We start from the raw sequence: 56582 nt of genomic DNA, 5'->3' as shown, positions 1-56582 counted from the left end.
AGAAGACTCGGGAAAGGGTCGCATAGCATGACTGAATCAAACAGTTGGCCTCTCTGGGAGGTCTTCGTCCGTTCCTCGCGCGGCCTGTCCCACGTTCACGCGGGCTCGTTGCACGCTCCGGATGCCGAGATGGCGGTGCGCAACGCGCGGGACCTCTACACACGCCGCAACGAGGGAGTCTCCCTCTGGGTCGTGGCCTCGGAGAACATCGTCGCCTCCGACCCCGACGCGAAGGGCCAGTACTTCGAATCGCCCCAAGGCAAGGACTACCGGCACGCGACGTACTACAAGAAGAGCGAAGGCGTGAAGCACCTGTGAGCGCATCGGAAGCCACCGACCACAGCCTCGACAGCTACGGCGACTCGTCCGCATCGGCCACCCGCGTCACCCCGGGCAACGCCCTGCGCCCCGAGGATATCCAGCTCCAGCGCGACAAGCCGTCCGACGCCGTGGCGCGGTACGCCGTCCGGCTCGGCGACGACGCGCTCATCCTGGCGCAGCGACTTTCCCACTGGATCTCGCGCGGACCGGAGATCGAGGAGGACATCGCCCTGGGGAACATCGCGTTGGACCAGCTCGGCCACGCGCGCTCGTTCCTGAGCTATGCCGCCCTGGCATGGGACCAGACCGAGGACGACCTCGCCTATTGGCGCGAGGAGGAGGAGTTCCGCTCCCTCCACATCGTTGAACAGCCCAATGGCGATTTCGCCGCCACGATCGTGCGCGGTCTGATCGTGTCCATCTACCAGCACCTGCTCTACACGCGACTGCTGGATTCATCCGACGCCACGATCGCCGCCGTCAGCGCGAAGGCCGTCAAGGAGGTCGACTACCACCGCGACCACGCGATCCAGTGGACCCTCCGCCTGGGCCAGGGGACCGAGGAGTCGGCCCGGCGCATGCGCGACGCGCTGGCCACGCTGTGGCCGTACGTCGACGAGATGTTCGCCGACGAGCCGCTGCACGACGAGCTCGGCGACGCGGGCGTCCGCCCGTCCTCGCTCCGCGGAGACTGGGAGCGCGAATTCGCCGACGCCTTGGACGCCGCCGGCCTCGAGGTCCCGAAACTGCCGTTCGCCATGTGCGGCGGCCGCAAGGGCGAACACTCGGAACACCTGGGCTTCATGCTCGCCGAGATGCAGGTCCTCGCGCGCAAGCATCCCGGCGCGAGCTGGTAGGAACCACCATGTCCACCACGGCACCCGAACTCCTGCGCATCGCCGCGTCGGTCACCGACCCGGAGATTCCGGTACTCACCATCGCGGACCTCGGCATCCTGCGCGGGGTCGAGGCGGATGGCGAGGACGGCGTCGTCGTCACCATTACGCCCACCTATTCCGGATGCCCGGCGATGGACGCCATCCGCCAGGATCTCGAGGCGGCCTTCGGCGCGGCCGGCTACGGCCGGGTCCGCGTGGACCTGGTCCTCTCGCCGGCCTGGTCCACGGACTGGATGAGCGATTCGGGCAAGGCCAAGCTGGAGGAGTACGGGATAGCCCCGCCGACCGGCAAGGGCCACCGCGGTACCGTGACGCTCGGGCTGACGGTCAAGTGCCCCCGGTGCCACTCCCTGGACACGCGCGAACTCTCCCGTTTCGGTTCCACGTCCTGCAAGGCCCTCTACCAGTGCAGGGACTGCCTGGAACCCTTCGACTACTTCAAGGTGCTCTCATGACGGAAACGACCACAACCGCGGGCGCGCGACGCCGGGCCGCCTTCCACACGCTGGAGGTCTCCGGGGTCCGCCGCCTCACCGCCGACGCCATCGAAGTCACCTTCGCGGTGCCGTCCGGCCTTCAGGACGAATACGACTACCTCCCCGGCCAGTACGTGGCGCTGCGCAAGGATCTCCGGCACGACGACGGGGAGGTCCGCGAGGTCCGGCGCAGCTACTCGATCTGCGCCGAGCCGCGGCCGGGCGAGATCAAGGTGGCCATCAAGCGCGACCTCGGCGGACTGTTCTCCACCTGGGCGAACGAGAGCCTGGCGGCCGGGGACACCATGGACGTGATGAGCCCGTCCGGGGCCTTCATCTCCAAGCACAAGATGACCGGCCTGAACAAGCCGGAATCGATCGACACCGACAAGGACCACGTGTTCGTCGCCGTCGCCGCCGGCTCCGGGATCACTCCGGTCCTGGCGATCGCCCGCACCGTGCTGGCCGCCAACGACAACGTGCGCTTCGACCTGGTCTACGCGAACAAGGCGGCCATGGACGTGATGTTCCTGGAGGAACTGGCGGACCTTAAGGACCGGTACCCGTCCCGCTTCGCGCTGCACCACGTGCTGTCGCGGGAACAGCGGATCTCGCCGTTGCTGTCCGGTCGGATCGATGCGGAGAAGTTGACCACGCTGCTGGGCTCCGTGATCCGAACCGACCAGGTCGACGAGTGGTTCCTCTGCGGCCCGTTCGAGTTGGTGCAGCTGGTCCGCGACAACCTTGCGGCGCAGAACGTGGACCCGGAGAAGGTCCGCTTCGAGCTGTTCACCACCGGCCAGCCGGCGCGCCCGGAGGGGCACACCGGCCGTCCCGTCGTCGACGACAAGGACGGTGGGGGCTACGAGATCGAGTTCCGACTCGACGGGCTGCAGGGCCAGGTCAAGAGCCCGGTTTCGGCGCGCGAAAGCATCCTCAACGCGGCGCTGCGCGTCCGGCCGGATGTCCCTTTCGCCTGCGCCGGAGGCGTCTGCGGCACGTGCCGGGCCAAGATCGTGACCGGGACCGTGGAGATGGACGAAAACTATGCGCTGGAGCCGGACGAGGTCGCCGACGGCTACGTGTTGACCTGCCAGTCCCACCCGACCAGCGACAAGGTCTCCGTCGACTTCGACGCGTAACACCCACGGAACGGCCGCGTAGCCCCAGAGGACAGGAGTCCCCCACATGATCGATCTGGTGATCGCCGACGGCGTTGCCGAGGTGGTGCTGAACGCCCCGCAGAAGATGAACGCGCTGGACGGCGACGCGCTCGCGGAGCTCTCCGCGGCGTACGACGACGCCGCCGCAGCCGCGGGTCGCGGCGAGGTGCGGTCGCTGCTCCTGCGCGGCGAGGGCCGGGGCTTTTGCGCCGGACGCGACATCTCCGGCGTCGTGCCGGCGGACGACGACGTCCAGGGGTACCTCGGCGGCCTGCTGGAACCGCTGCTGCGCAAGATGTCGGCCTTCCCCGCGCCGACCTTCGCCGCGGTCCAGGGCGCGTGCCTCGGCGTCGGCCTTGGGTTGGCGATCGCGACCGACGTCGTCTACGTGGCTGAGAACGCGAAGATCGGCTCGCCGTTCGCGAACCTCGGCGCGACACTCGACTCGGGCGGGCACTGGCTGTTCACGGAGCGACTCGGCGCGCACCGGACGCTGGACCTGATCTACACGGCCGAGCTCGTCTCCGGCGCCGAAGCCGTGCGCTCCGGGCTCTTCAGCCGCGCCATGCCGGCCGGGGAACTGCTCGATTCGACCCGTTCGACCGTCGCCCGCGTGGCACAGGGAGCGACCGGGGCGTTCGTTGCCTCGAAGGGCCTCGTGGCCTCCATCCGCGACCGGCGGCTGGGGCTGTGGGAGTCCATGGCGCAGGAGAATGCCGCGCAGGCGGAACTGTGCGCGACCCCCGACTACGAAGAGGGATTCGCCGCGTTCCGGGAAAAGCGCACCCCCACTTTTAGGGGTGCCGGGAACCCTGCCTCCTAGGTCCCCGCGGCTGCTACAGTCGGCGCCATGCGAACGAGCGCTAACCCCGAAGGCATGGACGCCGTGGAAATGGCGGGACGCTGGCGTCTCCGGGGGAGCGTGGAGCGGCTTGTCGACGCCGACGCGGAGGAGGTCTACGCGCGGATAACGGATGTGGCGTCCGTGGGCGAGCGGAGCAGCGAATGTCGTCACGCGGCGTGGCTTCCCAGCGGCTCTCGATGGCGGCCCGGCATGGACCCAACGCCCGCCACCGCGGAGCAGTCCCCCGTGGTGGGTGCCCGGTTCCGGGGGAGCAACCGGGCGGGATGGGCGCGCTGGTCGCGCGTGTGCGAGGTGGTTGAGGCCGACGCCGGCCGACGCTTCGCCTTCCGCACGGTGCCCGAGCGGTTCGACCCGAGCAGGGCGGACTCCACGACCTGGAGATACGAGCTGGTGCCGCAGGCCACGGGGACGCTGGTCCGCCATTCCTACGAGATCACCCGCCCGCCGGCGCCGCTGTTCCGCGCGGTCTTCGGCCGGTTGTTTCCGCACCACATGGACATGCGGCCGGCGATGGGCCACACCCTCGACCGTCTCGCGGAGACAACGGCTCCCGCAGCGCCGGGAAGCTAGCGGCGCGGCGCCTAACGGGTGTCCACGTCCTCGAAGATCAGGAACGTCTGCGTGTCCAGCACGCCCGGCATCGACTGGAGCTCGTCGAAGACGACGCGACGCAGGTCCACGTTGTCCCTCGCGCGCACCAGCAGGATGACGTCGAAGTTCCCGCCCACCAAGCCGATGTGGTGCACCGCCGGAATCGCGGCGAGGCGCTCCCGCATTTCGCGCCACGAATGCTGCCGCAGCTTCAGGGTCACGTAGGCGGAAGAGCGCAGTCCCGCGCGCACGGGATCGACCACGGCCGTGTAACGCGTGATGACCCCCTCGGTCTGGAGTCGGTTGATCCGCGAATAGGCGTGCGCGCGCGAGACGTGGACCGTATGGGCGATGGCAGTCACGGACTGGCGGCCGTCTCGCGTGAGCTCCGCGAGGATGCGACGGTCGACGTCGTCGAGCGGGACGGGTGTTGCTTCCATGGCTGCGGATCCAATCGTGGCGTCTACGAAAACGGGCGTGGCCCTGCTCACATTGTCAATTCGTCCAATTCAGAAGGGTTTCGATCACCAATTATCCATGATTCTCCCTGGAGGTGGATACGAATGGTGCGCGATCTCCATACTTGAGGCAAGAATTGCAGAACGGCGTGGTTCGGGTCACTCGGATCGCCGAGGCCCGCCGCCACCGAGAACAGGGGAGCACCATGAGCCATCCGGACCAGGTCGGCGAAGCGCCGGCGCAGGCGGTCCAGGCGCGTGCCGCGCACCATGCCGGCCACGCGCACGGATCCGCCCTCGACGAGGCCTGCCGAAACTTCGGCATCTCGGTCGAGGACTACCTCCTTCCGGCCCGCGGACAGATCCAAATCGTGGACGAGGCCGGCCGCCTCCGCGCGACGGAGGATCAGGGAACCGCGCCGGGGCACGAATACCCGGTGCCGTCGGACGAGGAGCTTGTCCGAGCCTACGAACGGCTCGTCGTCGGACGCCGGGTCAACGACCAGAATTCGGCCCTCGTCCGCCAGGGCCGGATGGCCGTCTACCCCTCGAGCCACGGCCAGGAGGCCTGCCAGGTGGCGGCCGCGCTCTGCTTGGCCGAGGGCGACTGGATGTTCCCGACCTACCGCGACTCCGTGGCCGTCATGACCAAGGGCGTGGACCCCGTCGAGACCATGACCCTCTTCCGTGGCGACTGGCACGGTGGATACGACCCCACCAAGTACAAGGTGGGCATTCAGTGCACCCCGCTGACCACACAGTTGCTTCACGCCGTAGGCGTCGCGCACGCAGCGAAGCTCCGTGGCGAGGACACCGTGGTGCTGGCCATGTGCGGCGACGGCGCGACCAGCGAGGGCGATTTCCACGAGGCCCTGAACTTCGCGGCCGTGTTCAACCTCCCGGTGGTGTTCTTCGTCCAGAACAACCAATACGCGATCTCCGTTCCGCTGGCACACCAGTCCGTCGCACCCTCGCTGGCGCATAAGGCCGTCGGTTATGGCATGGCGGGGGAGCGCGTGGACGGCAACGACCTGGTCGCGCTCCTGGCCGTGCTCAGGCGGGCCGTGCGGCTCGCCCGCGCGGGTTCGGGGCCCCTCCTGGTGGAGGCGCACACCTACCGGATGCAGGCACACACCAACGCCGACGACGCCACGCGGTACCGGCAGGACGCGGAGGTCCAGGCCTGGATGGCCAAGGACCCGGTCTCCCGCATGCAGGCCTACCTCGCCGACCGTGGCCTGCTGGACGACGCCGAATCGGAGCGCATCGCGGCGGCCGCCGAGGACGTGGCGACCGCCCTGCGCAACGGGCTGAACGAGGAAGTCGAAGTCGACCCGCTGGACCTGTTCCGCTATGTCTTCAGCAACCCCACCCCGCAGCTGACCGAGCAGTCCGCCCGGCTGGCCGATGAGCTCTCCCGAGAGGGGAACGCCAAGTGAGCGCGAACGTCACCACATCCTCCCTGGCCAACGGCAACGTCAGCGCGGCCACCGCGCGCGCCGCGGCCCGCGGCGCGGAAGCCGCCGAGGGTCCGGCGACCGTCACGTTCGGCAAGGCGCTCAACACGGCGCTCGCCGACGCGCTGGAGGCCGACTCCGGCGTCGTGCTCTTCGGGGAGGACATCGGCACGCTCGGTGGCGTCTTCCGCATCACCGACGGCCTGACCGAGCGGTTCGGCGAGCAGCGCTGCTTCGACACTCCGCTGGCCGAGTCCGGCATTGTCGGCATGGCGATCGGCATGGCCATGAATGGCATGCGTCCGGTTGTCGAAATGCAGTTCGACGCCTTCGCCTACCCTGCGCTCGAGCAGATCTTTTCGCACGTGGCCAAGATGCACAACCGAACGCGCGGCGCCGTCAAGATGCCCATGGTCATTCGCGTCCCGTACGCCGGCGGTATCGGCGGCGTCGAGCACCACTGCGACTCGTCCGAGAGCTACTATGCGCACACGCCCGGGCTCAAGGTGTTCGCGCCGGCCACGGTCGTGGACGCCTACCGCATGCTCCGCGAAGCCATCGACTCCGACGACCCCGTGCTGTTCATGGAGCCGAAAAAGCTGTACTGGTCCAAGGAGCTGTTGGACCTGCCAGCGCTGCGCGAGGAATACAACGCCGGCACCGCACGCACCGAGGGCCGCGCCGCCGTCGCCCGCACCGGGACGGACGCGACGCTGATCGCCTATGGGCCGTCGGTCCCCACGGCGCTCGCTGCCGCGGCGGCCGCAGCCGAGGAAGGGCGCTCGCTCGAGGTCATCGACGTGCGCAGCATCGTGCCGTTCGACGACGAGACCGTCTGCGCGTCCGTGCGCAAGACGGGCCGCGCCGTAGTGATCGCCGAGACGCCGGGATTCGCCTCGGTGGCCAGCGAGATCGTGGCCAGGGTGCAGGAGCGCTGCTTCCACTCGCTCGCGGCGCCGGTCCTGCGGGTCACGGGCTTCGATGTCCCGTTCCCCGCCCCCAAGCTCGAGCACTTTTTCCTTCCGAGCGTCGACCGGATCCTCGACGCCGTCGACGACCTGCAGTGGGAGAACTGACCATGCCCGTCAAAACCTTTCTGCTCCCCGACCTCGGCGAGGGCCTGACCGAGGCCGAGATTGTCTCGTGGCTGGTGGAGGTCGGGCAGACCGTTGCCGTCGACCAGCCGATCGTGGAGGTCGAAACCGCGAAGTCGATGGTCGAGGTTCCGAGCCCTTTCGCGGGGGTCGTGAGCGAGCTCTTCGGGTCCGCGGGGGACACCATGGACGTCGGCAAGCCGCTGGTTTCCATTTCCGATGGGGCGGGGGAGGCGTACCGCGAGGAGGAACGCGCCGGGACCACTGCGCCGGCCGCCGAGCCGGCGGCTCCCGCGGAGGCTTCGCCCAAGGAGGAGTCGGGGTCCGGCAATGTACTTATCGGTTACGGGACCCCCGGCGGGAGCGGTGCCACGGGGCGTACGCGTCGTCCGAAGGTCGCCGCCCCGGCTGCGATCGCGAATACTGAGGCCGCGCAGACGATGACGGCTCCGTTGGTTGTTTCGCCGCTGGTGCGCAAGTTGGCCCGGGAACACGGCATTGATGTGGCCCGCATCGCTGGTTCGGGTCCGCGCGGGCTCGTCCTCCGCCACGATGTGGAGTCAGCCATCGGTACTGCCACGGATACTGCGCCACCCACCGATGCCGCTCCGCCGACGAAGCAGTCGGGGGATCTCGATGCCCGCTCGGGCCTTGGAATGTCGCGTATCCCTGTCAAGGGTGTCCGGAAGTCGATCGCACAGGCCATGACGCGTTCCCGCGCGGAAATTCCCGAGGCCACGGTGTGGGTCGATGTGGATGCCACCGCGCTGGTTGAGATGCGGGGGGCGCTGAAGAAGGCGAACCCAACGGGGGCGCCAGGCCTTCTCGCGTTCATTGCGCGGTTTGTCCTTGCGGGGCTCGCCAAGTACCCGGAGTTGAATACGCGTGTCGAAACCGCTGCCGACGGTAGCCAGGAAATCGTTTCGTTCGATGGCGTGAATCTGGGCTTTGCGGCGCAAACCGACCGCGGCCTGATGGTGCCAAGCATCCGTCAGGCGGATCGGCTGAGCGCTCGCGAGCTCGACGCCGAACTGAAGCGACTGGCCGGCGTCGCGCGTGAGGGCAAGGCGACTCCCGCGGAACTGACCAGCGGAACGTTCACGCTGAATAACTATGGGGTGTTCGGGGTCGACGGGTCGGCCGCCATCATCAACTATCCCGAAGCGGCAATTCTCGGGGTGGGTCGGATCATTGACCGTCCTTGGGTAGTGGATGGGCAGTTGGCAATCCGCAAGGTGACTGAGTTGACCCTGACCTTCGACCACAGGGTGTGCGACGGCGGAACCGCCGGAGGATTCCTTCGCTACGTGGCTGACGCGATCGAGAACCCGGGATCGGTACTCGCGGATCTGTAGGGGTAAATCCGGCAGGCGTCTCATGCGGCTTTGCGTGGTTTGAGGTGTTGGAGGAGTCGTGTTCTGCGGTGTTGGCCGCGGTATTCGACGAGTTCGCCGGAGGGTTGTCCCGGGGCCGGTGTGCCCGGGAGGGCCGGTGCGGTGGAGGTGTAGGTGTGGCCGGTGGGCGTGGCGATTTGGACGGTGTGCCGTGCTCCGGGGACGGGGATCGCTGACCAGCCGGGGGCTTCCTTGGCGTAGTTGCATCTTTCGCAGAGCGCCTGGGAGTTCTCCAGGGTGGTGGGTCCGCCGGCGGCGGCGGGGACGATGTGGTCGTGGTGGCGGAAGGGGGCGTCGCACCAGGGGTTGGAGCAGTCCTGGTCGCGGGCGGCGACCATGCGGCGCATCCCGGCGGGGAAGATCCGCGCCCGGGAGTCCATCGCCTGCAGCTGCCCGGTGGTGGGGTGGGTGTAGAGCCGGCGCAGCCAGACCAGCGACCCCGGCGGCGGCGGGGCGGGTTGGACGTCGTTCCCCGGAGACCAGGTGACCGTCCCCTGCCCGGGATCCGGTGGGCGGGCCGGCCCGGGGTCGGGTGGGCGGTGGAACGCCGTTCCGGGCCGGGCCGCTGCTGCCGGGTCGGGGCCGCGTTCGCGTTCCCATGCCGATCCGCTTCCGGCGACCGCGTCGCCGGCCACCGCCTCGCCGTCCTCCGGGATGGCGCCTCCCGCGGCTTTGGTGGCGCCAACGGCATCGGCGGCATCAGGATCATCCGTGTCCGGGGTGTCCGGGGTGTCCGGGGTGTCCGGGGTGTCCTTGGGGTGGAGGCGGATGAGGTCGCGGGCATGTTGGGCGGGGATGGTTCCGTAGCCGGTCAGGTGCGCCGGTTCGGCGTCGGCCTGGAACAGGGCCCGGTCGGTCATGACGAGCTGGACCTGGACGTCGATGCCGTCGGCGACGGCCTTGCCGGTGGCGCGTTCGTAGAGGGTGTCCGCCATCCGCTGGCCCTGCCCGCGGGCATCCCCGGTGGCGCGGAGCCGGTCCGCCTCCTTCGTGAGGGCGGCCCGGACGGCGACGCCCTGGGCGACCGGCAGCAGCGCGGTGACGTAGACCATCGTCTCCGGCGCGGGGCGGAACGTGACGCGGCGTTCGCCTTCGGCCTTGCGCGAGCGCTTCACGACCGCGGCCGGGTCCACCGCGGCCGCGATGGCCCTGGCCTTGTTCCGCAGGGCCTTGTCCCCGACGCCTTCGAGCAGGTCCGGGTCCGCGCAGAGTTGTTCGTCGGCCGCGGCCCGGTCCTGGACGGACAGGCACGCGGTCTCGCGCACCAGCACCGTGGCCCGCCACTCGCTCAACGCCCCCGTCTCCAACGCGGCCAGGGTGTGGGGCATCTCCGAGACCAGGGCCTTCGCGAGGGCCAGGTGCGCGGCGCCCTGGTGCGGGGACTCCCGCCGGGCCAACCCGATCTGGTGCCCGATCCCGTCCCCGCGCCTGTCCGCCGGGATCCCGGCGTCCGCGCGGGCGGAGCGCGTCGAGGCATCCAACCCCGCGGCCAGGCGGGCCTGCGCCGCGCACACCGCGGACTTCACGACCTCCAACCCCCGGATCAGATCCACCACCGCCGCATCCCCGCGATCCACGGTCCCCCGCCGACGGATCACCGTCCCATCCGAAACATACGACCCCCCGCCCCGTTCGGCTGCCCGCGAAAGGACGGTAGGGCCGCCGGAACCGCCGGGATCGGCGGCGGACTCGGCCACCAGGTCCGCGTACCGCATCCCGGCCAGATACTCCGCCACCGCACCCACCGCACCCACCGCCGCCAGCTCCGCCGCGAAGCCACCCGGCCCACCCACGGTCTCGACGTCGGCCGGGGAACCCGCACCCGCGGATTCAACGCCGGGGAAATCCACGCCGGGCGACGGAGGCGATGGCGATGGCCCCGGTGGCACCGAAACCGAGGGCTCCGGCTGGGGCGGCGGACTTTGCGCCGAACCCGGCACGGCGTCCGACTCAGCCCCTCGCACGGAGCCCCGCTCGGCACCGGACCCGGCGCCCGGTCCGGCGCCCCGCTGGGGGCCCGGCTCCGGCTTCGACTGCGGTTCCTTGAACATGACTCCACGCTACCGACCACCACCGACAAAATGGGAACAAAGATTCGAATGGGAAGAAGAAGTTTTTCCGCCACCTGTGTAGGGACGGTCGTGCCGCCACAAACCGCCCGAAGCCGGGCCAGGACCGGGATGATCCGTGTAGCAAGCGCAACGGTCCAGGCCTTCCTGCATCCCGGCGACCGGGACTCCGGTAGCCGTCACCGCCCCGCACTCCCCACCGCGGCGCCGCGGGCCTATCCTTGCCCCATGGAGATCCTTCCTCAGAGCTACGAAAAGTACCTCGAGACGCTCGGTGCTTCGACGGCGCATGCACTGCGACCCGTATTCATGGAATCCGTGGCCGAAGGCGACCACGGCGTGCACGTCCGCGGCCTGGGCACGCACTACGAGCAGGCGTTCGTCGACGACAAGGTGCCCTTCGGCGAGGTGCGCGTCACCTGAGCCCGCGCGCGGGAACGCGCCGACGCGGCCCCAGAAGGCGGCGCCGGGGTAGGCGTTTGTGCGGACGGCGACCGCACCCGGTATTTTGATGGGTGGGCACGACCGTCCGGACATCTGCGAACAAGGGGCCACATGAGCAACGCAATCCCACCACCCGAGGTCAAGGAGGCGGCCGAGGCCGCCGGCTGGGAATACATCGGCGAAAAGTCGTGGGTGCTCGTCAACGCCGGATTCACCATGAACACCGGACTGATCGTCGGCGACGAGAAGGCGCTCGTCATCGATCCCGGCGCCGGCCCGCGCGAGGCCGCGCCGACGTACGACGCCATTCGCGCCGTCACGGATCTGCCCCTGGTCGTCGTCAATACCCATGCCCACGGCGACCACTACTTCGGCAACGACTACTTCCGCGCCCAGGGTGTCGAGACGATCTGGGCCCACCACCGCACCGCCGAAGAGATCGCGTCCAACGGCGAGTCCCAGCGCATGCTCGTTCGGGCCGCGGAACCCGAAATGGGTGAGGGGAAGGGCGCCTACACGCGCATCGTGGTGCCTGATTCCGTGGTCCGGGACAAGCCGGTGGACCTCGACCTGGGCGGCCACACGGTGACCCTGTTCCACCTCGGTAGGGGCCACACGGACGGCGACTTGTTGGTCTCCGCCGGGTCCGTGCTCTTTGCGGGCGACATCGTCGAGGAGGGAGCGCCGCCGAGCTTCGAGGACTCGTACCCGTTGGAGTGGCAGAAGGTGCTCGGCAAGCTGATCGCCATCGACGAGCTCTACACGGTGATCGTGCCCGGGCACGGGCGTCCGGTGGACCTCGAGTTCGTCCGCATGCAGTTCCACAAGCTGCGTCAGGCCATCCTCACGTGCACGGGAGCAATCGCCGAGCAGGTTAACGACTACACCAAGGCCGTCCCGGTGCTTCCGTACGGACCGATTCAGTCGCGCCACCTGCTGACGCGCATCAAGGAGACGGCCGGGCGCCGCATTCAGGGCGCGTCGCGCTGACCGTGGGCGACGACGGGTTCCGGCTCCGCGACATCGGAGTTCGGGTCTACGCCCCGTCGCTGCTATACGCCGTCGGCCTCGGCGCCGTCGTCCCCGTCATAGCGCTCAGCGCGCGCGGGCACGGCGCCAGCATCGCCACGGCGGCCCTGGTCATCACGCTCGTCGGCGTCGGCTCGCTCCTCACGAACGTTCCGGCGGCGTTGATCACCTCGCGCTTCGGCGAACGCTCCGCAATGATCGGGGCCGCGGCGTGGGCGACTACTGGCATGGCGCTTTCCCTGGTCGCGCCGGGCCTGGCGGTGTTCGGCGCGGGCATCCTGATAATCGGCATGGCCGGCTCGGTGTTCAACCTGGCGCGCCAAAGCTATTTGGCGGAGGCCGTGCCCATCAGCCACCGGGCGCGCGCCATGTCCACGCTCGGCGGCACCATGCGCATCGGGGTGTTCATCGGGCCCTTCGCGGCCGCGGCCGCGATGGTCTGGCTCGGGTTGGCGGGCGCCTACTGGGTGGGGCTGGCCGCCATGGTGGGCGCGGCGATCGTCAGTTTCCGCATCCCGGAGCTGGTGCCCGCCGGCGGTGCCCGAACAGGCGGAGCAATAGCGGCCGACGCCGTAGCGCGCGCCAACGTGAACGCACAGTCCAAGCAACGACGCCGGAGACCGACCATGCGCTCCATCGCCGCCGACCATTGGCGCACGCTCGCGACGCTGGGCATCGGCGTCGTGCTGATTTCCGCCGTTCGGTCCACCCGGCAGGCGGTGATTCCGCTGTGGTCGGAGCAGCTGGGGCTGGACCCGGCCGCCGCGTCCGTGGTCTACGGGATTTCCGGCGCCGTCGACATGCTGGTCTTCTACCCGGCCGGCAAGATCATGGACCGCAGGGGCCGTGCCTGGGTCGCGGTGCCGTGTCTGGCGATCATGGGCGCCGCGCTGGTGGTGCTGCCGTTCACCGGCCAGGCGTGGACGCTGCTGCTGGCCGCCATGCTGCTGGGCTTCGGCAACGGAATCGGCTCGGGCATCGTGATGACGCTCGGGGCCGACCACTCCCCGGCGGTCGGCCGGCCCCGATTCCTCGGGCTGTGGAGGCTTCTGTCCGACGCCGGTGTCATGACCGGGCCGGTGGTGCTGGCGGTGGTCACCGGATTCGCGTCGTTGGCGTCCGGAGTTTGGGCCGTGGCCGCACTCGCGTTCCTCGGATCCGCGGTTTTCGGCTACTTCATTCCGCGGACGCCGCCGCCGCGGTAGGTGAGGCCGCCGAGACACCCGCTGGGTTCGAACCCAGGGACGTCCGAACCGACGGACGCGGCGCGGACCTACGACGGCGAAGAACCGCGCGGCGCGAACATGATGACCGCGACCCCGATGAGGCACACCAACGATCCCGCGAGGTCCCAGCGGTCCGGGCGGAAGCCGTCGAACGCCATGCCCCAGGCCAGCGAACCGGCCACGAAGACGCCCCCGTAGGCGGCCAGGATACGTCCGAAGTTCGCGTCGGGCTGCAGCGTCGCCACGAAGCCGTAGAGGCCCAGCGCCATCACGCCCAATCCGGCCCACCACCACGAACGGTCCTCGCGGACCGCCTGCCAGATGAGCCATGCGCCGCCGATCTCGGCCGTCGCGGCGAGCGCGAACAACAGGACGGACTTGAGGATAGTCATGTCCCCATCTTCGTCCATGCCCGGGGGCAGGAGTGCCGGGGCCGCCGCTACGCGCCGGGCTTGTGGGCCCGTTCGTCGGCGACCCGTTCGACGGCGGCGAGGTGCTCCGGGCGCACGGGAAGCGAGTGCTCCTGGAGCTCCGGGTGCTTCCGCACATACGCTTTGATGTAGGGGCACACGGGAACCACCTGCAGTCCGGCCGCGACGGTGTCGTCGAGGGCGAACCGGGCGAGCTTCGACGCGAGGCCGCGTCCGCCGAACTCCTCGTCTACCACCGTGTGGAAGAAAATCCGCGCCGGCGCCGTCCCGTCGTCGAACGGGATCCAATGCGCCTTGCCGATCACCCGGTCGGCCTCGAGGAGCTCGTAGCGGCCGCGTTCGTCGTTTTGCCGCACGGTGATCTCCGAGTGGTTGTCCATGCGTTCCGCCTCTTTCCGTTCCGTTGGCGTGGTCCGAATATCACTCCCGCGCCCGGCGGCGGACCGGCCGCGTCTGCTGCGAGAAGAATACGCTTGCCAGTCCGAACAGGAACAAGGCGGAACCGAAGATCAGGAGGATCCCGCTGACCAGGAACCAGCCCAGCCCCTCGGTGCCGGTCGCCCCGCGTGCGTGCGCCACGAACCAGTAGGTGGCCCCCGCGCCGGACAGGCCCAGAAGGCCGGGCAGCCACAGGAGCACCACCCACACGCGTCCCGACGCCCAGTGCGCGGCGGATCCGCGCCAGACGTTCCAGGCCGGCTGGCCACGCAGGATGACCAGGCCGCCCAGCAGTCCCCAGAACACGGCCAGCAGGTACGCGGCCAGGATGTCGGCCGGCCGGTGCCAGCCCAGGACGAACGTCGCGCCGCCGGCGAGAGCCGCGTACAGGCCGCCGCACGCCGCCACGAACGGGCGCCAGCGCGGCGTCGTGACCAGGAACACGGCCACCATCGACGCCGCGGCGAACGTGGTGTGCCCGGAGGGGAAGGAATTGACGGTCGCCTCGGAGATGTTCTTGTCGGGGCGGTCCAAAACGAGGTGTTTCAGGACCTGGGAACTGAGCACGGCCGCGCCGAAGGCCAGCGCCGCCACGACCGGGGCGAACACGTTGCGGCGGACCACGGCGGCGGCGGCGAGGACCACCACGCCGATCCCGCCCGAGACGGCGGGCAGCTCGCCGAGGAACGCCAGCGCCGGGCGGCGGGCGGCGTCCGCCTTCAGGTAGCCGATGGCGCCCCGCAACGCGTTGTCGTCCGCCTGTTGTCCCGTCGCGGTGAGTACGAAGGCCCAGTAGGCGGCGCCGAACGCGGCGGCGATGCAGAGCATCCCGAGGATCCACAGCGCGGGACTCCGTGCCGCCCGGTGGGAACCCCTGCCGACGGCGGTGAGCACTCTGGTGTCGTTCATTCGCACCAGCGTGCCACAGCCGCATGGGAAAACGCTGGGGCGCGTGACCACCGGTGTATATACAGTTGCCCCATGAGCGCGCACGGTCAACACCGCATCGTTACGCCCGACGTCGGGGAGCTGCTGGCGCGGGCGCACGTCGTCTCGCTGCCGCTGCGCGTCCGCTTCCGGGGCGTGGTCCGGCGCGAGATCCTGCTGCTGGACGGTCCGGAGGGCTGGGCGGAGTTCTCGCCTTTCACGGAGTACGACGACGCCGAAGCCGCCTCCTGGTTGGCGTGCGCCGTCGAGGCGGGTTGGGTGGGCTTCCCGCCGCCCGTGCGCGACCGCGTGCCCGTGAACGCGACCGTGCCCGCCGTCGCGGCGTCCGGCGTCGGAGAGGTGCTCGTGGCCTTCGACGCGGCGCACACGGTCAAGATCAAGGTCGCCGAGCGCGGGCAGTCGCTGGCCGACGACGTCGCACGGGTCGCCGAGGTGCGCCGCCTCCTGCCGCACGCGGCGCTGCGCATCGACGCCAACGCGGGGTGGAACCACACGGACGCGCTGGCCGCGCTGGAGGAGCTCCTGCCCTATGGACTGGAATACGCGGAGCAGCCCGTTGCGGGCATCGACGGCCTGCGCCGGTTGCGGCTCGAGGTGATCCGCCGCGGCTGGGGCATCCCGATCGCCGCCGACGAATCGGTCCGCAAGGAGTCCGATCCGCTCGCCGTGGCCCGAGCCGACGCGGCGGACCTCATCGTGGTGAAGGCGCCGCCACTCGGTGGGATCCGCCGGGCACTGGACATCGTCGCCGAGGCCGGACTGCCCGCCGTCGTCAGTTCCGCGCTGGATTCCTCGATCGGAACGCGGGCCGGCGCAGCGCTGGCCGCGGCCCTGCCTGACCTTCCGTATGCGTGCGGCCTCGGCACCGTGTCGCTTTTCGCCGAGGACGTGTCCACGGAGCGCTACGAGGCGCGCGGCGGTGCGCTGGACCTCCGTCCGGTGGCGGCGGATCCGGAGCTGCTGCGGCGACACGCCGCGCCGCCGGAGCGCCGGGCGTGGTGGCTCGAGAGGCTACGGCGTTGCGGTGAACTTCTGGTGACATCCGCGTAGCGCCCCGTTCACCCGGTGGCAGACCGCGCGTCGACTGGGGGTGAAAGGGTTCCCACGGGAAACGCCCGAACAATTGGAGGACCACCACCATGACCGCCACCCGCAAGTTCCTGCCCATGCTGGGCCATACCCGCGGAAACCGTTCCGCCGCCACCTGCCACTTCAAGTGCGGCAACGCGTGCGCCAAGGACGTGTGCAACACCTCGGGGAACCAGTACTTCCGCGACGTCGCCGATTCGGCGCTGTCCCGCCGCGCCCTGCTGGGCATGTCGGGCGTGGCCGCAGCCGCAGTCGTGCTGGGAACGGACATCGCCTCCGCGCCGCGCGCGCGGGCCGACTTCGGCGGCTACGGCCAGGGCGGCGGCAAGCTGTCCTTCACCGCCATCGCCCCGGTCGAGCGGACCGTCGACACCATGACCGTGCCGCAAGGCTACGACTGGGCGCCGATCATCCGCTGGGGCGATCCGCTCTTCGCCGGCGCGCCGGACTTCGACATCGACAACCAGTCCGCGGCGGCCCAGACGGGCCAGTTCGGCTACAACAACGACTACCTGAACGTCATCGCCGACGGCGGCGGCAAGTCCGGGGTGCTGGTGGCCAACCACGAGTACACCAACGAAGAGATCATGTTCGACCAGGCCTGGTACGACGCGAACATCAACGAGGCCCGCCGGATCGCGCTGGCCGCCCACGGCTTCTCCGTGGTGGAGGTCAAGCGCAAGCGGGCCGGGCAGAAGTGGGAGTACGTCCGCGGCGCCGTGCGCAACCGGCGCATCACCGCGACCACGCCGTTCGCCGTCGACGGACCCGCCGCGGGCTCCGACCTGTTGAAGACGGCCGCGGACCCGACCGGCACGGTGGTCCTGGGAACCCTGAACAACTGCGCCGGCGGCACCACCCCGTGGGGCACCGTCCTGTCCGGCGAGGAGAACTTCAACCAGTACTTCCGGGGGACAGGTTCCGCCACCGACGCGCGCTACGGCGTTTCCGCGGACCCGACCGAGCGCGGCTGGGAGGAGATCGATCCGCGGTTCTCCGGCGCCAACACCGGGTATGAGAACGAGATCAACCGCTTCGGCTGGATCGTGGAGATCGACCCGCAGAACCCAGACTCCACGCCGGTCAAGCACACGGCGCTGGGGCGCTTCAAGCACGAGGGGGCAACCGTCGGCATCGCTGCGGACGGCCGCGTCGTGGCCTACTCCGGCGACGACGAGCGGTTCGACTACGTCTACAAGTTCGTCTCCAGGGACAAGTACCAGGAGGGCAACCGCCGACACAACATGACGCTGCTGTCGGATGGCGACCTGTACGTCGCGCGGTTCTCCGGCGATTCCCCGGCCGCCGAGATCGACGGCACGGGAGCGGTCCCGTCCGACGGCGCCTTCGACGGCTCCGGCGAGTGGCTGCCGCTCGTCGTCGACGGCGAGTCGAAGGTCGACGGCATGACCGTTGAGGAAGTCCTCGTCTACACTCGCCTGGCCGGCGACAAGGTGGGCGCAACGAAGATGGACCGCCCCGAGGACGTCGAGCCGAATCCGGCCACGGGTAAGCTCTACATCGCGCTGACCAACAACACCCGGCGCGGCACGGACGGCAAGGCCGGCGCGGACGAGGCCAACCCGCGGACGCGCAACCGCACCGGGCACGTGATCGAGTTGACCGAGGCCGGTAACGACGCCGCGGCGCTGACCTTCGGCTGGAACATCCTGTTGGTTGCCGGCGACCCCGCGAACGACACGTCCACCTACTTCGCTGGCTACCCGGCGGACAAGGTCTCCCCAATCTCCTGCCCGGACAACCTCGCGTTCGACTCCAAGGGCAACCTCTGGATCTCTACCGACGGCCAGCCGGGAACCATCGGCTACTGCGACGCGCTGCACAAGGTCACGCTGACGGGCGCCGAGCGCGGCCGCGTGGAGCAGTTCCTTGCCGTACCGGCAGGCGCGGAGACCTGCGGGCCAGTGATCCACGACCGCGAGGACTCGGTGTTCGTGGCCGTGCAGCACCCGGGGGACGGCGGAACGTTCGCCGAGCCGACCTCGCTGTTCCCGGACTACGTGTCCGCGAGGGGCCGGGAGAAGAAGGGCGAGGCGTACGCGCCGCGGCCCTCGGTCGTCCAGGTGTTCTCGACCAGCGGCAACCGCGGAAAGGGACGCGGCGGGCGCTAAGCACCCACCGCACGGGGCCGGGGACGGGCGGAGCCTAGGATGGATTCCATGAGCACTGCTAGCTTCCCGGCCCCGGCCGGCGGTCCCGTACTCACCTCGATCGAAACCGCGCGCCGCGTGCTGGACGCCCTGCACGACGCCGGTGCGCGGCACCTGGTGGTCAGTCCCGGTTCGCGCAGCGCACCGCTGGCCTACGCGGCGGCGGAGGCCGAGGCGTCCGGCCGGCTGACGCTGCATGTTCGCATCGACGAGCGCGACGCCGCGTTCACGGCGCTCGGCCTGTCCCTGGCCACGGAACGGCCCGTGGCCGTCCTGACCACGTCCGGCACCGCCGCGGGCGAGCTCCTGCCCGCCGTGATGGAGGCCCACCACGCAGGTGTCCCGCTCGTCGTCGTGACCGCGGACCGTCCGGCCGAGCTGCGCGGAACCGGCGCCAACCAGACCACCATTCAGCCAGGGCTCTTCGCCGGGCATGTGCTTGCCGCCGCCGAGATCGAGGCCGGAGCCGATCCGGCGGACGACGTGCGCCGCGTCCTGCTGGCGGCCGAGGGCATCTCCTCCCACGTGACGGGCGAGGGCGGATTCGCGAGCCCGGACGAACGCGGCTCGGCGGCCTCGGTGAACCTCCCGCTACCCGCGGGCATCGCCATCCACGACACCTCGCGCGGCCCCGTGCACCTCAACGTCGCCTTCCGCGATCCGCTGGTGCCCGGTCCCGCCGACCGGCTGCCGACCGCCGCGAACGACGGTGTGGTCCCACCCGCCGGCGACGCCCCGCCGTCGTCGTTCCGGGGACCCGAGGCGGCGGACCGCATGCCGACGGCACCCGTGGACGGTGCCGTCCTGCGCCGCACCGTGGTGGTCGCCGGGCACGGCGCGGGGCCGGCCGCCGAGGACTTCGCCCGCCGGCACGGACTGCCGCTGCTCGCCGAACCGAGCTCGAACGCGCGGTTCGGCGCCCACGCGATCGGACCCTACCGGCTGTTGCTTCCCGTGCTGGGACCGCTCGTGGAACGCGTCGTCGTCTTCGGGCGGCCCACGCTCAGTCGACCGGTCGCCCGGCTGCTCGCGGACCCGGAGGTCCCGGCCGCGCTGTACGTGCCCGAGCCCGTGTCCTGGTTCGAGCCCGGGCGCCGCGAGGAGCGGATCATCGAGGATCCGGCGGATCTCGAGGTGTTTGCCGGCCGGGGCGCCGACGGCTGGCTGCAGCTGTGGATCGATGCCGCCGCCGCCGCCATGCAGGCCATGGAGGACGTGCTGCGGGACGGCCCCCTGACCGGTCCGGAACTGGCGCGGGAGGTCTGGGCGCACGCCGCTGGCGCACTGGTGCTGGGTTCGTCCAATCCCGTGCGGGACGCCGATCTCCTGGCGGACCCGGCCGCCGTTCCCGGCGCTCGGGTGTTCGCCAACCGGGGGCTCGCGGGCATCGACGGCACGCTCGCCACGGCGTCGGGGGTAGCGCTGGGGACCGGGCTGCGGACCACGGTCCTGCTGGGCGACGTCACGTTCCTGCACGACGCCGGCGGCCTGCTGATCGGCCGCGGCGAACCCGAGCCCGAGCTGGACATCGTGGTGCTCAACGACGCCGGGGGAGCGATCTTCTCGCTGCTCGAGCATGGACACGTCGCGGAGTCGGGGCGCTACGGCGACGCCGTGGAACGGCTGTTCGGGACCCCGCACGACGTGGAACTCGTGAACCTCGCGGCGGCCTACGGCACGGACTACGTCCGGGTGTCGAGCCGCTCCGAGCTGCTGCTGGCGCTGGATCGCGGCGATGGGACGCGGGCGCGGCGGCCGCGCCGGATCATCGACGTGCGGATCGACCGCTCGGACATCCGCGTCCTCCACGAACGGCTGGCCGCGGCGGCGACCGACGCGGCCCGGGCTGCGACGCGGGACGCCGTTTCATAGGAGACCCCGCCGCCGGGCGGAACTACTCCCTGACGTCGATGTGCGTCGGGTCCAGGACGCGCTTGAGGAAGTCCTGGGTGCGCGGCTGTTGCGGGTTGCCGATGACTTCCCGTGCCGTGCCCTCCTCGACGACGACGCCGCCGTCCATGAACACGACGCGGTCCGCGACCTCCCGGGCGAACGCCATTTCGTGGGTGACCACCAGCATCGTCATGCCGGCCTTGGCCATCTGGCGCATGATCGAGAGCACCTCGCCGACCGTCTCCGGGTCCAGGGCCGAGGTGGGCTCGTCGAAGAGCATCAGCTGCGGGTCCATGGACAGCGCGCGGGCGATCGCGACGCGCTGCTGCTGGCCGCCGGAGAGCTGGTCCGGGTAGCGGTCGGAGAAGTCGCCGAGGCCGACGTTTTGGAGGTGCTTCAGGGCGGTCCGCTGCGCATCGGCGACGGGGCGCCGGAGGACCTTGGTCTGGGCCACGGTGCAGTTCTGCAGCACGGTCAGGTGCGGGAACAGGTTGAACTGCTGGAACACCATGCCGACGTTGCGGCGCATCTTGTCCAGCTCGATGTCCGGATCGGTGGCCTCGAATCCGGCCACGTGGATGGTGCCGCCGTTGGGCTGCTCCAGGAGGTTCACGCAGCGCAGGAGGGTGGACTTGCCGGAGCCGGAGGGCCCGATCAGGCACACCACCTCGCCGGGGGCGACCTCGAGGTCGATGCCCTTGAGCACCTCGTTGGAGCCGTAGGACTTGCGCAGGCCCACGACGCTGACGCCGGCGGCCTTGAAATCGGGCATGGACTCGGTGTTGGCCGTTTCGTTCATGTCTACGGTGCCTATCGCTTGGTCCGCGCGGTGCGGGCTTCGAACTTGCGAGCCAGCAGGCTCAGCGGAACGGTGATGACGAGGTACAGGGCTCCGGCCACGATCAGCGGCGTGATGCCGGCACCGAGGCTGGTGATGCCGTCGCGCCCGAACTTGGTGAGTTCGTACTGGCTGGCCGTGGCGCCCAGGATGAACGCCAGGGACGAGTCCTTGGTCAACAGGATGACCTCGTTCGTCAGCGGCGGCAGGACGATCTTGAACGCCTGCGGGATGATGATCGTGACCATCGCGCGCCAGGCGGGCATGCCCAGCGAACGCGCGGCCTCCATCTGTCCCTTCGGCACGGCCTGCAGGCCGGCGCGGAGGGTCTCGGCTATGTAGGCGGAGGCCACCATGCCGAGGGCCGTCATCACCACGACGGGCTGGGGCCAGATGGTTCCGGGGAACGCGCTGGGGATGCCGAAGCCGAACGCGATGAGCACCAGGATCGCGGGGACGCCGCGGAAGAATTCGATGTAGGCGGTGGCGAGCCAGCGGTAGGGGAGGAAGCTGGACATCTTCATCAGGGCCAGCAGCAGGCCCAGGCTCAGACCGAGCGCGAAGGAGATGACGGTGTAGAAGATCGTGTTCTTCAGACCGATCACGATCAGGTCCGGGAACATCGGGCCGAGGGCGCCGAAGTTGAAGAAGGAGCGGCTCATCACCTCCCAATCCAGCTTGAGCACCAACACCACGACGACGACGACGAGGATGGCGAGCTGGACGATTTGGCTGATCCGTGATCGTTGGCGGACGGTCAGGGCCATGGGAAATGCCTTCCATTAGGGTTGCCGGGCAGGGAATCGATCGCCGGCGCCGGGCATAAGACTGGTGCCGAGAGAACGGCCCGGGCATGGGTGCGGCGGCCGGACGGGGTGCGCCGGCCGCCGCGGGCGACTACTCGGTTTCGCCGAACCAGGTGGCGGAGAACTCCTCCATGGTGCCGTCGTCCGTGAGGCGCTTGAGCGTGCCGTTGATGGACTCAAGCAGCGCGGTGTTGCCCTTCTTCACGCCGACGCCCAGCTGCTCGCCGGTGGCGAAGTCCGCGACGCGCTTGTACTCGGCGTCGTCCTTGATGGCGTAGCCCAGGACGGACTGGTTTCCGACGGCCGCGTCGATCTGGCCGGACTTCAGCGCCTGCACCTGCAGGCCGGTGTCCTCGAACTGCACGGCCTCCAGACCCTGCTCCTGCGCGTACTTGGCGCCGGTGGTGGCCTGCTGCACTCCGACGCGCTTGCCCTTGGCGGACTCGACGTCGGTGATTCCGGAGCCGTCCTTGGCGACCAGCGTCAGGTCGTCGTCCATGTAGGGCTCGGAGAAGTCCATGTTCCCCTTGCGCTCCTCGGTGATGGAGATGGAGGAGATGGCGGCGTCGCACTGGGTCGCGAAGAGGCCGGACTCGATGGAGTCGAAGGAGGAGTCGACGACGTTGAGGTCGACCTCCAGGTCCTTGGCGATCTCGGCGGCGATGTCCATGTCGAAGCCGACGTTCTCGCCGTCCCTGACGAACTCGAACGGCTCGTAGGGGATGTCGGAGCACACGGTCAGCTTGCCGGTGTTGACCAGCGCGATGCCGGAGTCCGAACCGGCCGCGGCCGGTTCCTCGTTGCCGCCGCCGCAGGCGGTCAGGGACAGTCCGGCGATGGCGGTGATGGCCAGGGCCTTCAGGATGCGGGGAGAGTTCTGCATGGGGGAGTGCCAGTCTTTCGTGAGAACGGTACGGAGTCGCTGGTTAGCAGGGCAATTGTAGCCGTTGGGCCGCAGTGGCTTGAGATGTTCGTCACAGGCTACAGGAGTAGATCCCAAGTAAACAAGCGCTTCACGGCCCGCCATGAGCGGCTAGAGGTTCAACGCCTCGCGCATGGGCCGCATCTTGGCCCAGGACTCGGCGAGCTCGGCCTCGGGGTCGGACGCGCCGACGATCCCGCAACCCGCGTAGAGGCGAACGCGTGTGGGCGATTCGACGACGCCGCCGCGCAGCGCGATGCCGAACTCGCCGTTTCCGGCCGCGTCCACCCAGCCCACGGGGCCGGCGTACGGACCGCGGTCCATGCCCTCGAGTTCCCGGATCAGCGCCCCGGCGGCCTTCGTGGGCGTGCCGCACACGGCCGCCGTCGGATGCAGCACCTCCGCAAGGTCCAGCGCGCTCGGCGTCGCGCCGCCGTCGACGCGCAGTTGCGCCTCGACGTCGGAGGCCAGATGCCAGACGTTCGGCAGCTCCAGGACGAACGGCTCGTCCGGCGCGTCCATCCCCGTGACCAGCGGCCCCAGCTGCACGGTGAGGGAATCGATGGCGAGGCCGTGCTCGTGCCGCTGCTTCTCGTCGCCGGAGAGCAGGCGGTGGGCGTAGTCGGCGTCTCCGGCCGGCGCCGCCGCGCGGTCCAGCGTCCCGGCCAGGACCCGGGCGCGCGCCCGGGTGCCCTCGACCTGGATCAGCATCTCCGGCGTCGACCCGATCAGGCCGTCCATTGAGTACGTCCAGCAGTCCGCGTAGCGCAGCGCGAGTTCGCGCAGCACCTGCGCCACGGCGATCGGCGCGCCCAGCTCCGCGACCGCGTCGCGTGCGAGCACCAGCTTGGTGAGCCGCCCGTCGTTGATCGCCCGCACGCCGGCGGCCACGCGTTCGCGGTAGTCGTCCTCGGAGACCGCCCCGGCCACGAGCCGGTCGTCGCCCGGATAGAGCTCGTGTTCCTCGGAAACGTCGTCCAGCAGCAGCGCGAGGCGCTCCTCGGCCGCCTGGATGCTCAGTTCCGCGTGCGGATCCGCGGTCGTGTAGGTGAGCCAACTGGCGTCGTCGTGCCGGCCGACGACGATCTCGGGGACGACCATGCGCGAGGACCGCGCGCTGGTGAAGGAGAAGGAGAAGGAGGCGAAGGCGACGGGCCCCGTGCCGGGCAGGCCGACGTCGTTCGTCGTCCGCGCCGCCGCGACCGCCGCGCCCCACCAGGCGCGCGCCTCGGCGAACCGCTCCGGCCCGGTCGATTCGAAGCGGGCGGCCTCCCCGAAGCCGACCATGCCGTTGCCGCGCCGGCCCCACACCACGGAATCGTCGCGCACGACGTAGTCCAACAGTCCGTGTTCGCTCATCGGGGGGCGGGCGAAGGTGAGGGTGCGCAGCGCCGGGGCGGCGGAGGTGCCCGCGGAGGCGTCCGAAGACGGCGCGGGGAAGCCCGGAAAATCGATCGTCATGGTGCCCCCAGCCTACTCCGAACGCGCCGCCGGACGGTTTTTCCCACCGCGGCCGAACTTTGCGACAATGGGCTGGTGAGCCGTGCATCGCTGGAGAAGCGTCCCGAAGAAGTCCAAGCCATGTTCGACGACGTCGCGCCGCGGTACGACGTCGTGAACGACATCCTCTCCGTGGGGCAGACCCGCCGTTGGAGGCGCATCGTCGTCGACGCGGTCGGCGCCGAGCCGGGGCAAGCGGTCCTCGACCTCGCGGCCGGCACCGGGACGTCCTCCGAGCCGTACGCGGACGCCGGCATCAACGTGGTGGCGTGCGATTTCTCGCTGGGCATGCTGCGCGTGGGCAAGCGCCGGCGGCCGGACATCGATTTCGTCGCCGGCGACGCCACCAACCTCCCGTTCGGGGACGACTCCTTCGACGCGACGACCATCAGCTTCGGGCTGCGCAACGTCACGGACCCGAAGAAGGCGCTCTCCGAGATGCTGCGCGTGACCAAGCCCGGCGGGAAGCTGGTGGTCGCCGAGTTCTCGCACCCCACGTTCGCGCCGTGGCGCACGGTCTACACGGAGTACCTGATGCGGGCGCTGCCGACCATCGCGACCAAGGTGGCCTCCAACCCGACGGCGTACGTGTACCTCGCCGAATCGATCCGCGCGTGGCCCAACCAGGACGGGCTGGCCGCCTGGATCGCCGAGGCCGGCTGGGAGGACTGCCACTACCGCAACCTCTCCGGCGGGATCGTGGCCGTCCACCGCGCCGTGAAGCCCGGCGCTGGCGGCGGGGCGGAGGCGGACATCGACCCCGAACGCGCCGACAAGGCCTCCGCGTACCTGCGCCGGCACGCCTCCCGGCGCGTCCTCTAGGTGGCGGGATCCCCCACGTGTCTGTACTGATTGTCGGCGCCGGACCGGCGGGTGCGACGGCGGCGACGCACCTCGCGCGCGCCGGAATCGAGGTGACCGTCCTCGAGAAGACGGCCTTCCCGCGCGAGAAGGTCTGCGGGGACGGACTCACCCCGCGCGCCGTCCGGGAGATGCGGCTGCTCGGGCTCCCGCACGACCCGGCCGACGGCTGGCGGCGGAACAAGGGCCTGCGGCTCGTCTCCGGCGGACGGTCGATCGAACTGCCGTGGCCGGAACTCGGGGACTTCCCGGACTACGGGCTGATCCGCACGCGGCTCGGCTTCGACGAGGCCCTTGCCCGCCACGCCGAGGCCGCCGGCGCACGGCTCCACGAGGGGCATTCCGTGACGACGGCGATCCGCGACGCGACCGGACGCGTCGTCGGCGCCCGCGCCAACGTCCTGGACGGCGACGGCCGCAAAACGGGGCAGACCCGGGACTTCACCGCGGACGTCGTGCTGGCCGCCGACGGTAACTCGACCCGCACGGCGCTCAGCCTGGGCTACGAGAAGCGCGACGACCGCCCGCTCGGCGTCGCCTACCGCACGTACTTCACCTCCCCGCGGCACACCGACGAGTGGATGGAGGGCTGGCTTGAGCTCCCGGACGGCTCCGGGCGACCGCTGCCCGGCTACGGCTGGGTGTTCGGGGTCGGGGACGGGACGTCCAACGTGGGGCTCGGGATCCTCAATTCGTCGAAGCAGTTCGGCAAGCTGGACTACCGGCAGGTGCTGCGGGACTGGACCGCCGGCATGCCCGCGGAGTGGGGATTCACCGAGGCCAACCAGGTCGGCGCGATCCGCGGCGCGGCCCTGCCGATGGGGTTCAACCGGACGCCGCACTACTCGCCGGGGCTGTTGCTGCTCGGCGACGCCGCCGGGATGGTCTCGCCATTCAACGGCGAGGGGATCAGCTACGCCATGGAGTCCGCGCGCTACGCGGCAGAGCTGATCATCGACGCCGAGTCGGGCGCGCGCGGAACCACGCGGGCGGCGCGTGAGGCCGTCTACGCGTCATACGCCGACGTCGTGCGGGGAAAGTGGGGTAGCCACTTCACGCTCGGTGCCATGTTCGCCAAGCTGATCGGAAACCCCGTGGTGATGCGGCTGGCGCTGCGGGCCGGCATGGGCACGCCCGCGTTGATGCGCATGGTGGTGCGCCTGCTGGCCAATCTCACCGAGGAGGGCGGCAAGTCGTTTGAGGATAGAGTGATCCATGTACTGGAGAGGCTGGCTCCCCCCACCAGCAACCAGCGGCCGCCGCGCGCGGCCGACGGTGGCCACCTAGCACCGACGAAAAGTAAGTCTTAGAACCTTGACTGATTCCCAGACCAACTGGACCACCGCCGGACACGGCGTTCCCGACGACGTGGACCTGCATCCGGAAACCTCCGCGTTGGCCGCCGGCATCAGCCTGCCCCCGGGCTTCCGGGCCGTCGCGGAGGACCCGGAGTTCGGCCCGGCCATCTCCCAGGGCATGGCCCGCGTGGAGAAGCTGCTGCGCGGAGCCGTCGCGAACTCCGATCCGCTGATCGACGAGACCAGCCGCCACCTCGTCGAGGCCGGGGGCAAGCGCATCCGTCCGCTGCTCGTGATCCTCGCTTCGCTACTGGGTGAGGGCGTGTCCGCCGACGTCGTCAAGGCCGCCGCCGTCGTCGAACTCACGCACCTCGCGACGCTCTACCACGACGACGTGATGGACTCCGCGCCCTACCGCCGCGGCGCGCCCACCGCCCACGAGGTCTGGGGCAACTCCGTGGCGATCCTGACCGGGGACCTCATCTTCGCGCGCGCGTCCGTCATCGGCGCCGAACTGGGACCGGACGCCGTCAACATCCAAGCCCGCACGTTCGAGCGCCTGTGCCTGGGCCAGCTGCACGAGTCGGTCGGGCCGCGCGAGGGCGAGGACGCCGTCGAGCACCACCTCCAGGTCCTGGCCGACAAGACCGCCTCCCTGCTGGCGACCGCGGGCGTGTTCGGAGTGCTGTTCGGCGGGGCAGAGCAGTGGAGCCCGGTCTTGCGCGACTACGGCGAGAAGGTCGGGGTGGCCTTCCAGCTGGCCGACGACGTGATCGATGTGACCGGCGCTCAGGTGCGTTCCGGCAAGACGCCCGGAACCGACCTCCGTGAAGGCGTGCCGACCCTTCCCGTGTTGCTCCTGCGCCAGGACGCCGCCGCCGGGGACGCCGCGGCCGCCGGCGTGTTGGAGCTCGTGGACGGAAACCTCGAATCGGACGAGGCGCTGGCAGCGGCCGTCTCCGCGTTGGCCGCGCATCCGGCGACGAACCGCGCGTGGGCGGTGGCCCGGCAGTGGGCCGACGAAGCGCGGAACGCGCTGGATCCGCTTCCAGACGGACCGGTCAAGACGTCGCTCGCGGCGTTCGCCGACGCCGTGGTGACGCGCGAGCTTTAGGCCCCCACGACGACTGGCGCCCCGGAACCCCCAACCGCCCCAGCCGCTCCGGTCCGGAAGCTTTAGCCGGGTGCGCCCGTGAGCGTCTTTGGACCTTCCTGAGCGGGTTTGGACCAATCCGTGCCCGCTGACTAGTGCGTTTGCGCGGGCCTCCGCGCAAAACCGCTCACGATGGCCCACAAGGTTATCCACAATGGCCCCGCGCGCATCCCGATGCCGGTCCCGGGGCCCGATTCTGGTGTGCATGGACACTTCGCGCTCCGACGTCGCCGGCTACCTCGTCCGAATGGGCGGCACCGCCCGGACCGGTCAGCTCCTTGCCGCGGGACACAGCCGCCGGGCCGTGGGGCGCGCGCTGGATTCCGGCAGCGTCCTGCGTGCCGCACGAGGAGTCCTCACACTGCCCGACGCCGATGCCGACCACCGCGCCAACGTGGCGGCCGGGTGCCTCACCACGTGCGTGTCGGCCGCCGAGGGGATCGAGCTGTGGACGCTGCAGTCGCCCGCCGAACCCCACCTGTGGTCCGCGCACGGACGTTTCCCGGCGGCCGCCGTCGGACACCGGGGAACACTCCGCGGGAAGCCGTTGGCTGGTTCGACCGTCTCGGTGCTCGACGCCGTGGTGCACACCCTGCGCTGCCGGCCCGGGCTGGAGGCACTCGTCGTCGCCGAGTCCGCCGTGGTACAGCGGCGCGTGAGCGTGGCGGACCTGTTGGCGGCTTTGCCGGGAAACCGCAACGGCGCCGCGCGGACCGTCGTCGGCCGGATCGGTACCGGCGCCGAGTCCATATTGGAGCTCATCGCACGCGAGCTGTTCGTCGCCGTCGGGCTGTCCGTGCGGGCGCAGGTGGAGATCGACGGCGTCGGCCGGGTGGACCTGCTGGTGGAGGAGCGGGTCGTGGTTGAGCTCGATGGGTTCGCGTTCCACGGCGACCGGCGGGCGTTCGTGGCGGATCGGCGGCGAGGGAATGCGGCGACGCTGCGCTCCCTGCCAACCCTGCGGTTCACCTACGAGGACGTGATGGGGGAGCCGGACCGCGTGGTGGCCGACGTCGTCGCGCTGGTCCGCCGGACGGCCCGCGTACCAGCGTGAACGGTTTTGGACGTCCCTGAGCAGGATTGGCGAGGCAGGATGAGACCGACTAGGCCTGATGTGAACCAGCGGCGGCAAAGTTGCTCACGGCGGTACGGGGTTCGGAAGCGGCGGCGGGCGCCGGGGCCTACGGGACGCGGTCCAGGGCCGCCCGGAGTTCGACGGCCTTGCGGGCCCGGTCCCCGACGGACACCCGGTGCCGGAGCTGCCGGTAGAGGTCGTCGCCGTGGTAGCGCGGAAACACGTGTTGGTGGTAGTGCCACACATGTTGGTTTCCCGCGGGTTCGTTGTGCTGGCGCGTGGACGTTCCGTCGGGGGACCAGGCCAGTTTCATCGCGACGGCCACCCGCCGGCTGGCCAGCATGACGGCGGTCGCGATGGAATCGTCCAGTTCGTACAGGGTCTCCAGGTGAGGCACCGGGATGACCATCGCGTGGCCGCCGTGGTGGCCGAATCCGTCGCAGGCCATGATCACCGCCACGCGTTCGTCCCGGTAGACCAGGTCCGTTGGCGCGCACAGGTTGGACTCCGAGTACGGGCCGCCGGAGAGCAGCTCGCAGAACGGGCACGCGTAGTCCGCGGGAGCGTGGCTTGCCCAGGTCCCCGCGGCGGACACCGTGCTAGTTCTCCAGCTCGGGTTCGAGCTCGTCGAAGACCCACGAGTACATGTCCAGCATGTACTCGCTGAACGTGCCCTCTTCGCTTTTCCAGGTGCCTCGGACGTTGTGGCGGCGGTGCACGATCGGATCCGGGATGTCCAGGTGGTCCTCGCGGATGCCCCAGACGTACTCCTCCTCCTCGTCCTCCATGAACAGGAGGTAGCCGTCCTCGACTTCCAGCTCCTCGGGATCCCAGACGAAGTAGTACGCCTCCATCAGGTCCTCGCAGCCGCCCAGGGCCAGGTAGAACTCGCGCAGCGCCTGGGGGATCTCGACGCCGGCGTCGTCCAGGGCGTCGTCGAGCTCGCTTCCGGTCAACCCGTCCTCGGGCACCCAGACGTCGTCGAGGTACTGCGGGACCAGGGAACGGAACTTCTCAACGAACATCTCAGCCATGCCTGAATCCTATCGGTCTCCGGAGCGCGTCGGGCGCGTCCACCCCCGCACGGCAAGTGGCGCGCGCCACCTGTAGCGCAGGGCCAGCTCCCGGAACGTGAACACGACGATCGCGATGCCCGTCCCCACGCCGAGGTTGAACACTCCCAGCGACCACGCGAGCGCGGTCAGCCCGGCGCCCAGCATGGCCGGCAGGGCGTAGATGTCGCGGTGGTTGAACAGCTGCGGCACGTCGTTGGCGGCGATGTCCCGCAGGAGCCCGCCGCCGCAGGCCGTGGCCACGCCGAGCAGCGCGGCGACCACGGGGGAGAGCCCCGCACCGAGCGCCTTTTCCGTCCCCGCGATGCAGAACAGGGCCAGCCCGGCGGCGTCGAAGTGCAGGATCCAGCGGTTCAAGCGGTGCAGGCGCGAGGAGACCAGGTACACCGCGATGGTCGCCAGCACGGGTGGCACCAGGTACACCACGGAGGTGAACGACGTCGGAACGCCCTGCCCGATGATCAGGTCCCGCACGATTCCCCCGCCCAGGCCGGTCACGTGCGCCAGCGCCAGGGAGCCGACGATGTCGAAACCCTTGCGGGCGGCCAGCAGCGCCCCGGACACCGCGAAGGCGAAGATCCCGATCAGGTCCAGCCACAGCGCCAGGGCCAGCGGATCCACGGATGCCAAAAAGCCGCCCATCAGTGGACGTCCTTCGCGGAGAGTGCCAGCCAGAGTTGGACGCGGTCCGCGGTGGTCGAGGGGTCGTAGCCGCTGAGCTCGGTGATCTGCTGCAGGCGGTACCGCACGGTGTTCCGGTGGAGTCCGAGCTCGTCCGCGGTGGCCCCGACGCTCCCGTTGAGGTCCAGGAACGAGCGCAAGGTGGCCAACAACCCCGCCCCGTGGGCGGCGTCGAACCGCTCCAGGGGTTCCAACGCCTCGCCGGCAAGCGCCTCCAGGGGGACGTCGCGGGCTGCCAGCAGCAGCGACGTCAGGGACAGCCGGGACGGGGGGTTGACGCGTCCGCCGTGGCGCAGGGCCCCGATCGCCTCGAAGTAGCTCCAGCGCAGGCCCGATGCCTGGGCGTATGCGCCCCCGTAGGCGACGCGCGCCTCGATCCCCGCGCCCTCGAGGTAGTCGGCCAGCGCGGACGCGGCGGCGGCGCCGTCGTCGGCTTGGAGCACGACGGCGAGGCGGCCGTCCAGGAGCGCGCCGACGGTGTGGCCAAGGGGCGGCGGGAGCGGCAGGGTGCGCAGGCGGCGCCGGACGCCCTCCGCGGCCTCGGCCAGCAGGACGCAGTTCTGGCCGGTCGCCGCGATGCCGACGGCCTGAAGCCGCAGGGCGGCGTCCTGTCCCTCGATGTTCCCGTGGGCGAGGTCGCCAAGGACCTGCCCGGCGACCGTGCGCCGGGATTCGCGCAGGCGTGCCTGTCCGGCCAGCTCGACGCCGATCAAGGCCCGCGCGTAGTCCACCAGCCCGTCGCGGGCGAACGGCTCGGCGACGTACAGGGTGCAGCGGTCCTTGAGCCCGGTCGCGATCGGGGCCTCGTGCCAGTCGGCCGTCCCGGTGGACGGACCGTGGACGCGCGCACCGTAGTGGTCCAGCGCCACCGTGGTTCCGACCAGGCGCTCGAGCTCGCGCAGGAGGTCCTCCAGCCCGCCGCCACCGAGCAACGCGGCGGCCAACTGCTGGTGGCCGCGCAGCAGGCGCTGCATCCGCCCGAGGTGGTCCGCGGAGATGGCCTCGGCAATCATGCGCGTGATGGCCACGAACGGGGTGGCGTAGGGGACCTCGAACACCGGCAGCCCGACCTCGGCCGCTCGGAGCACGACGGCGGCGGGAACCTTGGCGTGCGTCAGCCCGGTACCGAATCCCAGGGCCAGCGCGCCGGCGTCGACCGCCCGGTCCACGAACGCGGACTGGGCGGCGGAGGTCTTCTGCCGCAGCCCGGTGGTGAGCAGGACCTCGCCACCGCCAAGGAAGGGTGAGGGATCCTGAAGCTCGGTCACGGCGGCCCATTTGATGGGCACGTCCGCGAGATCCCCCGGGCCGTTGAGCGGCCGCAGGCCAAGTTCGGGCGAGGCCAGCAGCCCGGCCAGTGTGATCGCCATGGGGCAATCGTAGGCGGCCTTGTGCATCGGACTCATATTCCACGCAACAAGAGGTCGCCATGACGACGGCGGTTCTCATTGTGACGCGTTGATGACGCGTCTACCCTAGTCACCATGAACTCTCCATCAAAAGGTGGCCCGGGTAACGCCCCTGCCACCGCCGCCGCGAGGGAAACCTTCTCCACGCGCCGGCTCTTCATCCTCTCGGCGATCGGGTCCGCCGTCGGCCTGGGAAACATTTGGCGCTTCCCGTACGTCGCCTATGAAAACGGAGGGGGAGCGTTCCTCATTCCGTATCTCGCCGCGCTGCTGACGGCCGGCATTCCGCTGTTGTTCCTCGACTACGCCGTGGGCCACAAGTTCCGCGGCTCGGCGCCGCTGGCCTACCGGCGCCTGCACCGCGGCGCGGAGGTCCTCGGCTGGTGGCAGGTTCTCGTCTGCTTTGTCATCGCCGTCTACTACGCGGTGATCATCGCGTGGGCCGCCATGTACACCTTCTTCTCCGTGACGCAGGCCTGGGGCGACGACGCCGAGGCCTTCCTGTTCGGTGAATTCCTCCAGGTGGCGGAGGTCCCGGCGCTCGGGTTCGACTTCGTGCCCGCGGTCCTGCTGCCGCTGCTTGCGGTGTGGGCCGTCGTCATCTGGATCATGGTCCGCGGCGTCCGCAAGGGCATTTCGAAGGCGAACGGCATCTTCCTGCCGCTGCTGGTGGTCATGTTCCTGACCCTGGTCATCAGCTCGCTCTTCCTCCCCGGCGCCGCGGAGGGACTGAACGCGTTCTTCACCCCGAACTGGGAGGCCCTGGCCAATCCCGCCGTCTGGGCCGCCGCGTACGGACACATCTTCTTCTCGCTGTCCGTCGCGTTCGGCATCATGGTGACGTACTCGTCCTACCTCAAGCGCAAGTCGGACCTCACCGGGTCCGGCTTCGTGGTGGCCTTCGCCAACTCCGGATTCGAGATCCTCGCCGGCATCGGCGTCTTCGCCGCGTTGGGTTTCATGGCCCAGGCCGCCGGCACGGGGGTCGACGAGGTGGCCGGGGCCGGCATCGGTCTGGCCTTCATCGCGTTCCCCACCATCGTCTCGCAGGCCCCGTTCGGCGCGGTGCTGGGCGTGCTGTTCTTCGGGGCACTGGTCTTCGCCGGCCTGACGTCGCTGATCTCGATTCTCGAGGTCATCGTCGCCGCCGTCCAGGACAAGCTCGGCTGGGCCCGCGCCAAGGCGAGCCTCGCCGTCACGGTTCCCATGGCGGCCATTTCGATCGCACTCTTCCCGACGGCGACGGGCCTGTACCTGCTCGACGTCTCCGACGCGTTCGTGAACAGCTTCGGCATCCTGGCGGGCGCGCTGGTCGCGGTCATCGTTGTCGCGTGGGTCTTCCGCAAGCTTCCGGTGCTCTCCGAGCACCTGAACAGGTTCTCGAGCGTGAAGATGCGCAGGGGGTGGATGGCGGTGGTGGCCGTGGTGGCCCCGCTCGCGCTGACGTACATGCTGGTCAGCGAACTCATCGCGAAGATCACGACGCCCTACGAGGGCTACCCGGCATGGTTCCTGAACGTCTTCGGGTGGGGCATGTCCGTGGGGCTGATCGTCGCGGCGGTCCTGCTCACGCTGATTCCGTGGAGCCGGAACTCCAAGCTCCACAACGATCCCGAATACGCGGCCATCTCGGCCGCCGAGAACAAGGAGGCAACCCGATGACCGGAATTGCCATCACGATGATGATCATCGCCATCCTCACCGTGTGGGGCGGGCTGGCGCTGGCGCTGGTCAACCTGTCGCGGAGGCCCGAGGCCGAGGAGGACCTGCCCGTGGAGGTTGCACCGGACCACTAGTCCGGCGGAGCGATCGGGCCCGCGGGCGGCCGTGCCAGTGCGTTATGCATTTGCACAGCCGCCCGCGGCCTTTTCTGTGCCGGGGGCCGTGGCGTCGCGCACGGCGCGCACATAGTCTCGGCGGAAGACATATTCGGCGCGAAAGGAACCCCGTGGACATCCAGTACCGGCTCGAGCAGAGGCGCAGCATCACCGGGCCGTTCCCCGGCCCTAAATCCCGGTCGCTGTCCGAGCGCCGCGCGGCCGTGGTCGCGGCGGGCGTCGCCTCCGCGGTCCCCGTGTACGCGGCCGACGCCGACGGCGGGGTGATCGTCGACGTCGACGGCAACTCGCTGGTGGACCTCGGGTCCGGAATCGCGGTCACTACGGTGGGCGCCGGAAACCAGAAGGTCGCCGCCGCGGTCGCCGAGCAGGCCGCCCGCTTCACCCACACCTGCTTCATGGTCACCCCGTACGAGGGGTACGTGGAATTGGCCGAGCGCCTCGCCGAGCTGACCCCCGGCAGCCACGCGAAGAAGTCCGTGTTCTTCAACTCGGGCGCCGAGGCCGTGGAGAACGCGATTAAAGTCGCGCGCGTCGCCACCGGGCGCACCGCCGTCGTCGCCTTCGACCACGCCTACCACGGCCGCACCAACCTGACGATGGGTCTGACCGCCAAGGCGGCCCCGTACAAGCGTGGATTCGGCCCGCTGGCCCCGGAGATCTACCGGATGCCGATGAGCTATCCGTTCCGCGAGGAGAACCCGAACATCTCGGGCAAGGAGGCGGCCGAGCGCGCCATCCTGGGCATGGAGAAGCAGATTGGCGGCGACCAGATCGCGGCGATCATCATCGAGCCGATCCAGGGTGAGGGCGGCTTCATCGTCCCCGCCGAGGGCTTCCTGCCGCGCCTCGCCGAGTGGGCGAAGGAGCAGGGGATCGTTTTCATCGCCGACGAGGTGCAGTCCGGATTCTGCCGGACGGGCGCATGGTTCGCCGTGGACCACGAGGGCGTCGTTCCCGACATCCTGACCCTCGCCAAGGGCATCGCCGGCGGCATGCCGCTCTCCGGGATCGTCGGACGCGCGGAGCTGCTCGACTCCGTCCACCCGGGCGGACTCGGCGGGACGTACGGCGGAAACCCCGTCGCGGTCGCCACGGCCCTGGCGGCCGTGGACTTCATGGCGGAACAGGACCTCAACGCCCGCGCCCGCGAGATCGAAGAGCGGTTCTACGCGCGCCTGCGGCCGCTGGCGTCCGAACTGCCCGCGATCGGCGACCTGCGCGGCCGCGGCGCGATGCTGGCCATCGAGTTCGTCAAGGCCGGCGGCACGGAGCCGGACGCCGAGCTGACGAAGCGGATCGCGGCCGACTGCCTGGCCCAGGGGGTCGTCATCCTCACCTGCGGCACCTACTCCAACGTGGTCCGCCTGCTGCCGCCGCTGGTCATCGGAGACGAGTTGTTCGACGACGCGCTGGACGTCCTCGAGGCGGCCATCCGCGCCAACGCTTGACCCGGAGGGCTAGCTGCGCACGCGCGGACGACGCGCGAGGTTCAGCGTCAGGAGCACGATCGCCACCCAGACCAGACCGAATCCGATCCACCGCTCCAGCGGCATCTCCTCGTTCAGGACGGTTAGCGCGATGATGAACTGGAGGACTGGCGCCAGGTACTGCAGCGTGCCGATCATGGTCAGCGGGAGCCGGCTGGCGGCCGCACCGAAGAGCAGCAGCGGCACGGCCGTGACGATCCCGGCCGAGACCATCAGCCAGAGGTGCGTCTGGCCGGAGGACAGCAGGGTCGCCTCGCCCCGGGACAGCAGCCAGGCCATGTAGCCCGCGGCCGGCAGTACCAGCACGGCGGTCTCGACGGACAGCGTGGTGACGGCTCCCGCGGTGCGGCCGACCCGGTTCTTCACGAAGCCGTACAGGCCGAAGGAGAACGCGAGCGTCAGCGCGATCACGGGGACGTTGCCGTGGGCGAACGTCAGCACCAGCACGGCGAGTAGCCCGAATCCCATGGCGGTCCACTGGATGCGGTTCAGCTTCTCTGTCAGCAGCAGCACCCCGAGCGCGGTGGAGACCAGCGGATTGATGAAGTAGCCCAGGGACGCCTCCACGGCATGGCCGTTGAGCACGGCGTAGGTGTAGGTCAGCCAGTTCACGGCGATCAGGCACCCGGCGGCGACCAGCCGCAGCATCGAGCCGCGGTCGCGCAGCAGGACCAGCAGCGGGTGCCAGTTGCGCGTGGCGGTAAGCAGCAGGCAGCAGAACACCAGGCTCCACACGATCCGGTTGGCCACGATTTCCGACGGGGCCGCGATGCCCACGGAGATGAAGTAGAGCGGCAGGATGCCCCAGATCCCGTAGGCACCGAGGCCGAACAGCAGCCCGGAACCGCGTCCGGCGGGTTGGTTATCCATGGAGGAACGTCTGCACCGTCTGCAGCGGCCTTCCCGTTTGCACCAGCTGGCCGCGCCCCGGGGGGAGCGCGCGTGCCCGGACGTTGTTGACCAGGCCGCCCTCGGCCCGGTCGCCGCTCATGATCAGGGTGGCGGAGCCGGAGTCCCGCAGCGCGGCGAAGAACGATTCGTACATGCCGCGGCCGGCTCCGCGCACCTTGCGCGTCAGGATGACGTTCAGGTCGAGCTCGGCGGCCATGGGCAGGTACGTGGCCATGCGTCCCATGGGGGAGCCCCCTCCGGCGGTCAGGACGTCGTAGTCGTCGACGACCACCACCAGGCGGGCGGTTCCGGGCTTCTCCCCGTCGGTTCCGCCGGTGGCGCGCAGCTGCAGTTCCTTGACCAGCGCGGCGGACAGCTGCTCCGCGACGGCGGCGCTCCCGGCGTAGCCGCCGAGGTAGTCGTCCGGCACCACGTTGTCCATCCCCTTGCGGGGGTCGTAGATGGCGAAGAGGAGTTCTTCGGGGGTGTGCTGGGCGACCATCGTCTGGATGTAGTTGCGCAGGATGTTGGACTTCCCGCACTCCTCGTCGCCCATCACGATCAGGTGGCGGTCCTTGGACGTGGTGTCCAGCAGGTGCGGCTCCAGGTCCACCTCCCGCAGCCCCAACGGGAAGACGCCCCGCGACCGCGGTGCGGGAACGGAGGAGAGGCCGACGGCGCCGGGCAGCACCCGCACGCGCATCGCCCGGGCGTGGGTGGACTCGGCGACCTGCCGCACGAGGTCGCGGAGGCCGCCGGACATGTCCTCCGCGTCGGCGGACCCGTCGATCCGCGGAAGCGCCACATGCCCGATCAGCTTGCGGTCGGACAGTCCCCGGCCGGGCGCGTCGGAGCTGACGCCGGCCGCGATCTTGCGGTCGATCGCGGAGTCGGCGGGATCGGTCAGGGCCATTTCCACGCGGTTGCCGAAGAATCCCTGCTGGGCCATGCGCAGCTCCGCGTTCCGGTTGAGCGTGGTGACCACGTGGATGCCGTAGCCGCCGCCGCGCATGATGAGGTTGTTGACGCTGTCCTGGATCTCCTCGAAGTCGTCGGCGATCTGTCCGTAGCCGTCGATGACCAGGAAGACGTCGGCGCTGGGGAGTTCGGGCAGCCCGCCCGCGGCGCACAGGCGGCGCATGGTGGCCAGCGAGTCGATCTGGTGCGCCTCGAAGACGCGCTCGCGCACCAGGAGCATGCCCATGACCTCCTCGACGGTGCGTCGGACGACCTCGCGGTTGGTGCGGATGGCGGTCCCTCCGACGTGCGGCAGACCCGCGAGGGGGAGCAGACCCGAGCCCAGCAGGTCGATGCAGTAGACGCCGACCTCGCGGGGGGAGTGCGTCAGCGCGAGGGAGGCCACCAGGGTGCGCAGCGCCGTGCTGCGGCCGGACTGCGGCCCGCCGACGATTGCGAGGTTCCCGCCGCCCGCGGTGAAGTCGATCTCCCAGAGACCCTGCCACTGCCGGGCAGGGTCGTCCAGCAGGCCGATCGGCACGCGCAGGTTCCCGCCGTGTTCGAGCCGCAGCCCGCGTTCGCCCGGGTGGATGGATCCGACCGCGGCGTCGAGCGAGACCGCCGAGGGGAGCGGCGGGAGCCAGATTTCCTGGACGGCGCGGGGGAAGGTGCGCAACGTGTCCATCAGGGTGGACATGACGGTGGGCCCGGTGGTGCGCCGGGCCGCCGTCGTCCGGGTCTTGGTCCCGGTGGCCGTCCCGGACGCAACCTCGCCCGCGTAGCGCGGGACGGGAACGACGGCGGGAGGCTCCGTGGCCGCGGAGAGCAGCTCCTCCGTGGACTCCTCCGCCTCCAGCGGGCCGGAGACGTAGCCGGACTTGAAGCGGGAGTAGACGGTGGTGTCCACCTTCAGGTACCCGTAGCCCGGCACCGGCGGCAGGTGGAAGGCGTCGGGGGTGTCCAGGACGGTTCGACTCTCCGACTCCGACAGGGTCCGCAGGCCGATCCGGTAGGACAGGTAGGTCTCGAGGCCGCGCAGCTTGCCGCCCTCGACCCGCTGGCTGCTGAGCAGGAGATGGACGCCGATCGAGCGCCCGATCCGGCCGATGGAAAGGAAGAGGTCGATGAAGTCCGGACGCGCCGTCAGCAGCTCGCCGAACTCGTCGATGATGATGACCAGGTGCGGCAGGGGGGCCATCGCCTCCCCGCGGGCCAGCCGCTCGGTCCGGTGGATCTGGTAGTCGGTGATGTTGGCGATGTTGCCGGCGGCCTTGAGGACCTCCTGCCTGCGCAGGATCTCCCCGCTGAGGCTCGCGTACACGCGCTCGACGAGGGAGAGGTCGTCGGAGAGGTTGGTGATGATGCCGGTGACCTGCGGCGCGCCCTCGAACGGGGCGAACGTCGCGCCGCCCTTGAAGTCCACGAGGACCATGGCGAGCGTGTCCGGGGAATGGGTGGCGAGTAGGCCGAACACCAGCGACCGGAGCATTTCCGACTTGCCGGAGCCGGTGGCCCCGATGCACAGGCCGTGCGGTCCCATGCCGAACTGGGCCGATTCCTTCAGGTCCAGCACGGTGGGCTTGCCCCGGTCGTCGGGTCCCAGCGGCACGCGCAGGAAGTCCGCCTCGCCGCGCGGTGCCCACGTGCGCTCTATGTCGTCCCGGTCCAGGCGGGGGGAGAGCCCCAGCATCCCGAGGAAGCTCTGGGCGCCCTCCACGGCGCCACCGTGCTCCAACGAGTCCGGGGAGAGGCGCAGCGGCGCCAGCTCGCGGGCGAGCGCGGACGCCGTCGCCTCGTCCAGTTCGTCCAGGGTTCCGGTGGTGGTCTCCGGGTGAACGGGGTCGTCGCGGTAGTTATGCACCTCGAAGCCGTCCGGCGTCTGGCTGATGCGCACGGAGACCTCGCCCGGCTCCTGGCCGCGGTCGTGGACCAGGTGCAGGACCGTCAGGCCCAGGCGGGCGGGCTCGACGAAGCGGTCCGTGAGCGGCAGCTCCGCGGACTGGCCGCCGTGCGCATCTGAGACCACGAGCAGACGGGAGAGGGCCTGCCCCAGCGGGGCGTCCGTCTTGCGCGCCTCGACGGCCAGCTTGGTGCGCCGCGCCAGGTCCGGGGCGAGCAGGGCGGCGAGGGCGCCCATGTCCGGGGCCATGCGCCGCACCAGGCCCGCGGAGTCGCTCTGGTCCTGGTCCGCGAGGTGTGGAAGCCAGGTGGCCCATTCCCAGTCGTCGCGGTGGTGTTCCGGCGTGCCGATGGCGATCCCGAGGTCCTCGGGGGAATGGAACGCGGCCGCCTCGGCCAGGATGTTCCGGGCCAGCGCCACCACGAACTCGCGGGAGCCCACGATGCTGACGTTCCCCGCCGAATCCAGCGGCACCGTGATGGGCATGTCCGGCGCCGCGGAGTAGCGGCGCTTGAGGATCTCCGCCTCGGCAACCATGAACGAATCGAGCTGCTGGGTGGATCCCGCGCCGTCGGTGATCTCGATCGACCGGCAGGGGCGCTCGCCGGTGCCGATGCGGACATCGAGGAAGTCCGTGTTGCCGCGGCGCCGTTCCCAGAGCCGCAGGGGGTTCCGCACGATGTCGAACAGGGCCCGCGGCGGCGGGCTGCCGATCCGCGCCGTGCGGACGGCCTCCTGTTCGTCGGCGCGGAGCCGCACGCGGGTGCGCTCGAGGTAGCGCATGTAGAGGTCGCGCGCCTGGGTGCGTGCCCGCGCCTGCTTGCCGCGTTGGCTGAACATCATGAAGACGGACATCACGACCGTCAGGATCATCATCATGGCACCGACGGCCGCGAACGGCGAATTGCGGAACATCATCATGACCGTCATCGAGACGGCGCCGCCGAGCATCGGGACGATCGCCATCAGATTCAGCCCGGGCGCTTCGCCGTCCACGGGGGGCGGCCCGTCGATGCCGAACGGCCGGAAGCCGCGCAGCGGGACCGAGGTCCTGGCGGGACGGTGGACGATCCTCTGCGACATGGCTAGCGCGCCCCGTTGGCGAGCCGCAGGACCTGGCCGGCGACGGTCGCCACTGCGACGCGGTGGTCGGGTCCGAGCAACCGCAGCACGACGTCGGCGCCGGCGGCCAGGTGCCGGTCGTAGCCGATCGCGTAGGCGTCGAAACCGAGACGCGAGAGCCGGGCGGCCTGGTCGAGCGCGGCGAGCGGGGAGGCCATGTCCTGCTGCAGGACGAGGACCACCAGCGGGATGCCGACCAGCCGGGGGTCCCTGCGCCAGCGGGCGAGCTGGCCCAGGGCGTCGTCCAGTCCGGACAGCGTCGACGGGACCACGTAGACGGCTGCGTGGGCGTCGGCCAGGGCGGCCTGCGTGGCGGGCGCCTCGAAACCGGTGGGGCAGTCCAGCAGCGTGATCGGGAAATAGCGCGAGACGGCCGAACACGTCGCCCGCAAGGCGGCGGCATCCGCCGGTTCGGATGAGCCCGCGGGGAAGGCATCGGCGTCGTAGCGGGGGCCCGTCGCGAAGAGGTTCGGCGCCGCATGCCCCAGGAGTCCGCCCAACGCGGCCGCCGAGGGCAGCTTGCCCCCGGTCGTGTGCCGGACCAGCGCGTCGACGGGAGCGGCGCCGTCCAGGCCAAGCCGCAGCGCCAGGCTTCCGCGGCCGGGATCCAGGTCCAGGACGGCGACCGTGTCCGGGCGGACGGCCGAATAAAGGCGGGAGAGCAGGGCCGCAGCCGTCGTCTTGCCCGCACCTCCACGCGTGGACAGGACGGCTATGCGCCGGCCGGTCGTCACGGGCGCCTGGGCGAGGGTCGCCTGTTGAACCATCTCGGCGGGTGTGCGGGCGGAGGAGAACAGGGAGCGCAGCACCCTGCGCACCGTGCCTCCGGTAGCGCCGGTTTTCGCGAGGCGCCTGCGGTCGCCGTCGAGCGGGGAGCCGATAGCGGACGACGCCGCCCCGGGCGTGTGGGAGGCGTAGGACGCGGGCGGTGTGGCGGGTGCCCAGGGGTCGTTACCGGTGGCCGCCCACGGGTCGACGGCGGTACGCCCGGCGGGCGGGCGGTGCGGCTGCTGGTGGGTGTTCATCCGTGTTTCCTTGGCCTAGAACGTCGCGAGCATCGTGGAGAAGACGCCGAAATAGCCGACGAGCAGCGGGACCGTGGCGAGGATCGCGAGGACCTCCACGCGTTCGGCGACCTGCCGCAGGCGCGCCCCTGTGTGTTCGGGCAGGGTCACGCCGAGTCCCAGAGCGATCAGCAGCGATACGGCGAGGACCCCGGCGCCGACGATCCAGACGGTGCCCGGGCTGAGTGCGGCGAGCGCCAGCGAACCGGCGGCGGCGCCGATGCCGGCCGCGGCGTAGAGCGCATGGCGTTCGATCGCCATGGGGAACGAACGTGCGCGCAGGAGCGTGGCGAGGGCCAACGCGAAGACCAGCGGAAGGGACCACGCCGGGCGCGAGGCGTCCGCGGCGACCATCCACATGGCGAGACCGGCGGAGACGGCGGTGGCCACCGTGGAGAGGGTCAGGCCGCGATGGGCCGCCCGGATGGCCGCCAGCGCGTCCCGGCGCCAGATGGCGGAACCGGTGGCGCGCCTGTCGTCCAGCGTCGCGAGGCCGGAAGCGGACAGCGCGATGCCCGGAAGGAGCCCGAGCGTCAGGACCGAGCAGATCCCCGCGAAGCCGCCGATGCCCGCGGCCTGGCCAGCAGGGTCGCCGGAGGCCGCCCACTCCGTGAGTGGCAGCGCGAGCGTCCAGACCCCGGTGAGCGCGGCCATGACCCCGGCGGCGGTGAGGGCGGACCTGGGCTGGCGCACCACGGTGGCCAGGCATGCGGTCAGCGCCGCCGTCGCGGCCGCGGCCAGCAACACGCGCGCCGGCCCCGCCGCGTCCCAGTGGAACAGCCCCAGCAGGGCCACGCCCCAGCCCGCCGTCATGAGGGTCGCCGCGACGGGCTTGGAGGCCGCCGCGACGGCCGCTCCCAGACCCAGGAGGACGGCGCCAAATCCCAGGTAGGACCACCAGCGCTGGTCCGGGAGGAGCGAGCCGAAGGTGATTTCAAGCGCCAGGAGCAGCCACAGCGCCGAGAAGACGCCGGAGGCGGCCGCGAGCTGTCTGCGCGTCCATTGTCCGCCGATGTCCTCCGCCTGCTCCACCACCGTGTCGGAGATGTCGTAGACCACCGCCGGAGGGGGCGCATCCTCGTGGCTGAAGAGTGTCAGGTGCGCGCCGTCCAGGACGCCGGCGTCGGCGAGCGTCGCGCCGGCGGGGATCGATTCCCCGGTTGAGGTGAGCAGGACCTTGGTCGCCACCCTCTCTCCCGGGGTGTCCCCGACCAGCTCCAGGATCCGCGGCATCAGGGTGCCGACCTCGGCGGTGGAGGGCAGCAGGAGATCGACGTGGCGGCGGGTTCCCTTGAGCGTCACCCGGGTGTGCGGCTGGGCCATGGCGCTAGTCACCGATCCAGCCGGCGCCCGCGGGCGCGTTCCCGGCGGCGGCGCGCGGTGACGGCGCACCACCGTCGTGCCGGATGGACCGAGGGGAACTGGTGGACTGTTCCCGTTCCGCCCGCTGGCGTTGCTGGTCCGCCATCAGGTTGGAGACGAAGGAGACCGCCACGCAGATCGCGGCGATCAGGGCGGCGGCGACGACGCTGAACAGGAATTGTCTGGTGGTCGCCTTCCAGCGGCGTTCGGTGGGGTTGCGGCCGTAGAGCAAGGCGTCCGTCATCCGGTTGCGGCGCACGGCGACTGATTCGATGAGCTGGCTGTCGAATTCCGTTGCCACTGTGGCCTTTCGGGCTGGAGGGTTGCGTTGGGTCCGCAACCATCATGTCATTCCAGTGGAGGAAAACGGCCACCTTCGCGCCGTGAGTGGGGAGTTCTCCCCATGGGCGGCGCTTGACCGGTTCGCGCCCCTGGCGTTCCATTGAGCGGGAGAGCCCCAACACCGACAGGCAGGAAAGCACATGAGCTTCAAAGGAAAGATGAACGTGCCCGCCATGGGAGACGCATCGACCCAGTCGGAGAACTCCGGCGCCGAGCTGGTCAAGCTCGTCGAGGAACTGGTGGACGGGGTGGAAGACCTGGAGACCACGTTCTCCGGCAACGGGGCGGCCGCCTACCGCAACTTCATGGTCGAGTCCCAGCGCGTCCAGAGCGAACTGATCTCCGCCCTCGCGTCGATCTCCGCCGGCCAGGCGGAGACCGCCAAGGCCTACATCACGATGGACGACACCATGCAGGACGAGGGCGCCTCGGCGGCCGGCCAGGCGTCCGGCACGACCGTCGCGGGCTTCAACCGCGGCGCCTAGCCCACCGCACCCCACCGAACCACCCGGCCCCGGGGCCGAACCGAAAGGACACGAGAATGGGCAAGGACAAGGACACGATCTCCTTCGATTCCGGCGCGGCGGCGCGGATCGAGGGCGACATCCTCCGCATCGCCGGTCGGATCGAAACCATCATCGGCGACCGCGAGCAGCAGAAGAACTTCGTCGCGGACAACTGGGAGGACGAGCAGAACCGCCAGGGCTACGACAAGAAGGAAGCGGACTGGATCACCGCGGCCAACGACACGCTGGAACTGGTGCGCCGGGCGCGCAGGCTCCTGGAGACCAACCAGACGACGGCGGCCGGCACCGGGCGCCAGGTCGGCGGCATCATCGACTCCATCTGACGGGCTTCCTCGAGGGGCCCGCGGGGCCCGCGGGGACGGGCGGTGGGGGGAGCCGTTCGTCCCTTTCGTTTTCGGTGCGGCCCGGGGCCAATTAGACTCGGTTGCCGTGCGCAATGTCGCCGCGCGCCCACTTCTCCCCGGAAGGAACACACGTGTCCAACCCAGCCGCCGACCGTCCCCTTCGCGTCGCCATCATTGGCGCGGGCCCCGCGGGCGTCTACGCCGCGGACATCCTCACCAAGGCGGAGCGCGAGTTCGACGTCAGCATCGACCTCTTCGACGCCTACCCGGCGCCCTACGGGCTGATCCGCTACGGGGTGGCCCCGGACCACCCGCGCATCAAGGGCATCGTCAACGCCCTCCACAAGGTCCTGGACCGCGGCGACATCCGGTTCCTGGGCAACGTCAGGTACGGGCGCGACCTCCTGCTCAGCGACATCCGTTCCATGTACGACGCCGTCATCTTCGCCACCGGGGCGATCAGGGACGCGGACCTGAACATCCCCGGCATCGAGCTGGAGGGGTCCCACGGCGCCGCGGACTTCGTGTCCTGGTACGACGGCCACCCCGACGTGCCGCGCGAATGGCCGCTGGAGGCCAGGGAGGTGGCGGTCATCGGCAACGGAAACGTCGCCCTCGACGTGGCCCGGGTGCTGTCCAAGCACGCCGAGGACCTGCTGGTCACCGAGATCCCCGACAACGTGTTCCGGGGCCTGGCCGCCTCGCCGGTCACCGACGTGCACGTCTTCGGCCGCCGCGGACCCGCTCAGGTGAAGTTCACCCCGCTGGAGCTGCGCGAACTCAGCCACAGCCGCGACGTGGACATCGTGCTCTATCCGGAGGACTTCGAGTTCGACGAGGGCTCAGACACCGCCATCAAGACCAACAACCAGGTCAAGACGATGGTCAACACGCTGACCAACTGGCTGGTCGAGGAACAGGATTCGGGCGCGTCCCGCCGCCTGCACCTGCACTTCCTGCACAATCCCATCGAGGTCCTGGGGGAGGACGGCAAGGTCTCCGGCATCCGCTTCGAGCGCCAGGAGCTCGACGGCACGGGCAACGTCCGCGGAACCGGCGAGATCCTGGACTACCCGTTCCAGGCCGTCTACCGCGCCATCGGATACTTCGGCTCCGAACTCGAGGAGGTCGGTTTCGACGCGAAACGCGGCGTGGTCCCGAACGAGGGCGGCCGCGTCGTGGACGAGGCGGGCAACCCCGTCCCCGGGATCTACGCCACGGGATGGATCAAGCGCGGCCCGGTCGGCCTCATCGGGCACACCAAGGGCGACGCGCTGGAGACGATTGGGAACCTGCTCGAGGACCGGCTCGACTTGCCGCCCGCCCAGAACCCGGAGGAGTCCGCGGTGATCGACCTCTTGGAGTCCCGGGGCATCGGGTACACCACGTGGGAGGGTTGGCTGAAGCTCGACGCGCACGAGAAGGCGCTGGGCGAGGCGGCCGGAAGCGTGGACACCGCCGGCGGACCCGTGACGCGGGAGCGCGTCAAGGTGGTGCCCCGCGAGGAGATGGTGAGAATCTCGCAGGATTAGCCCCCTGGCGTGCCCGGCGCCACCCATGCACCGAGAGCGACCTTCGACCCCCATCGAGAGACCATCTTGTGCCGCCATCGCGAAAACAAAAGCACACACCCGCCACCGTCTGGGCGGCCGCCGCCACGGTCGCTCTCGCGGCCGTCGGCTTTTCCGCGGCCGTAGCCATGCCGATGCTGTCGGGAACGCTGCCGGAGTCCGGCGCCGGCGCCGGCGACGGCGTCCCCGGCGGTCCCCGCGACGGGAGGGGCGGACCGACGTCGACAGCGTCGTCCCGAGCCACGGCCACCACGAGTCCGGCAACGCAATCGGCGGGCCGGACGGCGGACGCGGGCGCCGCGACGCCCGCCCCGGGAAAACCCTCTTCCACATCGACCGGTGCGGCGGGGGCCCGGGATGGCGACCCCGCCGTACGGGAAACCGGCGCGTCGTCTGCGGAACGCGGCCCAACGTCGAGCCCCGGCGAGGAACCGTCGGCCGTGCCGTCCGCGGCGCCGTCCGAAGTACCGTCCACCCCGCGTTCCGGTGGGCCGCCGCGGGACCCCACCACAACGCCGGCGTCGGAACCAGGCCCCTCGGATATGCCGCGGAGCCCCGATCCGTCCGTTCCGACGTCGTCGTCCAGCGGCGACCCGTCCGGTGCGGGCCCGTCGGAAACGACCAGCGCGGACCCGGCGGCTCCGACCAGCGGGACAGCCGAGCCGACGTCGTCCGCGCCCGCCCAGTCCCCGCCGGCAGGCAACGCGGCGGGAAGCCTGTCCGTCTCGCCGCAGGGCGACGGCTCCAACCTCGTGTTGCTGTCCGAGCCCGACGGTGGTTTCGCCGGCCCGGTGCGCGTCTCGCTGACCGTCGCCGACGGCACGCTGCTGGACCGGGCCGCCGAGGGGACCGACTGCGACCGGGTCGGAAGCTCCCTGTGGCGGTGCGACGTCGCAGACGCCCAGACGCTGCAGTTCCTGGTCCGGGCATCCGGCGCGTCCGACGGCGGTCCGGTGACCCTCCGCGTCGAGGCAACGGACGGGGCCGAGCGGACGTTCGCCGGGGACGCGACGCTGCCCTCCGGGGGCTGACCGGCGCCGCGGCAAACACCGCCGGCGCGCCGATGGCACAAAAGGGCCCCGCCCCATCGCCCGTCGGGGCGATGGGGCAGGGCCCTTGCTGTGTCCGTCCCGTGGGCGGACACCTGCGGGTGCCGCTAGCGGGCCGACATTTCGGCAGCGCCCTCGGTGACACCCTGGTCGCCGGCGGCGTAGCGCTCGCGCAGCAGGGCTCCGAGGTTCGCGTCGACGTTCGTCCAGTACTGGAAGAAGCGCTCGCGGATGTCCTCGATGGTGATGCCGCCGCACTGGCCCAGCAGGGTCTCGTGGAAACGCTCCTTGGCGGCGGCGTCGTAGACTTCGCGGTACAGCGTGCCGGCCTGGCCGAAGTCGTCGTCGTTCGCCCGCAGTGTCTGCGCGGCGCGCATCAGCTCGCCGTCGGAGGCCCAGCCGCCCTCGGCTGCGCGCAGCGGATCGGCTTCCGGTCCGCCGAAGGAGTTCGGCGTGTAGACGCGGTCCTCCGGGGCGTTGAACTTGTACTGCATGCTGCCCTGGTGCATGTAGTTGTTGACCGGGGCGGCGTGCGGCTGGTTGACCGGCAACTGGTTGTAGTTGGTGCCGATGCGGTGGCGCTGCGCGTCCGGGTACGAGAACACGCGGGCCATCAGCATCTTGTCCGGGCTGATGTCGGTGCCCGGAACCATGTTCGACGGCGAGAACGCGGCCTGCTCGATCTCCGCGAAGAAGTTGCGCGGGTTGCGGTTCAGCGTGAAGTGTCCAACGTGGATCAGCGGGTAGTCCGCGTGCGGCCATACCTTCGTCATGTCGAACGGGTTGAAGCGGTAGGTCTTGCCCTCTTCGTACGGCATGATCTGGACCTTGACGTCCCACTCGGGGAAGTTGCCGGCCGCGATGTTGTCGAACAGGTCGCGGCGGTAGAAGTCCGCGTCGGAGCCGGCGAGCTGCTCGGCCTCGTCGGCGCCGATGTTGTGCACGCCCTGGCGGGAGATGAAGTGGTACTTGACCCAGAAGCGCTCGCCCGCGGCGTTGATCCACTGGTAGGTGTGCGATCCGTAGCCGTTGAGCTCGCGCCAGGAGCGGGAGAGCCCGCGGTCCCCCATGAGGTAGGTGACCTGGTGGGCCGACTCGGGGGACAGGGTCCAGAAGTCCCACTGCATGTCCGCGTCGCGCAGGCCCGAGGCGCCGAGGCGCTTCTGGGAGTGGATGAAGTCCGGGAACTTCATGGCGTCGCGAAGGAAGAAGATCGGCGTGTTGTTGCCGACGACGTCGTAGTTGCCCTCGTTGGTGTAGAAGCGGAGCGCGAAGCCGCGCACGTCGCGCCAGGTGTCCGGGGAGCCCTGCTCGCCGGCGACGGAGGAGAAGCGCAACAGCGTCTCGCTCTTGGCGCCCGGCTGGAAGACCGCGGCGCGGGTGTACTTGGAGACGTCCTCGGTGACGGTGAACTCGCCGAAGGCGCCGCCGCCCTTGGCGTGCGGGTTGCGCTCCGGCACGCGTTCGCGGTTGAAGGAGGCGAGCTTCTCGACCAGGTAGCGGTCGTGCAGCGCGGTGAAGCCGTCGGGGCCGTTGGTCAACGAGTGCGCGTCGGAGGCAACGGGTGCCCCGGACTGGGTGGTGGTGAAGTTCTCAGACAAGAGATTCTCCTTCTTCATCGAATGGGTTCCCTGCGGGGAAGCGGTCCTGTGGCAACACCGGCCGCCTCGTTCCTGCAGTCTTCACAGACGCCCTGGTACAGGACGTCGGCAATCTGAATGGCCATGCCGTGGTCCTCGGACGGCGTCAGGCACGGGGCGTGGCCCACGGCGCAATCGACGTCCTCGACGCGTCCGCACCGGGTGCAGACGGCATGGTGGTGGTTGTCGTCCACACGGGTCTCGTAGAGGGCGGCGGAGTTCGGTGGGCTGAACCGGCGGAGTATGCCGAGCCCGGTCAGGTCGTTGAGCACGTTGTACACGGACTGGATCGACAGGTCCGGGAGCTCCTCGCGCACGGTGGCGACGACGGTGTCCGCGGACGAGTGCGGGTGGTTTTCCAGGACGGACAGCACGGCCAGGCGCTGGCGCGTGACGCGCAGCCCCTGTTCGCGTAGCCGTTCCGGGAAGTCCATACCCCTATTCTTCCCTCTAATTTGATCTTGTCAAAATAAGGTGGGCCTAACCCCGCTGTGGCTGCGCCTCGCTCCCCGCTGCCGCACCGCTAGAATCCAACGGTGCCCCGACTGTTTGCGGACCTGACGCCGCTGCGTATCAGCCCCGCGTTCCGCCGCCTGTGGATCGGCAACGCGCTCTCCGCCGTCGGCAGCCAGCTCACGCTGCTGGCCGTCAGCCTGGAGATCTACGCGCTGACGGGCTCCAGCTTCAATGTGGGGCTGCTCGGCCTGTTCGCCCTCGTTCCCCTGGTGCTGGCCGGGCTCTACGGCGGCGCGATCGCCGACGCGTACGACCGCCGAAAGGTGGCCCTCGGCTCCGCCGTCGTGCTGTGGGGAGCGACGGCCGCCATTGCGGCGCAGGCGTGGCTGGGCGCAGACAACGTCTGGCTGCTCTACGCGCTGGTCGCCGTCCATTCCGGCGCCGGCGGGATCAACCAGCCGACCCGCGGCGCCATCATCCCGGCGATCCTCGGCCTGAAGCTGCTCCCCGCGGCCAATTCCCTGAACATGGTCACCTTCGGCATCGCCCAGATGATCGGACCCCTGCTGGGTGGCGTGCTGGTGGCCCAGGTCGGTTTCGCGTGGACGTACACGATCGACGTCGTTACCTACACGGCGGCCATCTGGTCCGTGTACCGGCTTCCGTCGCTGCCGCCGACGGGCGGGGCGTCGCGGGCCGGACTGCGCTCGGTCGTCGAGGGATTCCGGTTCCTGGCGAACCAGCCGAACATCCGCATGACGTTCGTGATCGACCTTGATTTATGCGGACGTCCGCATAAGTCCAGGTACATGATCGGGTAGATCGCATCCAGCGGCCGGCTCTGCCAGGTGATCACCTCGTCCAGGACCTCGTCGGTGATCTTGGAGATCGTCTCGCGCGAGAGCTCGGTGCCGATCGTGGAGGCCAGGTGGTGTTCGATGTCGCGCACCGTCATGCCCCCGGCATAGAGGCTCACGATCATGTCGGCCAGCTCGCTGGTGCGCCGCGATCCCTTGGGAACCAGGCGGGGCACGAACGTGCCGGCCCGGTCCCTGGGCATGCCCAGTTCGACGTCCCCGGCACTGGTGGACACCGTCTTGGGGTAGGTGCCGTTGCGCGAGTTGGACACCGCGCGTCCGGCGTACTCGTTCTTCTCATACCCCAGATGCCCGGACAGTTCGGCCTTCAGGCCACGCTCCAAGCCGGCCTTGATGATCTGCCGGATGAACCCGTCCTTGCCGTCGAGCTCGATCTCCCCACGGTCGATCTGGCCCATCAACTCGTCAAAGGCCCCCGAAGACTTCAGCGCCTCCATGTCCCCCACCGCAGCCATCCGCTCGGCGGTTTTGGACGCGTCTACTTTCATCACCGAATTCTTGTGGTCAGTCACAGTCACAATCATGCTCCATTCCAAGGGTGACTAGGCTACTTACACACACCATCTGACACCCTCGAAAGCAAACCGTCCAAGCAGGTGTATTCCTTCGAGTTCAAGCTCGCGGTTGTCCGCCAGTTCCTCGACGGCGAGGGTTCCACGATGGACCTCGCACGGATACACCAGCTCAGTTCCCCGAAGCTGTTGGATTCGTGGGTCCGGATCTATCGAATCCATGGCGAGGACGGTTTGCGTCCCAGCGCCAAGGGCCGCCCGCGCGCTGCCGATGGCACCGAGCCGACTGTACCCACCGAGCTCGAGAAGCTGCGCCGCGAGAACCAGCGGCTACAGGCCGAGGTTGCATACCTAAAAAAAGTACGGGCCTTGAGGAACCAACCACCGCGCTGAAAATCAGCGCCGTGATCGCCCTCAAGGCCTCCCACCCCCTGCCCCTGCTCCTGGCCGCGGCAGGGCTGCCCCGCTCCACGTTCTTCCACCGCCAGGCCGCGCTCAAGGCACCGGACCGGCACGCGGAGCTCCGCGCCCGGATCCACGAGATCTTCACCAAGGCCATGGGCCGCTACGGGCACCGCCGCATCCACGCCGAGTTGTTGGGCGGCGGGTGGCAGGTGGCGAAGAAGACCGTACTGAAGCTGATGCGCGCCGAGGGCCTAGTCTGCAAGGTCCGCAGCAAGCGAAGGTACTCCTCCTACAAGGGCCAGATCGGCAAGGTCGCCGAAAACCTGCTGAAGCGCGAGTTCGACACCGAGGCACCGAACCTGAAGTGGGTGACCGACGTGACCGAATTCAAGATCGCCGAGCGCAAGGTCTACCTCTCGCCGGTGCTGGACCTGTTCGACCGCTCGATCGTTTCCTACTCGGTGTCGCAGTCCCCGACCGTGGCCTTCGCCAACCAATCGCTCAGCGAGGCCATCGGCACCCTGGCCGCGGGCGAGGCGCCGATGATGCACTCGGACCAGGGATTCCAGTACCAGCACGCCAGCTGGCAGAAGATGCTCGCCGACGCCGGCATGGCCCAATCCATGTCGCGCAAGGGCAACTGCCTGGACAACGCCGTGATGGAAAACTTCTTCGGGCACCTGAAGGAAGAGATGTTCCACCACCACGAATACACCAGCGTCGAGGCGTTCACCACAGAGCTCGACGACTACATCCAGTGGTACAACTATGACCGAATCTCGTTAACGCTCGAGTGCCTGAGCCCGATGGAATACCGGGCTCAGGCACTGGCTGCGTAGACTTTTACTTACAGGGTCCAACTTTCGGGGCCCAGTTCATGACCGAGGTTGTCACCCACCCCTTGGTCTCGCCTTTCAGCGACAGCTGCCACACCGCATCGCGAAACGGATCCAGATGCGGATCCTGCGGCCAATCCGTCTCGTCCATGCCAAACCACTTGCCAAACCATCCCATCGTTCATTTATAACAGCCCGGCCAATTCGAGCGGAGAAACATCCACGATCGCGCTGGCCGTCGGATAGTGTCCAAAACGACCGTTTGAGAACTGGTCATTGAACCTCACTCGGTGTCATTTTCCGAAGGCGACTGCACTGAGTGTCCGAAGTCCTCTGCACTGAGCTGGTGCGCCCGCAGGGGGAACCTTCACTGGGACGGTCCACTCTAAGCCCAATGCATTCGGTTGTGATACGTCGCAATTTATGACAATGAATGAGACGCCCGCGCATCAGCGGGCGTCTCATCTTAACCAGTATGGATCTGCGTCAGTCTGTGCGGATCAGGCACCAGGCTTTACTGAAGCGTTGCGCGTCAAGGTCGGACTGCCGCATCCAGACTTCAAGATTGCCGACATCACCGAACCAACCTTCCAGGAAAGTCCAGCTTTCAATGTCCAAAATCAATCGGTATTGATCTCCGTCGTCAAGCGGAAGCACATTTTCGAAGACCTCAACGGCGAGGGCACTGTTGCGATCCGGATGTCCATATACATGGCTGTAGGGAATGGGTTCCGAGATATCGGTGACCTGCCGTTGGTGCATCCATGTGCGTTGCAGGTCCGCGCCAGCTCTTTCGACCTGGGTGAAGAGCTTCTTGTCCGAATCCACAAAATTGTGGGCACCCGGAATCGTGTATCCCGGCATGGTCAGGGCCACTTGGCATACCTCGCTCGGTGTATCCAGGTCCTTCGGGGCATCAATCAGGACCGATCTGTCGGGTTCCGGAATCCAACGCACCACCCATCCACCGTTGGCCTTGTCCTCGGCTTCGAAACCGAAGGATTGAAGGTCGTGAAACACTTCGAGCACGCCTGTCTTGGGCAATCCCTCGCGCAGATCCGGCCACGTAGCCTTGTCGTCGGGGTGCGCGGTTCCATCGACCATGGCAAGATCCAGGGCAATCACGTGTGCCAGCGGTTCACCGTTGCTGTTCCGCGGCCACCCCTCCAGGGGTGCTGCGGCAGGTCCGCCAAACCAACACAGTTGGGCGCCTTCCGGCCAGACCTCGCGCAGTTCTTGATCGCCCGGTTCGAACGATTGCTCCGTAATGACAGGTGCGTAAGCGACGTCAACGGATTCGCCATTGACAATGCTTCTCAGCCATTCGTGTGCGCCCGGGTACGGGGCATGCACGGGAACCATGGAAAATTTCGACATATCCACCATCCAATCAAGTTTAGCGGCGGCTTGCGAGCTACCCCGCGGGAGCCCGCAAGCCGGCGACGCGTGTGTTTAGCCCAGCCGTTTCATGAGGTGATGGCAGACCGCTGATTCCGCATTGCGATGTGGAATCAGCGGTTTTGTTGTTTGCGGGCACGCTGACTGGTGGCCGTGTCGCCGGTCCGTGGCCTCGGGTTCCACGTCCCGAGCAGTGTGTTGTGTTCTTTCCTGGTGGTGGCGGATGGGTTGGTGCACCGGATTAGGTGACCATGACGCGGTCCTTGAAACGTTGCCGCAGGTGCTGGATGCTCTCGAATAGCTCAATGATCAGTGTTGCCTCCGGTGCCGTGTTGGGCAGCAACAGCCTGGTTTGCCGAGCGCCACGGACGACTTTCCCTGCCATGGAAAACAACCGGTAACGCCAGCGCTTCATATCCCAACACCCAGCCTCATGACCCGAAGGCAGAGCCGAAAGCTGAAGCCACGCAATAAGGTTCATCGCGAACATGGCGAGATTGGCCCACGCAGTATTGGCAACATACGAGTGGTAAGGAAATTTACCCAGGCCAGAATTTTTCAGCGTTTTGATCCGATTTTCGCACCGGCCACGGGCACGATGCCGGGCATCCAAAAACGCGACGTTGAACCGCGGCGCATTGGTCAGAAACGCGGTCACCCGGTTCCCATCGGCATCAAACAGGCTTGCCTTCGCTCCCGGGTGCAAGGGTTCGGCACGCAAATGCAGGCGTGTGCCCGGCGGGTAATTCTTCAACGAAATCACCTTGCTCGCATCAATGACCCAGGCGTCATGACGCTCCTTGCCCTGCTGATCCGTGGCCGGTTCCCAGTACTTTTTCTCATTGATCCACCCGATCAACCGCTCGTTGGCCACCGGCAGCGCGAAGGACGTGGAGAACTGCAGACCCAGGGAATGCAGGTGGTGAAGGAACTGCCGGGAAGCCCCGGCACTGTCGGTACGCACCAGGATCCTCTCGCCGATCAGTTCCCCGTGCTCGTCATAGAACTCATCGGGCAACTGAGCCAGGGCTTGGGAGAGCACCTCGATATGGTCACGCGCGCTATTGGCTCCCCGGTTACCCGGCCGCATCAAGATCGCCAGGACCTCACCGGTCCCGTTCCCGGCTCCGTAGTCGGCCATGGCAATCAGCGGAGAATACCCGTACCCACCCTTGTAGGTTGGTGCAGCATTCTCCTTCTCCGAGTGCACATGAACGAGGGACGCATCAAGTTATGTTGACCTTGCGATTATGCCGACCATGGCTCCAACATGGCGTTGGTTCCGGGGAATCGGCGAGAGATGGTCGGCATAATCGGGTGACTGTGCTTCCCTGATTTTCCAGGGTGCCCGTCCATTGGGCACCGGTTGATCGGAGGATCGTCATGAGTCTCGATGGGCAGAGTGTTCTCACCGAATTTGGGCAATGGCTGCATTTGGAACGGGGTTTGGCTGATGCCAGCGTCGAAACCGAAGTCTGGCATGCTGAAAAGTTCCTGCAGTGGTTGCCGGACCCGGTGGATTCGGCGTTGGAACGCCTCGATGCGGCCATGGTGCTTCGGTTTGTGGCTGCGAATGCCGAACACGGCTATTCACGCAACTACTTGAAGAACCGGCACCGGGCGTTGCGTTCATTTCTGCGTTTCCTGCATGTTCACGCGGTAACGACTCGGTCGTTGTCAGATGCCGTCCCTGCCGTGGCCGGCTGGAGACTGGCCAGCGTGCCTCGAGGCCTGAGCATTGAACAGGTGGACGCGCTTCTGGCCGGTTTTGACCGGGATACTGCCGTGGGGATCCGCGACCGTGCAATGGTGCTGTTCATGGCACGGCTGGGCATGCGGCGAATAGAAGTGTCCCGTCTGTCCCTCGAGGACATCGGCTGGCATTCCGGGACCTTTTCGGTCACCGGGAAAGGAAACCAGCGGGAGCAACTGCCCTTGTTGAGCGAGTTGGGGGAAGCACTGCGGGACTACTTGCTTCATGCGCGTCCCACATGCGATTGCCCATCATTGTTCATCACCATGCGCCGACCATACCGTCCGGTCACTCCCGGAGTTATCAGTGCTGTGATGAGCAGGGTCAGCGAACGGGCGGCCCTTCCCAAGGTTGGGGCTCACAGGCTGCGGCATACCGTGGCGATCCGAATGCTGGATTCCGGATCTGGCCTGGCCGACATCGGCAAAGTACTGCGCCACCACAGTTCCTTGTCCACCGCGATTTACGCCAAAACGGATCTGAAGCGCCTCTCGGCGCTGGCTCGCCCTTGGCCGGAGGTGAGGTCATGAACACGCCACAGTCCTTTGACCTGGCTGATCTTGCCGAGGACTACCTTCGGATGCGCCGACACCTGGGCTTCAAGTTGGTCTCATTCTCCACGGCCCTGCATAGCTTCGTGCGGTTCATGCAGGAACAGCATGAACCGGTGATCACCACGGCCTTGGCGGTGCAATGGGCGAAGGACGAGGCACCTCGCAGTGAACTCGCCTATACATGGGGGCGAAGATTGATGATTGTGCGGATCTTTGCCCGGCATGCAAACGCCCTTGATCCGAGGCATCAGATCCCGCCCTCTGACATTCTCCCGGCCCCAGCCCGGAGGTCGCTGCCATATATTTACGATGACGTCGAGGTGGATGCGCTGATGAGGGCAGCCTCCGCGCTGCTGCCGCCCTTCAGGGGCAAGACGATGTCAACGTTCATCGGGTTGCTGTCCGTGACCGGCATGCGAACCGGAGAGGTGCACCGCCTGAATCTGGAGGATGTGGACCTTGACCATGGCCTCATCCACGTCGTGGATTCCAAATTCAACAAGTCCCGGGAAGTCCCGCTGCATCCAAGCACCGTCAAGGCGCTGGCGCACTACCGCCAGGAACGCGACAGGTATCTGGGTGGCCAGGGAGAAACCACGGCGTTCTTTGTCAATGTCCGCAAGGTCCGGTTCAAGGAGCAATCCCCGACTCAGTGCTTCCCGGAGCTGCTCGCCATTGCAGGCATCACGGCACCTGGAAGGCCCCTGCCCCGTCTCCATGATTTTCGGCATACCTTTGCCACCCGAACACTCACCGAATGGTACCGAAACGGGGAAGACGTTGAAGCCTTGATGCCGGTGTTGAGCACCTATCTGGGGCATGTGGACCCGAAATCAACCTTCTGGTATCTGACCGGCACCCTTGAGCTGATGGGATTGGCCGCCGAACGGCTTAGCGCATCGTTGGGTTTTCAGGAGGAACACCAATGAACTCGTTTCCCGCACTGCTTCAAGCGTTCTTCACCGACAAGCTCATCGCCGAGCGACAGGCCAGCACCAATACCCTCGCCGCGTATCGTGACACGTTTGTCTTGTTGTTGCGCTACCTGGACGAGGTGGAGGGGCACCGCCCCGAAACGATCACTTTCGAGATCTGCAATGCCCGGGTCATCGCTTCCTTTCTGAACCATCTGGAAACCGAGCGAGGAAATAGCGTCAGCACCCGCAACGCCAGGCTGGCGGCGATCCGCTCCTTCTACCGGTACGCCTCATTTCGGGAACCGGCGCAGGCCTCGCGAATCGCAGAGGTCCTGTCGATCGGCACCAAACGGCGGACCAACTACCTGGTGGAGTATCTGGACCATGACGAAGTCCTGGCGCTCTTGGCGGCGCCGGACCAGACGCGGTGGCACGGGCGGCGCGATCACATCATGCTGTTCACGGCCATCCATACCGGGCTCAGGGTTTCCGAGCTGGCCGGCTTGAACGCCTGCGATGTCCACGTCCGGCCGACAGGATCCTACGTCCAATGCGTCGGGAAAGGACGCAAGACCAGAAGGACCCCGCTTGCCTCGCCAACACAAACGATGCTGGGCCGGTGGATCAGCGAATGCGCCCTGGCTGGTCAACAGCCTGTATTCGGGACGGTGACCGGGCACCGGCTCAGTCGCGACGCCATAGCG

53 protein-coding genes and 3 pseudogenes (2 of these 56 cut by a window edge) are annotated in these 56582 nt (G+C 68.9%); 33 read left to right on the top strand and 23 right to left on the bottom strand.

All coding sequences use genetic code 11. The features are described from left to right. The 7 genes in view from paaA to AC0QSG_RS08170 are tightly spaced (at most 46 nt apart) and all read left to right on the top strand, a layout consistent with a single transcriptional unit that may run on beyond the window. A protein-coding gene (paaA, locus tag AC0QSG_RS08200) for a 1,2-phenylacetyl-CoA epoxidase subunit PaaA (RefSeq protein ID WP_475377247.1) crosses the window boundary here: on the top strand, positions 1–26 show its final stretch. 958 nt of this gene lie to the left of the window's left edge; only the last 26 of its 984 coding nucleotides appear in the window; its start codon lies off the left edge, out of view; the stop codon is at positions 24–26. Position 27: 1 nt separating this feature from the next. Continuing rightward, positions 28–318, top strand: coding sequence for a 1,2-phenylacetyl-CoA epoxidase subunit PaaB (paaB, locus tag AC0QSG_RS08195; protein ID WP_475377246.1), 291 nt, complete (start codon positions 28–30; stop codon positions 316–318). Further along, positions 315–1178 carry a 1,2-phenylacetyl-CoA epoxidase subunit PaaC gene (paaC, locus tag AC0QSG_RS08190; protein ID WP_475377245.1) on the top strand — a complete coding sequence of 288 codons (864 nt, stop codon included), beginning with the start codon at positions 315–317 and terminating at the stop codon, positions 1176–1178. Before paaB ends, paaC begins: the two co-directional genes overlap by 4 nt. Positions 1179–1186: 8 nt before the next feature. After that, complete coding sequence (paaD, locus tag AC0QSG_RS08185) at positions 1187–1675, top strand: 1,2-phenylacetyl-CoA epoxidase subunit PaaD (protein ID WP_435727176.1); 489 nt, start codon at positions 1187–1189, stop codon at positions 1673–1675. Continuing rightward, the gene (paaE, locus tag AC0QSG_RS08180; RefSeq protein WP_475377244.1) at positions 1672–2838 is read left to right on the top strand and encodes a 1,2-phenylacetyl-CoA epoxidase subunit PaaE; all 1167 of its coding nucleotides are present in this window, start codon (positions 1672–1674) and stop codon (positions 2836–2838) included. The genes paaD and paaE overlap by 4 nt, the downstream gene beginning before the upstream one ends. Positions 2839–2884: 46 nt before the next feature. Continuing rightward, positions 2885–3682, top strand: coding sequence for an enoyl-CoA hydratase/isomerase family protein (locus AC0QSG_RS08175; protein WP_475377243.1), 798 nt, complete (start codon positions 2885–2887; stop codon positions 3680–3682). 27 nt (positions 3683–3709) lie between these two features. Further along, entirely contained in the window at positions 3710–4294 is a 585-nt protein-coding gene (locus tag AC0QSG_RS08170; RefSeq protein WP_475377242.1) for an SRPBCC family protein, read from the top strand. An 11-nt stretch (positions 4295–4305) separates the two neighbouring features. On the opposite strand, the gene AC0QSG_RS08165 is transcribed toward AC0QSG_RS08170, so the two are convergent. Then, on the bottom strand, positions 4306–4755 hold the full coding sequence (locus tag AC0QSG_RS08165; RefSeq protein ID WP_435727173.1) for an Lrp/AsnC family transcriptional regulator: 450 nt from the start codon (positions 4753–4755) through the stop codon (positions 4306–4308). A 224-nt stretch (positions 4756–4979) separates the two neighbouring features. Between AC0QSG_RS08165 and pdhA the strand changes: the two genes are divergently transcribed. Genes pdhA through AC0QSG_RS08150 form a run of 3 tightly spaced genes read left to right on the top strand, consistent with a single transcriptional unit; the run spans position 4980 to position 8679 of the window. Then, entirely contained in the window at positions 4980–6212 is a 1233-nt protein-coding gene (gene pdhA / locus AC0QSG_RS08160; protein WP_475377241.1) for a pyruvate dehydrogenase (acetyl-transferring) E1 component subunit alpha, read from the top strand. Next, the gene (locus tag AC0QSG_RS08155; protein ID WP_475377240.1) at positions 6209–7306 is read left to right on the top strand and encodes an alpha-ketoacid dehydrogenase subunit beta; all 1098 of its coding nucleotides are present in this window, start codon (positions 6209–6211) and stop codon (positions 7304–7306) included. The genes pdhA and AC0QSG_RS08155 overlap by 4 nt, the downstream gene beginning before the upstream one ends. 2 nt (positions 7307–7308) lie before the next feature. After that, positions 7309–8679, top strand: a complete 1371-nt coding sequence (locus AC0QSG_RS08150; RefSeq protein ID WP_475377239.1) for a dihydrolipoamide acetyltransferase family protein — start codon at positions 7309–7311, stop codon at positions 8677–8679. A 20-nt stretch (positions 8680–8699) separates the two neighbouring features. Here AC0QSG_RS08150 and AC0QSG_RS08145 read toward each other — a convergent pair whose 3' ends face one another. Beyond that, on the bottom strand, positions 8700–10568 hold the full coding sequence (locus tag AC0QSG_RS08145; protein WP_475377238.1) for an HNH endonuclease: 1869 nt from the start codon (positions 10566–10568) through the stop codon (positions 8700–8702). 447 nt (positions 10569–11015) lie between these two features. Here AC0QSG_RS08145 and AC0QSG_RS08140 point away from each other — a divergent pair, with 447 nt between their 5' ends. The 3 genes from AC0QSG_RS08140 (at position 11016) to AC0QSG_RS08130 (ending at position 13465) form a co-directional block, all read left to right on the top strand. Beyond that, the gene (locus tag AC0QSG_RS08140) at positions 11016–11210 is read left to right on the top strand and encodes a hypothetical protein (protein ID WP_475377237.1); all 195 of its coding nucleotides are present in this window, start codon (positions 11016–11018) and stop codon (positions 11208–11210) included. A gap of 132 nt (positions 11211–11342) precedes the next feature. Then, complete coding sequence (locus AC0QSG_RS08135) at positions 11343–12221, top strand: MBL fold metallo-hydrolase (RefSeq protein ID WP_475377236.1); 879 nt, start codon at positions 11343–11345, stop codon at positions 12219–12221. A 2-nt stretch (positions 12222–12223) separates the two neighbouring features. Next, on the top strand, positions 12224–13465 hold the full coding sequence (locus AC0QSG_RS08130; protein WP_475377235.1) for an MFS transporter: 1242 nt from the start codon (positions 12224–12226) through the stop codon (positions 13463–13465). A gap of 68 nt (positions 13466–13533) precedes the next feature. Here the strand turns inward: AC0QSG_RS08130 and AC0QSG_RS08125 are convergent, their stop codons facing one another. From AC0QSG_RS08125 to AC0QSG_RS08115, 3 genes are read right to left on the bottom strand one after another with little or no spacing between them, the layout of a single operon-like run. Continuing rightward, a complete protein-coding gene (locus tag AC0QSG_RS08125; RefSeq protein WP_475377234.1) occupies positions 13534–13878 on the bottom strand; it encodes a YnfA family protein in 345 nt (114 codons plus the stop codon). 47 nt (positions 13879–13925) lie between these two features. Continuing rightward, positions 13926–14297 carry a GNAT family N-acetyltransferase gene (locus tag AC0QSG_RS08120; RefSeq protein ID WP_475377233.1) on the bottom strand — a complete coding sequence of 124 codons (372 nt, stop codon included), beginning with the start codon at positions 14295–14297 and terminating at the stop codon, positions 13926–13928. A 40-nt stretch (positions 14298–14337) separates the two neighbouring features. After that, on the bottom strand, positions 14338–15264 hold the full coding sequence (locus AC0QSG_RS08115) for a phosphatase PAP2 family protein (RefSeq protein ID WP_475377232.1): 927 nt from the start codon (positions 15262–15264) through the stop codon (positions 14338–14340). A 72-nt stretch (positions 15265–15336) separates the two neighbouring features. Here AC0QSG_RS08115 and AC0QSG_RS08110 point away from each other — a divergent pair, with 72 nt between their 5' ends. The 3 genes from AC0QSG_RS08110 to menD all read left to right on the top strand — a co-directional run bounded on the left by AC0QSG_RS08110 (position 15337) and on the right by menD (position 20435). Continuing rightward, the gene (locus tag AC0QSG_RS08110; RefSeq protein ID WP_475377231.1) at positions 15337–16353 is read left to right on the top strand and encodes an o-succinylbenzoate synthase; all 1017 of its coding nucleotides are present in this window, start codon (positions 15337–15339) and stop codon (positions 16351–16353) included. 89 nt (positions 16354–16442) lie between these two features. Continuing rightward, complete coding sequence (locus AC0QSG_RS08105) at positions 16443–18524, top strand: PhoX family protein (protein ID WP_475377230.1); 2082 nt, start codon at positions 16443–16445, stop codon at positions 18522–18524. Between the two features lie 48 nt (positions 18525–18572). Continuing rightward, positions 18573–20435 (top strand): 2-succinyl-5-enolpyruvyl-6-hydroxy-3-cyclohexene-1-carboxylate synthase, encoded by a 1863-nt coding sequence (gene menD / locus AC0QSG_RS08100; protein WP_475377229.1) that lies wholly within the window; start codon positions 18573–18575, stop codon positions 20433–20435. A 22-nt stretch (positions 20436–20457) separates the two neighbouring features. Here menD and AC0QSG_RS08095 read toward each other — a convergent pair whose 3' ends face one another. The 4 genes from AC0QSG_RS08095 to AC0QSG_RS08080 form a co-directional block, all read right to left on the bottom strand. Then, complete coding sequence (locus tag AC0QSG_RS08095) at positions 20458–21255, bottom strand: amino acid ABC transporter ATP-binding protein (RefSeq protein ID WP_475377228.1); 798 nt, start codon at positions 21253–21255, stop codon at positions 20458–20460. Positions 21256–21266: 11 nt separating this feature from the next. Then, positions 21267–22061: an amino acid ABC transporter permease gene (locus tag AC0QSG_RS08090; RefSeq protein WP_475377227.1), complete on the bottom strand. Its 795-nt coding sequence runs from the start codon at positions 22059–22061 to the stop codon at positions 21267–21269. 130 nt (positions 22062–22191) lie between these two features. Beyond that, on the bottom strand, positions 22192–22983 hold the full coding sequence (locus AC0QSG_RS08085; RefSeq protein WP_475377226.1) for an ABC transporter substrate-binding protein: 792 nt from the start codon (positions 22981–22983) through the stop codon (positions 22192–22194). 150 nt (positions 22984–23133) lie between these two features. Further along, the gene (locus AC0QSG_RS08080; protein WP_475377292.1) at positions 23134–24381 is read right to left on the bottom strand and encodes an isochorismate synthase; all 1248 of its coding nucleotides are present in this window, start codon (positions 24379–24381) and stop codon (positions 23134–23136) included. Between the two features lie 177 nt (positions 24382–24558). Here AC0QSG_RS08080 and AC0QSG_RS08075 point away from each other — a divergent pair, with 177 nt between their 5' ends. From AC0QSG_RS08075 to AC0QSG_RS08060, 4 genes are all read left to right on the top strand, one after another. Beyond that, positions 24559–25344, top strand: coding sequence for a demethylmenaquinone methyltransferase (locus AC0QSG_RS08075; RefSeq protein ID WP_475377225.1), 786 nt, complete (start codon positions 24559–24561; stop codon positions 25342–25344). A gap of 17 nt (positions 25345–25361) precedes the next feature. Beyond that, the gene (locus tag AC0QSG_RS08070; RefSeq protein ID WP_475377224.1) at positions 25362–26693 is read left to right on the top strand and encodes a geranylgeranyl reductase family protein; all 1332 of its coding nucleotides are present in this window, start codon (positions 25362–25364) and stop codon (positions 26691–26693) included. A 4-nt stretch (positions 26694–26697) separates the two neighbouring features. Next, positions 26698–27795, top strand: coding sequence for a polyprenyl synthetase family protein (locus tag AC0QSG_RS08065; RefSeq protein WP_435728977.1), 1098 nt, complete (start codon positions 26698–26700; stop codon positions 27793–27795). Between the two features lie 244 nt (positions 27796–28039). Further along, positions 28040–28888 carry a DUF559 domain-containing protein gene (locus tag AC0QSG_RS08060; RefSeq protein WP_475377223.1) on the top strand — a complete coding sequence of 283 codons (849 nt, stop codon included), beginning with the start codon at positions 28040–28042 and terminating at the stop codon, positions 28886–28888. Between the two features lie 127 nt (positions 28889–29015). On the opposite strand, the gene AC0QSG_RS08055 is transcribed toward AC0QSG_RS08060, so the two are convergent. Genes AC0QSG_RS08055 through AC0QSG_RS08040 form a run of 4 tightly spaced genes read right to left on the bottom strand, consistent with a single transcriptional unit; the run spans position 29016 to position 32033 of the window. Further along, positions 29016–29504: an HIT family protein gene (locus AC0QSG_RS08055; RefSeq protein ID WP_475377222.1), complete on the bottom strand. Its 489-nt coding sequence runs from the start codon at positions 29502–29504 to the stop codon at positions 29016–29018. A 4-nt stretch (positions 29505–29508) separates the two neighbouring features. After that, entirely contained in the window at positions 29509–29943 is a 435-nt protein-coding gene (locus tag AC0QSG_RS08050) for an SMI1/KNR4 family protein (protein ID WP_435728980.1), read from the bottom strand. A 9-nt stretch (positions 29944–29952) separates the two neighbouring features. Continuing rightward, on the bottom strand, positions 29953–30624 hold the full coding sequence (locus AC0QSG_RS08045; RefSeq protein WP_435728981.1) for a trimeric intracellular cation channel family protein: 672 nt from the start codon (positions 30622–30624) through the stop codon (positions 29953–29955). After that, positions 30624–32033 (bottom strand): PucR family transcriptional regulator, encoded by a 1410-nt coding sequence (locus AC0QSG_RS08040; RefSeq protein ID WP_475377221.1) that lies wholly within the window; start codon positions 32031–32033, stop codon positions 30624–30626. The genes AC0QSG_RS08045 and AC0QSG_RS08040 overlap by 1 nt, the downstream gene beginning before the upstream one ends. A 114-nt stretch (positions 32034–32147) precedes the next feature. Between AC0QSG_RS08040 and AC0QSG_RS08035 the strand changes: the two genes are divergently transcribed. From AC0QSG_RS08035 to gabT, 3 genes are all read left to right on the top strand, one after another. Continuing rightward, complete coding sequence (locus AC0QSG_RS08035) at positions 32148–33734, top strand: sodium-dependent transporter (RefSeq protein WP_475377220.1); 1587 nt, start codon at positions 32148–32150, stop codon at positions 33732–33734. Continuing rightward, positions 33731–33868, top strand: coding sequence for a methionine/alanine import family NSS transporter small subunit (locus AC0QSG_RS08030; RefSeq protein ID WP_475377219.1), 138 nt, complete (start codon positions 33731–33733; stop codon positions 33866–33868). Before AC0QSG_RS08035 ends, AC0QSG_RS08030 begins: the two co-directional genes overlap by 4 nt. Positions 33869–34020: 152 nt before the next feature. Continuing rightward, positions 34021–35361: a 4-aminobutyrate--2-oxoglutarate transaminase gene (gabT, locus tag AC0QSG_RS08025; RefSeq protein WP_475377218.1), complete on the top strand. Its 1341-nt coding sequence runs from the start codon at positions 34021–34023 to the stop codon at positions 35359–35361. Between the two features lie 9 nt (positions 35362–35370). Here gabT and rarD read toward each other — a convergent pair whose 3' ends face one another. From rarD to AC0QSG_RS08000, 5 genes are read right to left on the bottom strand one after another with little or no spacing between them, the layout of a single operon-like run. Next, positions 35371–36270: an EamA family transporter RarD gene (gene rarD, locus AC0QSG_RS08020; RefSeq protein WP_475377217.1), complete on the bottom strand. Its 900-nt coding sequence runs from the start codon at positions 36268–36270 to the stop codon at positions 35371–35373. Continuing rightward, positions 36263–40231 (bottom strand): type VII secretion protein EccCa, encoded by a 3969-nt coding sequence (eccCa, locus tag AC0QSG_RS08015; protein WP_475377216.1) that lies wholly within the window; start codon positions 40229–40231, stop codon positions 36263–36265. The genes rarD and eccCa overlap by 8 nt, the downstream gene beginning before the upstream one ends. A 2-nt stretch (positions 40232–40233) precedes the next feature. Then, positions 40234–41295 (bottom strand): nucleotide-binding protein, encoded by a 1062-nt coding sequence (locus AC0QSG_RS08010; protein WP_475377215.1) that lies wholly within the window; start codon positions 41293–41295, stop codon positions 40234–40236. 15 nt (positions 41296–41310) lie between these two features. Then, positions 41311–42657, bottom strand: coding sequence for a type VII secretion integral membrane protein EccD (eccD, locus tag AC0QSG_RS08005; RefSeq protein WP_475377214.1), 1347 nt, complete (start codon positions 42655–42657; stop codon positions 41311–41313). Positions 42658–42661: 4 nt separating this feature from the next. Next, positions 42662–42997: a hypothetical protein gene (locus AC0QSG_RS08000; RefSeq protein ID WP_475377213.1), complete on the bottom strand. Its 336-nt coding sequence runs from the start codon at positions 42995–42997 to the stop codon at positions 42662–42664. A gap of 181 nt (positions 42998–43178) precedes the next feature. Here AC0QSG_RS08000 and AC0QSG_RS07995 point away from each other — a divergent pair, with 181 nt between their 5' ends. From AC0QSG_RS07995 to AC0QSG_RS07980, 4 genes are all read left to right on the top strand, one after another. Next, on the top strand, positions 43179–43523 hold the full coding sequence (locus AC0QSG_RS07995) for a WXG100 family type VII secretion target (RefSeq protein WP_435728991.1): 345 nt from the start codon (positions 43179–43181) through the stop codon (positions 43521–43523). A 56-nt stretch (positions 43524–43579) separates the two neighbouring features. Continuing rightward, positions 43580–43888 (top strand): hypothetical protein, encoded by a 309-nt coding sequence (locus AC0QSG_RS07990; RefSeq protein ID WP_435728992.1) that lies wholly within the window; start codon positions 43580–43582, stop codon positions 43886–43888. A 152-nt stretch (positions 43889–44040) separates the two neighbouring features. Then, entirely contained in the window at positions 44041–45441 is a 1401-nt protein-coding gene (locus AC0QSG_RS07985; RefSeq protein WP_475377212.1) for an FAD-dependent oxidoreductase, read from the top strand. Positions 45442–45509: 68 nt separating this feature from the next. Continuing rightward, positions 45510–46511 (top strand): hypothetical protein, encoded by a 1002-nt coding sequence (locus tag AC0QSG_RS07980; RefSeq protein ID WP_475377211.1) that lies wholly within the window; start codon positions 45510–45512, stop codon positions 46509–46511. A gap of 125 nt (positions 46512–46636) precedes the next feature. Here the strand turns inward: AC0QSG_RS07980 and AC0QSG_RS07975 are convergent, their stop codons facing one another. Both AC0QSG_RS07975 and AC0QSG_RS07970 read right to left on the bottom strand, forming a co-directional pair. Next, complete coding sequence (locus tag AC0QSG_RS07975; RefSeq protein WP_475377210.1) at positions 46637–48130, bottom strand: catalase; 1494 nt, start codon at positions 48128–48130, stop codon at positions 46637–46639. A 14-nt stretch (positions 48131–48144) separates the two neighbouring features. Then, positions 48145–48603: a Fur family transcriptional regulator gene (locus AC0QSG_RS07970; RefSeq protein WP_435728812.1), complete on the bottom strand. Its 459-nt coding sequence runs from the start codon at positions 48601–48603 to the stop codon at positions 48145–48147. Between the two features lie 102 nt (positions 48604–48705). Here AC0QSG_RS07970 and AC0QSG_RS07965 point away from each other — a divergent pair. Beyond that, positions 48706–49401 (top strand): annotated as a pseudogene (locus tag AC0QSG_RS07965) (MFS transporter); the annotation flags it as partial. Positions 49402–49424: 23 nt separating this feature from the next. Here AC0QSG_RS07965 and AC0QSG_RS07960 read toward each other — a convergent pair. After that, positions 49425–49991 (bottom strand): annotated as a pseudogene (locus tag AC0QSG_RS07960) (transposase); the annotation flags it as partial. 108 nt (positions 49992–50099) lie between these two features. Between AC0QSG_RS07960 and AC0QSG_RS07955 the strand changes: the two are divergent. Both AC0QSG_RS07955 and AC0QSG_RS07950 read left to right on the top strand, forming a co-directional pair. After that, complete coding sequence (locus AC0QSG_RS07955; protein WP_475377209.1) at positions 50100–50408, top strand: transposase; 309 nt, start codon at positions 50100–50102, stop codon at positions 50406–50408. An 11-nt stretch (positions 50409–50419) separates the two neighbouring features. After that, positions 50420–51259, top strand: coding sequence for an IS3 family transposase (locus AC0QSG_RS07950; protein WP_475377208.1), 840 nt, complete (start codon positions 50420–50422; stop codon positions 51257–51259). A 483-nt stretch (positions 51260–51742) separates the two neighbouring features. Here the strand turns inward: AC0QSG_RS07950 and AC0QSG_RS07945 are convergent, their stop codons facing one another. Both AC0QSG_RS07945 and AC0QSG_RS07940 read right to left on the bottom strand, forming a co-directional pair. Next, positions 51743–52642, bottom strand: coding sequence for a DUF1963 domain-containing protein (locus AC0QSG_RS07945; RefSeq protein WP_475375910.1), 900 nt, complete (start codon positions 52640–52642; stop codon positions 51743–51745). A gap of 253 nt (positions 52643–52895) precedes the next feature. Then, positions 52896–53885: pseudogene (locus AC0QSG_RS07940) on the bottom strand (IS1380 family transposase); the annotation flags it as partial. Between the two features lie 152 nt (positions 53886–54037). Between AC0QSG_RS07940 and AC0QSG_RS07935 the strand changes: the two are divergent. The 3 genes in view from AC0QSG_RS07935 to AC0QSG_RS07925 are tightly spaced (each overlapping or abutting the next) and all read left to right on the top strand, a layout consistent with a single transcriptional unit that may run on beyond the window. Further along, positions 54038–54937, top strand: a complete 900-nt coding sequence (locus AC0QSG_RS07935; protein ID WP_475377207.1) for a tyrosine-type recombinase/integrase — start codon at positions 54038–54040, stop codon at positions 54935–54937. Next, positions 54934–55890: a tyrosine-type recombinase/integrase gene (locus AC0QSG_RS07930; protein WP_475377206.1), complete on the top strand. Its 957-nt coding sequence runs from the start codon at positions 54934–54936 to the stop codon at positions 55888–55890. The genes AC0QSG_RS07935 and AC0QSG_RS07930 overlap by 4 nt, the downstream gene beginning before the upstream one ends. Beyond that, positions 55887–56582 carry the 5' portion of a tyrosine-type recombinase/integrase gene (locus tag AC0QSG_RS07925; protein WP_475377205.1) on the top strand. Its footprint extends 300 nt past the window's final position, so 696 of the gene's 996 nt are visible here — the first part of the coding sequence; its start codon is at positions 55887–55889; its stop codon lies off the right edge, out of view. The genes AC0QSG_RS07930 and AC0QSG_RS07925 overlap by 4 nt, the downstream gene beginning before the upstream one ends.

Source organism: Arthrobacter sp. LT660 (assembly GCF_056172845.1).
This window is presented reverse-complemented; position numbering and strand designations above follow the sequence as displayed.

Coding starts and splice junctions, on each gene's coding strand:
- AC0QSG_RS08045 (WP_435728981.1), bottom strand. CDS start 30,624: ATGGGCGGCTTTTTGGCATCCGTGGATCCGCTGGCCCTGGCGCTGTGG.
- AC0QSG_RS07990 (WP_435728992.1), top strand. CDS start 43,580: ATGGGCAAGGACAAGGACACGATCTCCTTCGATTCCGGCGCGGCGGCG.
- eccD (WP_475377214.1), bottom strand. CDS start 42,657: ATGGCCCAGCCGCACACCCGGGTGACGCTCAAGGGAACCCGCCGCCAC.
- AC0QSG_RS07970 (WP_435728812.1), bottom strand. CDS start 48,603: ATGGACTTCCCGGAACGGCTACGCGAACAGGGGCTGCGCGTCACGCGC.
- AC0QSG_RS08170 (WP_475377242.1), top strand. CDS start 3,710: ATGCGAACGAGCGCTAACCCCGAAGGCATGGACGCCGTGGAAATGGCG.
- AC0QSG_RS08090 (WP_475377227.1), bottom strand. CDS start 22,061: ATGGCCCTGACCGTCCGCCAACGATCACGGATCAGCCAAATCGTCCAG.
- AC0QSG_RS08140 (WP_475377237.1), top strand. CDS start 11,016: ATGGAGATCCTTCCTCAGAGCTACGAAAAGTACCTCGAGACGCTCGGT.
- AC0QSG_RS08080 (WP_475377292.1), bottom strand. CDS start 24,381: ATGAGCGAACACGGACTGTTGGACTACGTCGTGCGCGACGATTCCGTG.
- AC0QSG_RS08135 (WP_475377236.1), top strand. CDS start 11,343: ATGAGCAACGCAATCCCACCACCCGAGGTCAAGGAGGCGGCCGAGGCC.
- AC0QSG_RS08060 (WP_475377223.1), top strand. CDS start 28,040: ATGGACACTTCGCGCTCCGACGTCGCCGGCTACCTCGTCCGAATGGGC.
- AC0QSG_RS08050 (WP_435728980.1), bottom strand. CDS start 29,943: ATGGCTGAGATGTTCGTTGAGAAGTTCCGTTCCCTGGTCCCGCAGTAC.
- AC0QSG_RS08110 (WP_475377231.1), top strand. CDS start 15,337: ATGAGCGCGCACGGTCAACACCGCATCGTTACGCCCGACGTCGGGGAG.
- paaD (WP_435727176.1), top strand. CDS start 1,187: ATGTCCACCACGGCACCCGAACTCCTGCGCATCGCCGCGTCGGTCACC.
- AC0QSG_RS08040 (WP_475377221.1), bottom strand. CDS start 32,033: ATGGCGATCACACTGGCCGGGCTGCTGGCCTCGCCCGAACTTGGCCTG.
- pdhA (WP_475377241.1), top strand. CDS start 4,980: ATGAGCCATCCGGACCAGGTCGGCGAAGCGCCGGCGCAGGCGGTCCAG.
- AC0QSG_RS08105 (WP_475377230.1), top strand. CDS start 16,443: ATGACCGCCACCCGCAAGTTCCTGCCCATGCTGGGCCATACCCGCGGA.
- AC0QSG_RS08085 (WP_475377226.1), bottom strand. CDS start 22,983: ATGCAGAACTCTCCCCGCATCCTGAAGGCCCTGGCCATCACCGCCATC.
- AC0QSG_RS08125 (WP_475377234.1), bottom strand. CDS start 13,878: ATGACTATCCTCAAGTCCGTCCTGTTGTTCGCGCTCGCCGCGACGGCC.
- eccCa (WP_475377216.1), bottom strand. CDS start 40,231: ATGTCGCAGAGGATCGTCCACCGTCCCGCCAGGACCTCGGTCCCGCTG.
- AC0QSG_RS07935 (WP_475377207.1), top strand. CDS start 54,038: ATGAGTCTCGATGGGCAGAGTGTTCTCACCGAATTTGGGCAATGGCTG.
- AC0QSG_RS08010 (WP_475377215.1), bottom strand. CDS start 41,295: ATGAACACCCACCAGCAGCCGCACCGCCCGCCCGCCGGGCGTACCGCC.
- AC0QSG_RS08035 (WP_475377220.1), top strand. CDS start 32,148: ATGAACTCTCCATCAAAAGGTGGCCCGGGTAACGCCCCTGCCACCGCC.
- rarD (WP_475377217.1), bottom strand. CDS start 36,270: ATGGATAACCAACCCGCCGGACGCGGTTCCGGGCTGCTGTTCGGCCTC.
- AC0QSG_RS08030 (WP_475377219.1), top strand. CDS start 33,731: ATGACCGGAATTGCCATCACGATGATGATCATCGCCATCCTCACCGTG.
- AC0QSG_RS08165 (WP_435727173.1), bottom strand. CDS start 4,755: ATGGAAGCAACACCCGTCCCGCTCGACGACGTCGACCGTCGCATCCTC.
- AC0QSG_RS07945 (WP_475375910.1), bottom strand. CDS start 52,642: ATGGTGGATATGTCGAAATTTTCCATGGTTCCCGTGCATGCCCCGTAC.
- AC0QSG_RS08150 (WP_475377239.1), top strand. CDS start 7,309: ATGCCCGTCAAAACCTTTCTGCTCCCCGACCTCGGCGAGGGCCTGACC.
- AC0QSG_RS07995 (WP_435728991.1), top strand. CDS start 43,179: ATGAGCTTCAAAGGAAAGATGAACGTGCCCGCCATGGGAGACGCATCG.
- AC0QSG_RS08120 (WP_475377233.1), bottom strand. CDS start 14,297: ATGGACAACCACTCGGAGATCACCGTGCGGCAAAACGACGAACGCGGC.
- paaB (WP_475377246.1), top strand. CDS start 28: ATGACTGAATCAAACAGTTGGCCTCTCTGGGAGGTCTTCGTCCGTTCC.
- AC0QSG_RS08095 (WP_475377228.1), bottom strand. CDS start 21,255: ATGAACGAAACGGCCAACACCGAGTCCATGCCCGATTTCAAGGCCGCC.
- AC0QSG_RS08175 (WP_475377243.1), top strand. CDS start 2,885: ATGATCGATCTGGTGATCGCCGACGGCGTTGCCGAGGTGGTGCTGAAC.
- menD (WP_475377229.1), top strand. CDS start 18,573: ATGAGCACTGCTAGCTTCCCGGCCCCGGCCGGCGGTCCCGTACTCACC.
- AC0QSG_RS07930 (WP_475377206.1), top strand. CDS start 54,934: ATGAACACGCCACAGTCCTTTGACCTGGCTGATCTTGCCGAGGACTAC.
- AC0QSG_RS08115 (WP_475377232.1), bottom strand. CDS start 15,264: ATGAACGACACCAGAGTGCTCACCGCCGTCGGCAGGGGTTCCCACCGG.
- paaE (WP_475377244.1), top strand. CDS start 1,672: ATGACGGAAACGACCACAACCGCGGGCGCGCGACGCCGGGCCGCCTTC.